The sequence below is a fragment of the Limnohabitans sp. genome, from assembly GCF_036804465.1.
GTDB lineage: Bacteria > Pseudomonadota > Gammaproteobacteria > Burkholderiales > Burkholderiaceae_C > Limnohabitans.
The window spans coordinates 57180-114850 of sequence record NZ_DAIRSK010000005.1 but is presented as its reverse complement, the minus strand read 5'-3'; the positions used below and the strand labels follow the sequence as shown (position 1 = coordinate 114850).

55 protein-coding genes and 1 pseudogene (2 of these 56 cut by a window edge) are annotated in these 57671 nt (G+C 56.4%); 22 read left to right on the top strand and 34 right to left on the bottom strand.

All coding sequences use genetic code 11. The features are described 5' to 3' along the window. The 14 genes from hflX to V7Q41_RS03945 all read right to left on the bottom strand — a co-directional run. Positions 1-857, bottom strand: the 5' portion of a protein-coding gene (gene hflX, locus V7Q41_RS04010; RefSeq protein ID WP_442918791.1) for a GTPase HflX. It extends 307 nt beyond the left edge of the window; only the first 857 of its 1164 coding nucleotides appear in the window; the start codon lies at positions 855-857; the stop codon falls past the left edge of the window. Between the two features lie 68 nt (positions 858-925). Next, positions 926-1192 (bottom strand): RNA chaperone Hfq, encoded by a 267-nt coding sequence (gene hfq, locus V7Q41_RS04005; RefSeq protein WP_108282567.1) that lies wholly within the window; start codon positions 1190-1192, stop codon positions 926-928. 67 nt (positions 1193-1259) lie between these two features. Then, positions 1260-2600, bottom strand: a complete 1341-nt coding sequence (gene der / locus V7Q41_RS04000) for a ribosome biogenesis GTPase Der (RefSeq protein WP_333843078.1) — start codon at positions 2598-2600, stop codon at positions 1260-1262. Positions 2601-2624: 24 nt separating this feature from the next. Then, complete coding sequence (bamB, locus tag V7Q41_RS03995; protein ID WP_333843076.1) at positions 2625-3761, bottom strand: outer membrane protein assembly factor BamB; 1137 nt, start codon at positions 3759-3761, stop codon at positions 2625-2627. Further along, positions 3758-4429, bottom strand: coding sequence for a YfgM family protein (locus V7Q41_RS03990; protein ID WP_333843073.1), 672 nt, complete (start codon positions 4427-4429; stop codon positions 3758-3760). Before V7Q41_RS03990 ends, bamB begins: the two co-directional genes overlap by 4 nt. Before the next feature lie 56 nt (positions 4430-4485). After that, the gene (gene hisS / locus V7Q41_RS03985; RefSeq protein WP_333843154.1) at positions 4486-5763 is read right to left on the bottom strand and encodes a histidine--tRNA ligase; all 1278 of its coding nucleotides are present in this window, start codon (positions 5761-5763) and stop codon (positions 4486-4488) included. A 119-nt stretch (positions 5764-5882) separates the two neighbouring features. After that, positions 5883-7142 carry a flavodoxin-dependent (E)-4-hydroxy-3-methylbut-2-enyl-diphosphate synthase gene (gene ispG / locus V7Q41_RS03980; RefSeq protein ID WP_333843070.1) on the bottom strand — a complete coding sequence of 420 codons (1260 nt, stop codon included), beginning with the start codon at positions 7140-7142 and terminating at the stop codon, positions 5883-5885. Continuing rightward, entirely contained in the window at positions 7132-7785 is a 654-nt protein-coding gene (locus V7Q41_RS03975) for a helix-turn-helix domain-containing protein (protein ID WP_333843067.1), read from the bottom strand. Before V7Q41_RS03975 ends, ispG begins: the two co-directional genes overlap by 11 nt. Before the next feature lie 59 nt (positions 7786-7844). Further along, entirely contained in the window at positions 7845-8393 is a 549-nt protein-coding gene (locus tag V7Q41_RS03970; RefSeq protein ID WP_333843064.1) for a tetratricopeptide repeat protein, read from the bottom strand. Next, positions 8390-9520 carry a 23S rRNA (adenine(2503)-C(2))-methyltransferase RlmN gene (gene rlmN / locus V7Q41_RS03965; RefSeq protein ID WP_333843061.1) on the bottom strand — a complete coding sequence of 377 codons (1131 nt, stop codon included), beginning with the start codon at positions 9518-9520 and terminating at the stop codon, positions 8390-8392. The genes V7Q41_RS03970 and rlmN overlap by 4 nt, the downstream gene beginning before the upstream one ends. Before the next feature lie 44 nt (positions 9521-9564). After that, positions 9565-9987 (bottom strand): nucleoside-diphosphate kinase, encoded by a 423-nt coding sequence (ndk, locus tag V7Q41_RS03960; protein WP_333843059.1) that lies wholly within the window; start codon positions 9985-9987, stop codon positions 9565-9567. Between the two features lie 126 nt (positions 9988-10113). Then, positions 10114-11475: a pseudouridine synthase gene (locus V7Q41_RS03955; protein ID WP_442918790.1), complete on the bottom strand. Its 1362-nt coding sequence runs from the start codon at positions 11473-11475 to the stop codon at positions 10114-10116. Beyond that, a complete protein-coding gene (gene scpB, locus V7Q41_RS03950) occupies positions 11465-12145 on the bottom strand; it encodes an SMC-Scp complex subunit ScpB (protein WP_333843057.1) in 681 nt (226 codons plus the stop codon). The genes V7Q41_RS03955 and scpB overlap by 11 nt, the downstream gene beginning before the upstream one ends. 148 nt (positions 12146-12293) lie before the next feature. Continuing rightward, entirely contained in the window at positions 12294-13277 is a 984-nt protein-coding gene (locus V7Q41_RS03945; RefSeq protein WP_333843054.1) for an RluA family pseudouridine synthase, read from the bottom strand. An 80-nt stretch (positions 13278-13357) separates the two neighbouring features. Between V7Q41_RS03945 and V7Q41_RS03940 the strand changes: the two genes are divergently transcribed. Beyond that, the gene (locus V7Q41_RS03940) at positions 13358-14167 is read left to right on the top strand and encodes an outer membrane protein assembly factor BamD (RefSeq protein ID WP_442918793.1); all 810 of its coding nucleotides are present in this window, start codon (positions 13358-13360) and stop codon (positions 14165-14167) included. On the opposite strand, the gene V7Q41_RS03935 is transcribed toward V7Q41_RS03940, so the two are convergent. From V7Q41_RS03935 to V7Q41_RS03900, 8 genes are all read right to left on the bottom strand, one after another. Next, positions 14136-16262 carry an ATP-dependent DNA helicase gene (locus V7Q41_RS03935; protein WP_333843051.1) on the bottom strand — a complete coding sequence of 709 codons (2127 nt, stop codon included), beginning with the start codon at positions 16260-16262 and terminating at the stop codon, positions 14136-14138. The genes V7Q41_RS03940 and V7Q41_RS03935 overlap by 32 nt on opposite strands. Continuing rightward, positions 16259-16861 carry a hypothetical protein gene (locus V7Q41_RS03930; protein WP_333843048.1) on the bottom strand — a complete coding sequence of 201 codons (603 nt, stop codon included), beginning with the start codon at positions 16859-16861 and terminating at the stop codon, positions 16259-16261. The genes V7Q41_RS03935 and V7Q41_RS03930 overlap by 4 nt, the downstream gene beginning before the upstream one ends. After that, a complete protein-coding gene (zapE, locus tag V7Q41_RS03925; RefSeq protein WP_333843045.1) occupies positions 16858-17967 on the bottom strand; it encodes a cell division protein ZapE in 1110 nt (369 codons plus the stop codon). Before zapE ends, V7Q41_RS03930 begins: the two co-directional genes overlap by 4 nt. A gap of 80 nt (positions 17968-18047) precedes the next feature. Then, positions 18048-19475, bottom strand: a complete 1428-nt coding sequence (lpdA, locus tag V7Q41_RS03920; protein WP_333843043.1) for a dihydrolipoyl dehydrogenase — start codon at positions 19473-19475, stop codon at positions 18048-18050. 13 nt (positions 19476-19488) lie between these two features. Next, positions 19489-20787 carry a 2-oxoglutarate dehydrogenase complex dihydrolipoyllysine-residue succinyltransferase gene (gene odhB, locus V7Q41_RS03915; RefSeq protein ID WP_333843041.1) on the bottom strand — a complete coding sequence of 433 codons (1299 nt, stop codon included), beginning with the start codon at positions 20785-20787 and terminating at the stop codon, positions 19489-19491. A gap of 39 nt (positions 20788-20826) precedes the next feature. Beyond that, the gene (locus V7Q41_RS03910) at positions 20827-23691 is read right to left on the bottom strand and encodes a 2-oxoglutarate dehydrogenase E1 component (RefSeq protein ID WP_333843038.1); all 2865 of its coding nucleotides are present in this window, start codon (positions 23689-23691) and stop codon (positions 20827-20829) included. 153 nt (positions 23692-23844) lie between these two features. Continuing rightward, positions 23845-25740, bottom strand: a complete 1896-nt coding sequence (locus V7Q41_RS03905) for a propionate--CoA ligase (RefSeq protein ID WP_333843036.1) — start codon at positions 25738-25740, stop codon at positions 23845-23847. Positions 25741-25832: 92 nt separating this feature from the next. Next, positions 25833-26435, bottom strand: a complete 603-nt coding sequence (locus V7Q41_RS03900; RefSeq protein ID WP_333843033.1) for an isochorismatase family protein — start codon at positions 26433-26435, stop codon at positions 25833-25835. Positions 26436-26594: 159 nt separating this feature from the next. On the opposite strand from V7Q41_RS03900, the gene V7Q41_RS03895 reads away from it, so the two are divergent. Next, a complete protein-coding gene (locus V7Q41_RS03895) occupies positions 26595-27137 on the top strand; it encodes a C40 family peptidase (protein WP_333843031.1) in 543 nt (180 codons plus the stop codon). 24 nt (positions 27138-27161) lie between these two features. On the opposite strand, the gene V7Q41_RS03890 is transcribed toward V7Q41_RS03895, so the two are convergent. Further along, positions 27162-27320 (bottom strand): hypothetical protein, encoded by a 159-nt coding sequence (locus V7Q41_RS03890; protein ID WP_333843029.1) that lies wholly within the window; start codon positions 27318-27320, stop codon positions 27162-27164. A 48-nt stretch (positions 27321-27368) separates the two neighbouring features. Next, the gene (locus tag V7Q41_RS03885) at positions 27369-28199 is read right to left on the bottom strand and encodes an RNA pseudouridine synthase (RefSeq protein WP_333843026.1); all 831 of its coding nucleotides are present in this window, start codon (positions 28197-28199) and stop codon (positions 27369-27371) included. 69 nt (positions 28200-28268) lie between these two features. On the opposite strand from V7Q41_RS03885, the gene V7Q41_RS03880 reads away from it, so the two are divergent. Together V7Q41_RS03880 and V7Q41_RS03875 are read left to right on the top strand one after the other, a co-directional pair. Then, the gene (locus tag V7Q41_RS03880) at positions 28269-29825 is read left to right on the top strand and encodes a class I adenylate-forming enzyme family protein (protein ID WP_333843024.1); all 1557 of its coding nucleotides are present in this window, start codon (positions 28269-28271) and stop codon (positions 29823-29825) included. 11 nt (positions 29826-29836) lie between these two features. After that, a complete protein-coding gene (locus V7Q41_RS03875) occupies positions 29837-30544 on the top strand; it encodes a VOC family protein (protein ID WP_333843022.1) in 708 nt (235 codons plus the stop codon). 51 nt (positions 30545-30595) lie between these two features. Here the strand turns inward: V7Q41_RS03875 and ycaO are convergent, their stop codons facing one another. The 4 genes from ycaO to V7Q41_RS03855 all read right to left on the bottom strand — a co-directional run bounded on the left by ycaO (position 30596) and on the right by V7Q41_RS03855 (position 34892). Further along, positions 30596-32326 (bottom strand): 30S ribosomal protein S12 methylthiotransferase accessory factor YcaO, encoded by a 1731-nt coding sequence (ycaO, locus tag V7Q41_RS03870; protein ID WP_333843020.1) that lies wholly within the window; start codon positions 32324-32326, stop codon positions 30596-30598. A gap of 53 nt (positions 32327-32379) precedes the next feature. Then, positions 32380-33306 (bottom strand): carbon-nitrogen hydrolase family protein, encoded by a 927-nt coding sequence (locus V7Q41_RS03865; protein ID WP_333843017.1) that lies wholly within the window; start codon positions 33304-33306, stop codon positions 32380-32382. 96 nt (positions 33307-33402) lie between these two features. Beyond that, the gene (locus V7Q41_RS03860) at positions 33403-33906 is read right to left on the bottom strand and encodes a hypothetical protein (protein WP_333843016.1); all 504 of its coding nucleotides are present in this window, start codon (positions 33904-33906) and stop codon (positions 33403-33405) included. Next, the gene (locus V7Q41_RS03855; RefSeq protein WP_333843014.1) at positions 33903-34892 is read right to left on the bottom strand and encodes a tRNA dihydrouridine synthase; all 990 of its coding nucleotides are present in this window, start codon (positions 34890-34892) and stop codon (positions 33903-33905) included. The genes V7Q41_RS03860 and V7Q41_RS03855 overlap by 4 nt, the downstream gene beginning before the upstream one ends. Before the next feature lie 132 nt (positions 34893-35024). Here V7Q41_RS03855 and V7Q41_RS03850 point away from each other — a divergent pair, with 132 nt between their 5' ends. The 16 genes from V7Q41_RS03850 (at position 35025) to V7Q41_RS03775 (ending at position 49057) form a co-directional block, all read left to right on the top strand. Further along, on the top strand, positions 35025-35540 hold the full coding sequence (locus V7Q41_RS03850; RefSeq protein WP_333843146.1) for a GNAT family N-acetyltransferase: 516 nt from the start codon (positions 35025-35027) through the stop codon (positions 35538-35540). 12 nt (positions 35541-35552) lie between these two features. Continuing rightward, the gene (locus tag V7Q41_RS03845; RefSeq protein WP_333843012.1) at positions 35553-35840 is read left to right on the top strand and encodes a DnaJ domain-containing protein; all 288 of its coding nucleotides are present in this window, start codon (positions 35553-35555) and stop codon (positions 35838-35840) included. After that, positions 35837-36385 carry a hypothetical protein gene (locus V7Q41_RS03840; RefSeq protein WP_333843010.1) on the top strand — a complete coding sequence of 183 codons (549 nt, stop codon included), beginning with the start codon at positions 35837-35839 and terminating at the stop codon, positions 36383-36385. The genes V7Q41_RS03845 and V7Q41_RS03840 overlap by 4 nt, the downstream gene beginning before the upstream one ends. Positions 36386-36397: 12 nt before the next feature. Next, positions 36398-37153: a hypothetical protein gene (locus V7Q41_RS03835; protein ID WP_333843008.1), complete on the top strand. Its 756-nt coding sequence runs from the start codon at positions 36398-36400 to the stop codon at positions 37151-37153. Positions 37154-37166: 13 nt separating this feature from the next. After that, positions 37167-38369, top strand: a complete 1203-nt coding sequence (locus V7Q41_RS03830; RefSeq protein ID WP_333843005.1) for a hypothetical protein — start codon at positions 37167-37169, stop codon at positions 38367-38369. A 3-nt stretch (positions 38370-38372) separates the two neighbouring features. Beyond that, entirely contained in the window at positions 38373-39095 is a 723-nt protein-coding gene (locus V7Q41_RS03825) for a tRNA-uridine aminocarboxypropyltransferase (protein WP_333843003.1), read from the top strand. Positions 39096-39110: 15 nt separating this feature from the next. Next, a complete protein-coding gene (ylqF, locus tag V7Q41_RS03820) occupies positions 39111-40049 on the top strand; it encodes a ribosome biogenesis GTPase YlqF (protein WP_333843001.1) in 939 nt (312 codons plus the stop codon). Between the two features lie 12 nt (positions 40050-40061). Further along, positions 40062-40655 (top strand): 3'-5' exonuclease, encoded by a 594-nt coding sequence (locus V7Q41_RS03815; RefSeq protein ID WP_333842999.1) that lies wholly within the window; start codon positions 40062-40064, stop codon positions 40653-40655. Between the two features lie 96 nt (positions 40656-40751). Then, positions 40752-41624: a fumarylacetoacetate hydrolase family protein gene (locus V7Q41_RS03810; protein ID WP_333842997.1), complete on the top strand. Its 873-nt coding sequence runs from the start codon at positions 40752-40754 to the stop codon at positions 41622-41624. A 230-nt stretch (positions 41625-41854) separates the two neighbouring features. Continuing rightward, positions 41855-42658 carry an alpha/beta hydrolase gene (locus V7Q41_RS03805; protein ID WP_333842994.1) on the top strand — a complete coding sequence of 268 codons (804 nt, stop codon included), beginning with the start codon at positions 41855-41857 and terminating at the stop codon, positions 42656-42658. Positions 42659-42761: 103 nt separating this feature from the next. After that, positions 42762-43676: an alpha/beta hydrolase gene (locus tag V7Q41_RS03800; protein ID WP_333842991.1), complete on the top strand. Its 915-nt coding sequence runs from the start codon at positions 42762-42764 to the stop codon at positions 43674-43676. A gap of 3 nt (positions 43677-43679) precedes the next feature. Next, positions 43680-44648, top strand: coding sequence for a Bug family tripartite tricarboxylate transporter substrate binding protein (locus V7Q41_RS03795; RefSeq protein ID WP_333842990.1), 969 nt, complete (start codon positions 43680-43682; stop codon positions 44646-44648). 59 nt (positions 44649-44707) lie between these two features. Next, positions 44708-45676 (top strand): tripartite tricarboxylate transporter substrate binding protein, encoded by a 969-nt coding sequence (locus V7Q41_RS03790; RefSeq protein WP_333842988.1) that lies wholly within the window; start codon positions 44708-44710, stop codon positions 45674-45676. A gap of 3 nt (positions 45677-45679) precedes the next feature. Next, a complete protein-coding gene (locus V7Q41_RS03785; protein ID WP_333842985.1) occupies positions 45680-46156 on the top strand; it encodes a (2Fe-2S)-binding protein in 477 nt (158 codons plus the stop codon). After that, on the top strand, positions 46153-48342 hold the full coding sequence (locus V7Q41_RS03780) for a xanthine dehydrogenase family protein molybdopterin-binding subunit (RefSeq protein ID WP_333842983.1): 2190 nt from the start codon (positions 46153-46155) through the stop codon (positions 48340-48342). The genes V7Q41_RS03785 and V7Q41_RS03780 overlap by 4 nt, the downstream gene beginning before the upstream one ends. A gap of 22 nt (positions 48343-48364) precedes the next feature. Next, positions 48365-49057, top strand: a complete 693-nt coding sequence (locus V7Q41_RS03775; RefSeq protein WP_333842980.1) for a substrate-binding domain-containing protein — start codon at positions 48365-48367, stop codon at positions 49055-49057. Between the two features lie 3 nt (positions 49058-49060). Here the strand turns inward: V7Q41_RS03775 and V7Q41_RS03770 are convergent, their stop codons facing one another. After that, a complete protein-coding gene (locus V7Q41_RS03770) occupies positions 49061-50089 on the bottom strand; it encodes an acetylxylan esterase (protein ID WP_333842979.1) in 1029 nt (342 codons plus the stop codon). A gap of 30 nt (positions 50090-50119) precedes the next feature. Then, positions 50120-50851 carry a formylglycine-generating enzyme family protein gene (locus V7Q41_RS03765; protein WP_333842976.1) on the bottom strand — a complete coding sequence of 244 codons (732 nt, stop codon included), beginning with the start codon at positions 50849-50851 and terminating at the stop codon, positions 50120-50122. 212 nt (positions 50852-51063) lie between these two features. Between V7Q41_RS03765 and V7Q41_RS03760 the strand changes: the two are divergent. Both V7Q41_RS03760 and V7Q41_RS03755 read left to right on the top strand, forming a co-directional pair. Continuing rightward, positions 51064-51135 (top strand): annotated as a pseudogene (locus V7Q41_RS03760) (3-keto-5-aminohexanoate cleavage protein); the annotation flags it as partial. Positions 51136-51201: 66 nt separating this feature from the next. Next, complete coding sequence (locus V7Q41_RS03755) at positions 51202-52119, top strand: hypothetical protein (protein ID WP_333843143.1); 918 nt, start codon at positions 51202-51204, stop codon at positions 52117-52119. Here V7Q41_RS03755 and V7Q41_RS03750 read toward each other — a convergent pair. From V7Q41_RS03750 to aceF, 4 genes are all read right to left on the bottom strand, one after another. Continuing rightward, entirely contained in the window at positions 52085-54310 is a 2226-nt protein-coding gene (locus V7Q41_RS03750; protein WP_333842974.1) for a PhoX family protein, read from the bottom strand. The genes V7Q41_RS03755 and V7Q41_RS03750 overlap by 35 nt on opposite strands. Next, positions 54244-54993 (bottom strand): hypothetical protein, encoded by a 750-nt coding sequence (locus tag V7Q41_RS03745; RefSeq protein WP_333842971.1) that lies wholly within the window; start codon positions 54991-54993, stop codon positions 54244-54246. Before V7Q41_RS03745 ends, V7Q41_RS03750 begins: the two co-directional genes overlap by 67 nt. 331 nt (positions 54994-55324) lie before the next feature. Beyond that, on the bottom strand, positions 55325-57148 hold the full coding sequence (lpdA, locus tag V7Q41_RS03740) for a dihydrolipoyl dehydrogenase (RefSeq protein ID WP_333842969.1): 1824 nt from the start codon (positions 57146-57148) through the stop codon (positions 55325-55327). 94 nt (positions 57149-57242) lie between these two features. Beyond that, a protein-coding gene (aceF, locus tag V7Q41_RS03735; RefSeq protein ID WP_333842966.1) for a dihydrolipoyllysine-residue acetyltransferase crosses the window boundary here: on the bottom strand, positions 57243-57671 show its end. 1275 nt of this gene lie beyond the right edge of the window; the window shows 429 of its 1704 coding nt (coding positions 1276-1704); its start codon lies off the right edge, out of view — the gene reads right to left on this strand; it ends in the stop codon at positions 57243-57245.

The following is a 57671-nucleotide window of genomic DNA, read 5'->3' as shown; positions in this document are numbered from 1 at the left end:
TCGGCAGCTTCTTGCAAAGTGGCTTGAAAGGCATCGATCAAGCCGTGCGGCAAATCGCGAATGAAGCCCACCGTGTCTGACAGCGACACCGAACGGCCTGTGCCGTCTGCGTTACCCAAATACAACTGGCGCGTGGTGGTATCAAGTGTGGCGAACAGTTGGTCAGCTGCATATGCACGTGCTTTGACCAGTGCGTTGAACAAGGTGGACTTGCCGGCGTTGGTGTAGCCCACCAAAGAAATGGTGAAGGCATCGCGTCGGTTGCGTTGGCGGCGTTGGGTGTTGCGTTGCTTTTTGACTTTTTCAAGTCGCTCGCGGGTACGCTTGATGGAATCGTTGATCATGCGGCGGTCCAGCTCAATCTGGGTCTCACCGGGGCCACCACGCATGCCAATGCCGCCGCTTTGACGCTCCAAGTGCGACCAACGGCGCACCAAGCGTGTGCTGAGGTAGTGCAGCTTGGCCAACTCCACTTGCAACTTGCCCTCGTGGCTGCGTGCGCGTTGAGCAAAAATTTCCAAAATCAACAAGGTGCGGTCGTTCACCGCCACGCCCATGTGGCGCTCCAGATTGCGTTGCTGCGCGGGGCTGAGCGACTGGTCAAACAAAATCTCGGAGGCCCCATGCATGAGGGCCAGCTCTTTGATTTCATCGGCTTTGCCGCTGCCCACAAACAGCGCGGCATCGGGGGCTTTGCGTTTGCAAGTGATGCGAGCGACTGGCGTCAAGCCTGCGGTTTCGGCCAAAAGGCCCAGCTCTTCGAGCTCACCATCGAAATGCGGCAAGCCGAAATCGACGCCTACCAAAATAGTCAGGCCGGGGGTCGTTGGTGTGGTGTCGTTCAAGCGTTCAGTCAAAAAAAGAGACGGTCAAGGAGAGGCGTAAAAAAAGGGCTGAAACAGCCCTTTTTGCAGAGCGTTCAAGCTCAGACTTCAGGCGAACTGCCAGTGCCGTCGGTGGGGTTGAAGTTGACAGCGCGGCCGGGCACGATGGTGGAAATGGCGTGTTTGTAAACCATTTGCGTCACGGTGTTGCGCAGCAACACCACATATTGGTCAAACGATTCGATTTGGCCTTGAAGCTTGATGCCGTTGACCAAATAAATGGACACGGGCACGTGCTCGCGGCGCAGGATGTTCAAAAATGGGTCTTGCAACAGTAGGCCTTTGTTCTTTGAGTTGTCGGTGTTCACGATATGCTCCGTGTCTGATGGATTAAAAGAAATCCCACGTTACCACAGAGCTAAAAGGCTCATCACATCAATCGTCTTTGCCTGCGTAGGGATTACTGGAGGTCTTCATCTCAATGCGCAGGGGAGTCCCTTCTAGATTAAAGGCTTTGCGAAAGCGCCCTTCCAAAAAGCGTTTGTAGGTTTCTGTGACGTGCTCGAGCGAGTTGCCATGAATCACGATGATGGGCGGATTCATGCCACCTTGGTGCGCATAGCGCAACTTGGGGCGGTACATACCGCCGCGCTGAGGCGATTGAAACTGCACGGCTTCCAGCAACAAACGGGTGAGCAATGGCGTTGGCATTTTGCACATGGCGGCCTTGTGGGCTTGGGCAATGGCGCCCCACAACGGGCCCAAACCTTGGCGCTTTTTGGCCGAGATGAAGTGCATGGCAGCAAACTTCAGAAAGGGCAAACGGGTCTCAATGGAGCGCATCAGCAATTCGCGCTGGTAAGCGTCCACCGCATCCCACTTGTTCACCGCCACCACCACGGCACGGCCGCTTTCCAAGATATAGCCCGCGATGTGGGCGTCTTGATCGGTCACACCTTGCGTCGCGTCAAGCAACAGCAGCACCACATTGGCTGACTCAATGGCTTGCAGGGTTTTGACCACCGAGAACTTCTCAATGGCCTCAAACACTTTGCCCTTGCGGCGCAAACCCGCCGTGTCGATGAGCTCAAACATTTGGCCATTGCGCTCAAAAGGCACGCTGATGGCGTCCCGCGTGGTGCCAGGCATGTCAAAGGCCACCAAACGCTCTTCGCCCAACCAGGTGTTGATGAGGGTGGATTTACCCACATTGGGACGACCCGCCACCGCGAGTTTGATGATGCCGTTGTCAAGCGCCTCATCTTCCTGTGTGGGGTCTGCCAAGTTCAAGGGCGCTAAGGCGCTGGCCATCATGTCCCGAATGCCTTGGCCGTGCGATGCGGACACTGGCAACACTTCGCCCAAGCCCAGCTCATAGAACTCGACCAACTGAGCGCCCTCTTTCATGCCTTCGGCTTTGTTGGCGACAAGAATTGTGGGTTTACCTAAACGTCGCAGGTAATTGGCAATGTCGTGGTCTTGGGCCGAAATGCCGCCACGGGCATCCACCACAAACACGACCACATCAGCTTCGGCCACGGCTTGCTGCGTTTGACGGGCCATCTCTTTGTAGATGCCTTGGTCAGCGGTAGGCTCGAAGCCGCCCGTGTCGATGACGATGAATTCGTGTTTGTCAAAACACGCGTTGCCGTAGTGACGGTCCCGCGTCAGGCCGGCAAAGTCGGCCACGATGGCGTCACGAGATTTGGTCAAACGGTTGAACAACGTGGACTTGCCAACGTTGGGGCGGCCCACCAGGGCCAATACGGGTTTCAAAAAATATTCCTTTAACGTTCCCAATTAAGGGATTTGGAGGCCTGTCACGCGACCTTCGCGTGTGACCACCACATACCGCCCAGCTGCCAAGACAGGGGCGGTTGCCAACGCATCAGAGTCAAGCTTGATTCGGTTGAGCAAAGCACCATCTGCCAGCGAAAGCAAATACAGCCAGCCACCGTTGTCAGCCACCAAAACACCACGCGGTGTAACCAACGGTGCGCTCAAGATGCGGTATTTCAAACGCTCGGTGTCCCACAGACGCTCGCCGGTGCTGCGACTCCATGCTTGCACCACGCCATTGGACAAAGGCGAAATGAGCTGAGTGGCATTGCCGCTCACCCCCATTTCACCTAAAGAGGGGCGGCTCCATAGGCCTTGGCCAAGTTCGGCATTGACACAACCGACCGCGGATTGGAAGGCGCGCACGCACACCACATCGCCCACGCGGTCAAAGGGGCCAACCAAGTCAACCAAACGCTCAATGTCGTTGGTGCCACGGGGTGTGGCAATGGCGGATTCCCAACGAATCACGCCGGTGTTGGGGTCAAGGCCCACCAATCGACCCGACAAGCCCACCACCAAGGTGTTTTTGAATGCCAACAACACACCAGCCTGTTTCAACACCAAAGGCTCGCCGGGCCGCTGTTGCGTCCACAGTTGGCGACCAGTCGCGCCATCAAACGCGATGACCGAACGATCAGCCGTCAGCACAAACACGCGAGCGCCTGCGACCAAGGGGGCAGTGAACGACTGGGCAGGCATGTTTTTGCGCCACTGCACTTTGCCGTCTTGCATCGCCACCAATTCGTTGTTGCGGGTCACCACAGCCAGTTGCTGGCCATCGCTACCAACGCCTGCAGAGATCGCTTGGCCTAGCTTCACACGCCAAATGTCTTTGCCTGTGTTGGCATCCAACACAATCACTTCGCCTTGGCTGTTGGCCAAGGCAATGCGCTCTTCGCGAGCTGACACCACCAAAGGAAAGTCGATCTTGCCCACGTTGGTGGTCCAGTTGCTGCGTATGTCTTGCAGCACGGGCACGCCTTGTATGTCCGTAGGTTTAGGACGCGAAGAACCTGCGCATGCGGTCAAGGCCAGGCAAACACCTGCGAGACATAAGCGCATCAGCAATAGCCAGCGAGACGATGTTGTATTCACTTTTTGCTCTCCACAGCAGGTGCATCTTCAGGGTCAGAGCCCAATGACGCCAACTTGACTGCCACCAAACGGCGGTACTCTGCGTTTGGCTCGAAGCCCTTCCACGCATTTTTATAGTGCTGGGCCGCTTCAGCAGGTTGGGCTTGCAACATGGCCAAATCTCCCAATCGGTCCGCCATCAACGGGGCAAAGGCTTCGGCGGTTTTGGCGCTGAGCAATTGGCGGGCTTCGTCATAGGCTTTGTCTTGCACCAACAATGCAGCCAAGCGCAGGCGAGCCAAAGCTTGATAGCCCTCATCGCTGGATTTGTCGATCACCCACGAGAGCTGCGCTTTGGCATCGGCTTTGCGGTCTTTGTCGTTGTAAACACGCGCAGCCAGCAAAGCAGCCTGTTGGGCGTAGGTGGTGCTGGCAAATTTATCTTTGATATCCGTCACCGAACGCTCAAACAAGGCAAGGTCGCCGCCCATGGCAGAGCGCTCCACCATGTCGTACAAGGCAGCAGCTTGCGTCGCCTGCTTGGCTGAATACGACTGCCACCCCATCCAAGCGGCATAGCCGCCCAATACGATGATCAGTGCCCAAGTGATGAGATCGCCCCAGCGCTTCCAAAAATGCTTGAGTTCATCCAGTTGTTCTTGTTCTTCAAGGTCGAGAGGTGATGCCATGGTGATAAAGGATTGACTAAAAATGAAGCGAATTGTAGGTTGAGGTCTCTTGGTGCCTAGGATTGCGTCGGCGTCACGCCCTGCGCCAGTTTGGCAGCCAGTTTGGCAGCCACATCAGCGAGAGGCCAAGCCTCTTGCGCACCTGCACCATCGCGCAGGGATTTGACGGTGAGCTCGCCACGCGCCAACTCATCGCCACCAAAAATCAGGGCGAAACGCGCACCGCTGGCATCGGCTTTTTTAAACTGCGATTTCATGCTGCCCATGCCCTGGGTCAGCCCTGCATGCATTTGGGCAGACATGCCTTGGGCGCGCAAGAGGTGGAGGATTTTGAACACCACAGGCAAGGCAGTTTCGTCGGGCACGATGGCGTAGACATCAGGGCCCACAGGCTCGGGCAACTTGCCCTGCTCTTTGAGCAACTCCAGCACACGCTCCACGCCCAAAGCCCAGCCCACAGCAGGTGCGGGTTTACCGCCCACTTGCTCAATGAGGTAGTCGTAACGGCCGCCACCGCAAATGGTGCCTTGCGAGCCCAAGCGGTCGGTCACGAACTCAAATACCGTGAGGTTGTAGTAGTCCATGCCACGCACCAAACGTGGGTTGATGCGGTAAGTGATCCCGTTCGCATCCAAAATGGCTTTGACAGCGTTGAAGTGAGCCAGCGATGTTTCGCCCAAGAAATCAATCAATTTCGGCGCCGCCTCCACCACCACTTGCATGGCTGGGTTTTTGGTGTCGAGGATGCGCAGGGGGTTGCTGTGCAAACGACGTTTGGCCTCTTCGTCCATGACATCGACATGGGCTTGGAGATGCGCAATCAAGGCTGTGCGATGGGCCGCCCGCTCATCGGGTTGGCCCAAGCTGTTGAGCTCTAGGCGCACATCGTGCAAACCCAGTTCTTGCCACAGCGTGGCTGCCAATAAAATAAGTTCGGCATCCACCTCAGCGCCGGGGAAACCCAAGGCCTCTGCCCCGATTTGATGAAACTGTCGGTAGCGACCACGCTGTGGTCGCTCGTGGCGAAACATCGGACCCATGTAGTACAGGCGTTTGCCACCGTCGTAGAGCATGTTGTGCTCGACCACCGCACGCACAACGCCTGCAGTGGCTTCTGGTCGCAAGGTGAGTTGCTCGCCGTTGAGACGGTCTTCAAAAGAGTACATCTCCTTTTCCACAATGTCGGTCACCTCTCCCAAACCCCGCACAAACAAAGCGGTGTGCTCAACAATGGGCGTGCGCAAGTTCAAGTAGGCGTGACGCGCCATCAGGCTGCGCACTTTATCTTCCAACCATTCCCAGTGCGCAGAGACTGGGGGAAGCAAGTCGTTCATGCCTTTGACCGCGGTGAGGGCTTGGGCCTTGCCAGGCTTACTTGAGTTCAAGGACTCGGCGCTGTGCTTGTGGGAGATTTCAGAGGTCACTTTTCGATCCAGAGGTCTTCGCTAGGGGCTTAACCAAAGCGTTTTTCAATGTAGGTTTCAACGATTTGGTGAAATTCTTGCGCAATGTTGTCGCCGCGCAAGGTCATGGCTTTTTCGCCGTCAATAAACACAGGCGCAGCTGGCGCTTCACCACTGCCGGGCAGGCTGATGCCGATGTCGGCATGCTTGCTCTCGCCTGGGCCATTGACGATGCAGCCCATGACCGCCACCTTGAGGCTTTCGACCCCGGGGTATTGGGTACGCCACACGGGCATTTGGGCGCGCAAGAAGTCGTCAATCGACTTGGCCATTTCTTGAAAGGTGGTGCTGGTGGTGCGACCACAGCCGGGGCATGCGGTCACGCTTGGCACAAAGGTACGAAGACCCAAGGCTTGCAAAATTTCAGAGGCAATCACCACCTCTTGCGTGCGAGCTTCGCCCGGTTGCGGTGTGAGCGACACACGGATGGTGTCGCCAATACCCTCTTGCAACAAGATGGACAAGGCCGTGGCCGAAGCCACTGTGCCCTTTGTGCCCATGCCCGCTTCGGTCAGGCCCAAATGCAACGCATAGTTGCAGCGCTTAGCCAGTTCGCGATAGACAGCAATGAGGTCTTGCACACCACTGACTTTGCAACTGAGCAAAATTTGGCTTGCCGACATGCCCATGTGCTGAGCCAAGGTCGCTGAGTCGATGGCGGAGGTAATCAAAGCCTCGTACATCACTTGCTTGGCCTCGAAGGGTTGGGCACGCTGGGCGTTTTCGTCCATCAATTTAGCCAACAACTCTTGGTCCAGGCTGCCCCAGTTCACACCAATGCGCACCGGCTTGTCGTAGCGCATGGCTGCCTCAATCATTTGGCCAAACTGTTTGTCGTGTTTGTCGCCTTTGCCCACGTTGCCTGGGTTGATACGGTACTTGGACAGCGCCTGCGCGCAGTCGGGAAAATCAGTCAGCAAGCGGTGGCCGTTGTAATGAAAGTCACCGACCAAGGGAACGTTGACGCCCATGCGGTCGAGTTGCTCGCGCACATGGGGCACGGCTGCTGCAGCTTCAGGCGTGTTGACCGTGATGCGCACCAGTTCGGAACCTGCCAGGGCCAGTTCTTTGACTTGAATCGCGGTCCCAATCACGTCTACCGTGTCGGTGTTGGTCATGGACTGCACACGCACTGGCGCGTCGCCACCGACGGTCACCACATGGTCGCCCCACGCCACACGGGCTTGAAGGCTGCGACGTGCTTTGGGCTGCGACAGGTCAATGCCATGCGTCTGTTCGTTATTTGCCATAAGAAACTCCTGATGCACTTGCGGGTATGGCCGCGCTGGCAGCTTGTGCAGTAACTGCTGCGGAATGGACCGTGGTCAACACCATCTGGCCAGACTTGAGATCCAACACAGGTGGCAACTCTTGAGAAGAAGGCAAGGCTAATGTTGGACGAGCCACTGGCTCCACCAACGTCGCCGCAGCAGCTTGGTCTTTGAAGACCAACAAGCCATGAATTTCAGGCCATAGGCCAATCATCAATGCCAATGCCAAAACCACCAAAGCCGCCCAACGCATGGGTGTCAAAATTCGGGTCACGGCCAAAAAGTTGGACTGTGGCAAAAAAGACGGGCGGTCTAAGGGAAAGTCCAAACCGCGCTCGTTTTTTGGCGCTAAACGCGACACATCTTGGTTGGGCAACAAGGCCAACACAGTTGCAGCATCCACCTTGAGCTGACGACACACGGCCAATGCCAGTGCACGGGCAAACATGGCATCGGGCAACTCATCCAAGCGGTCAGCCTCTAATGCTTCAAGCTTGGCGGGGGCTACACGCAGGGTCTGCGCCAAGACATCCAACTGAGCGCCATGGGCTTCGCGGTATTGCCTTAGCAAGTCTCCCGCGGTGGTGCTGGGAGTTGTGAATGTGGGTGTGTCTTCGGTCATCTAGCTTCAGTTTTTTGCGCATGCGTGGTGATCACGCCAAGTGGAAATGGGATGCTTGATTATTGCCCTGTCGGGCGCTGTTGGGGGTCGTTGGTGTGGGTGGCGCGTGATTTGCAAAACGCAATGGCCAGGCGTGTTTTGTCTGCTTGGCGATAGCTGGTCGGAGTCAAGGCGAGGTCAAACTGCGTTTGTGCTTCGTTAAATCGGTTTTGCTCGCACAAAAACCAACCGTAGTTGTGTTGAATGGCAGCCAATTCGGCCGAACGCACAGGAGGCTTTGAGGCCAGCAACATCGCTTGTTCAAAACTTGCCTGAGCCAACGCGGGGGATTTCTCGCGCTGGTGAATGAGGCCGAGCAAACTGTAGGCTTCGGGGAAATGCGGATCAATTTGCAAGGCAGCCCGCACTTCTTGGTGGGCCACCTCGGTTTGGTTTTGCTCGAAATAGGCACTGGCCAAACTCAAACGGCGCATGGCGCGCTGGCGGGTGTTGTCGGGTTGAGCTTGTGTGAGTGCGTCAAGTTGTGGCGACCCTGAGCTGCACGCGCTCAGACCCCATCCCCCAACAAGCACCGTGCTGGCGCAGGCTACCCAACGCCACACACTCATGACGGCACCTGCATGAGCGCAATCACTCGCTGTTTGGCCATGCGCTCATCCACCTTGGTGCGGTCTTTCACGTCACCCGCCAGCTGGCCACAGGCAGCGTCAATGTCGTCGCCGCGGGTTTTGCGCACCGTGGTGATGATGCCCGCTTCACTGAGCAGCGCGGCAAAGGTTTTGACGGTGGCTGCACTTGAGCGCGTGAGGCCTGAGGCGGGAAATGGGTTGAACGGAATCAGGTTGAACTTGCAAGGTACAGACTCAGCCAAACCTCGCTTTGGCTTGACCAAATCAATCAACGCTTGTGCGTGTTCGGGTTGGTCGTTGACACCGTCCAACATGCAATATTCGAAGGTGATGAAGTCGCGTGGCGCGTGGGCCAAGTAGCGGCGACATGCATCCATCAATTCATGCAAAGGGTATTTGCGATTCAGCGGCACCAGGTTGTCACGCAAGGCATCGGTGGGCGCATGCAATGACACAGCCAAAGCCACGGGTGCATCGAGGCCCAAACGGTCCATCATCGGCACCACGCCCGAGGTGGACACCGTCACGCGTCGGCGCGACAGACCATAGCCATGATCGTCCAACATCGCATGCAAAGCTGGCACCAAAGCGCTGTAGTTTTGCAGTGGCTCACCCATGCCCATCATCACCACGTTGGAGATCACGCGCTCGCTGGTGTTGAGCTGCTTGCGCAGCGTGTGCTCGGCAAACCAGAGCTGCGACAAGATTTCACCCGTGGTGAGGTTGCGGCTAAAGCCTTGGTGCCCTGTGGAGCAAAAGCGGCAGCCCACAGCACAACCGGCTTGCGACGAGATGCACAAGGTGCCTCGGTCGTCTTCGGGAATGAACACGGTTTCAACGGCGTTGCCGTCGCCCACGTCGAACAACCACTTGATGGTGCCGTCTGCAGAGTCGTGCCTAGACATGGGGGTGAGTGGCTGAACCTGGGCGCAGGTTTTGAGCTTCTCGCGCAGCGACTTGGCGAGATCAGACATCTGATCAAAGTCTTGTGCGCCTTTTTGGTGTATCCACCGAAACAACTGTGTGGCGCGAAAGCGTTTCTCGCCCAAGCGCTCACAAAAAACGGCCAAACCGTCGAGATCAAAATCAAGCAGGTTGGCCGTCATTTTTTTGCAAAGGCGCAGCTGTCAGCAGCAACGCCAAATGCCTCTTAGTGACCGTAAACGTTCATGCCGGCGAAGAAAAAGCCAATTTCAACCGCGGCAGTCTCAGCAGCATCAGAACCGTGCACAGCGTTGGCATCGATGCTGTCAGCAAAATCAGCGCGGATGGTGCCAGGCGCTGCGTCTTTGGGGTTGGTAGCACCCATCAAATCACGGTTTTTCAAAATTGCGCCTTCACCTTCGAGCACCTGAATCATGACAGGGCCAGAGACCATGAAGTCAACCAAATCTTTGAAGAAAGGACGCGCTTTGTGCACAGCATAGAACGCTTCTGCTTCGCCACGTGACAGGTGAGCCATGCGAGCAGCCACAACTTTCAAGCCAGCCGCTTCAAAACGCGCGTAGATTTGGCCGATGACGTTCTTGGCAACTGCGTCTGGCTTGATGATGGAGAGAGTACGTTCGGTCATTTGGATTTTCCCTGTATTGACTGTGATTGAAACTTTTTAACCGCGATGTGCGAAGCCTTGTATTTTAACCGTTTCGAGGGATTTCCCTCGAAAGACCAAGCATTTTTGGTGCATCTTGCGTCTGATTTAGCGCCCGCCTCGCCCACCTTGGCCACGACTGCCACCCGAACCACCGCCATTGCCGCCTGCTGTCCCACCGCCCGAGCGGCCACCCCCAAAGCCGCCCCCGGCCGAACCACCGCGACGCGGGCCGCTGCTGGTAGGACGTGGGCCACCGACCAAGCCCGCTTTGAAGGCTTTTTGGCCATCCTTTTTACGTTGACGCTCAACTGCGTAGCTGTCTGCACCGATGTAGGCCACCGAGGTTTGCATGGGGTCAGGTTGCGGGGCGCGTTCGGGCAGCTTGCCACCCCGGCGTCGTTCGGTGCGCACCAAACGTTCGGGGCCGCTGTTGCGCTCTTCGGGCGCGCGCGGTGTGGCAGGACGAGGACCAATGCTGTTGCCACGGCGACGGCTGCTGGCGCGTTCGGTGCGGTTGTTGTGTGAGGGGCCGCTTTGCACCGGCGCTTCGGCGCCCGCTGCCTCCATCAAGGCACGAATATCACGCTCGCCCAGTTCTACAAATGCACCCCGCTTCAAGCCGCGAGGCAACACCATCGCGCCGTAACGGATACGAATCAAACGACTCACCGCGTGGCCAACGGCCTCGAACATGCGGCGTACTTCGCGGTTACGGCCTTCAGAAATAGTGACGCGGTACCAGCAGTTGGAACCTTCGCCACCGCCTTCTTCGATCGAGCCAAATTGGGCTGGGCCGTCGTCAAGTTGAATGCCCGTGATGAGTTGTTCTTTTTGGTCTTTGCTGAGCTTGCCCAGCGAGCGCACCGCGTATTCGCGTTGCAAGCCAAAGCGAGGGTGCATCAACTGGTTGGCCAACTCGCCCGAGCTGGTAAAAAGCAACAAGCCTTCGGTGTTCAGATCCAAACGGCCGACAGATTGCCATTTGCCTTGGTACAGGCGCGGCAAACGGCGAAACACGGTGGGACGGTTTTGGGGGTCATCCGTGGTCACCACTTCGCCAGCAGGCTTGTGGTACGCAATCACACGCGGCGGCGGCGGTGCAATGCGCACCTTGATGGGACGGCCATTGACCTTGATTTGGTCACCAAACTGCACGCGCTGGCCAGTGTGCGCCACTTCGTTGTTGACGGCCACATGGCCTTCGGCAATGAGGCGCTCCATCTCGATGCGCGAACCCATGCCCGATTGGGCCAAGACTTTGTGCAGCTTGGGCGATTCAGGCTGTGGCAAGAGCACACGTTTTTCGGGCGCGGCTTCGGCACGGATGAGCTCGGCATCGAACTCGCCAGACACCACGTCTTCAAAGTCAAACGCCGTTTCTTGGTCGTCCAACAACGCGTCGTGGACCTCGTTTGGTTCTTTTGGATCCATAGGCTGGCCACCCAGATCGGGGTTGTTAGTGTTCATTCGTTGCGTTGCCGGTTGGGGCAGGATCTCTGGGTGAGGAAAGTTCAAAAATAGGGGCAGACGGTGTACTTTGGACGGTCTCAGTCGATTCAAGGGCCATGTCCAGTTGCAACGATGGGTCGTCTTCACCCAAGCGGGCAAAGGCATTGGCCTGGGCCTGCGCGCTGTCAAACACAGGCAATTGGTCGAGCGATGCAAGCCCCAAGTCATCCAAAAACTGGCGCGTGGTGGCAAACAAAGAGGGACGGCCCACGGTCTCACGGTGGCCAATGACCTCGACCCAGCCCCGGTCCTCGAGTTGCTTGAGCACCAAGGAGTTGATGGTCACGCCACGCACATCTTCCATGTCGCCTCGGGTCACCGGCTGGCGATAAGCAATGATGGCCAAGGTTTCCATCACGGCGCGCGAATATTTTGGGGGTTTTTCGGGGTTCAAACGGTCCAAAAACTCACGCATCTCTGGGCGGCTTTGAAAGCGCCAACCGGTGGCCACTTGCACCAGCGCCACGCCACGCTGAGCCCAGTCAAGCTGCAGCTCTTCAAGCAAGGTACGAATGGTGTCAGCGCCCAAGGCGTCAGAAAACAGCACGCGTAAATCGCGAATCTGGATAGGCTGGTGAGAACAAATCAGAGCGGTCTCTAGAACGCGCTTGGCATGCACGGTGTTCATCGTGAGAGTTCCGAGTCAAGGGTCAAGGAAAAAGGCCTACGAAAATTCATCTCGAGGCGGTCAGGGTCACGCGGGGCATGACACGGGTCAGAGCCAAAGGGCTCAACGCTTTCACAAGCGTGAGCAAGTATTGTAACGGAGCCAGCTTTTAAAGGGATTCGGGGTGCTTGAGACCCAAATCGGCCATCAAATGGACCATGTCTTGTGGCAGTGGCGCTTCAAACTTCAAGGACTCACCCGTGATGGGGTGCTCAAAGCTCAGGCGAAAGGCATGTAAGGCTTGACGCTCAATACCCAGCGTCATGGGACCCGCGTAGAGCGAGTCTCCCACCAGCGGATGCCCAAAGTGCGCCATGTGCACCCGAATTTGATGCGTGCGCCCTGTGTGCAAGGTGCATTTCACCAAACACGCTTCTTCTTGGCTGCTGAGACATTCAAACGTGGTGTGGGCTTCTTTGCCTGGCAAACGCTCCAGATCAACCACCGCCATGCGCAGGCGGTTGCGGTAATCGCGGCCAATCGCCGCCACGATGTCACGCACGGGTGTGCCGCTCCATTTGCGGTAGGCCACGGCCAAATATTCGCGGTGCACCTCACGCTCGGCAATCATGCTCACCAAGGCATCCATAGCGCGACGCGTGCGGGCCACGATCATCAAGCCGCTGGTGTCTTTGTCTAGACGGTGGACGATGCCAGCACGTGGCAACATCACGGCTTGAGGGTCTAGCGCCAACAAGCCGTTCAACAAGGTGCCGCTCCAGTTGCCAGGCGCGGGATGCACCACCAAACCTGCCGGCTTGAACAGCACGCGCAAGTCTTCGTCTTCGTAAATCACGTCGAGTGGGATGTTTTCTGGCTTGAACGCTTGGCTTTGCGGCGTGGGCTTCAAAATCAGCTGGTAGCGTTCGCCCATGCGCACCTTGGCCGACGCCTTGGTCATCACGCGGGGCGTGGGGGAGAGGCAGCTCACACAGCCTTCGCTGAGCAGTTGCTGTGAGAAGCTGCGAGAAAACTCGGGCAGCAAGACAGCCAGAGCGCGGTCCAGACGCTCGCCATGCAAATCATGGGGAATAGAGAGTTCACGGGTTTCAACCTCAGGGCCTTCAATGAGGTCGGTATGCTCGTCCAGCAAAACATCCTCCGAACAAGGGGCGATCAGGGGCGGCTGAGCCGATAGAATGGTTTGACTTTGCTTCAAGAGGTTGACCTGTGGTGTTACGACTCAAATTATCGACTGTGTGGATGGCCCTTGGCCTGTCCAGCGCCATTCTTTTATCTGGATGCGCTGACAGCAACTACGACGCCACCAAGGATTGGAGCAACGACAAGCTCTACAACGAAGCCAAAGATGAAATGGCCTCGGGCGGTTACGACAAAGCCATTGGCATGTATGAAAAGCTAGAGGGCCGTGCCGCTGGCTCAGCATTGGCTCAGCAAGCGCAGCTCGACAAAGCTTGGGCACAGTACAAATCCAACGAACCCGTGCAAGCGGTGGCCACCCTCGACCGCTTCATCAAGCTCCACCCTGCCAGCCCCGCGCTGGACTATGCGCTTTATTTAAAGGGCTTGGTGAACTTCAACGACAACTTAGGGCTCTTCTCCAACTTCGCGCAACAAGATTTGGCAGAGCGTGACCCCAAGCAAGCCAAAGAATCCTTTGAAGCTTTCCGCGAATTAGTCATTCGCTTTCCAAGCTCCAAGTATGCAGAAGACGCCCGCTTACGCATGGCCTTCATCAAGAACTCGCTGGCTCGCTCTGACGTGCATGTGGCCCGCTTTTACTTTCAGCGCGGTGCCTATGTCGCGGCTGTGAACCGTGCGCAAACCACAGTGCAGGAATACCGCGATGTGCCAGCGGTGGAAGAAGCTTTGTTCATCATGGTTCAGTCCTACGACAAACTGGGTTTGGTGCAACTGCGTGACGACACTAGGCGTGTCTTGGAAAGCTCATACCCCAACAGCACACTGTTGTACCCAGAGCGCGCAGCAACTAAATCGTCGTGGTGGAAGCTCTGGAAATAAAGTCTTGGTGCATCGCTCCTAGCGATTGCGCCAAAGCCTCTGCCGTTTGCAACTGACGCATAGGCGGCAAGGCTGCCAACAAGCGACGGCCATAAGCTGTGGTGACCAAGCGGTTGTCACACACCACCAGCACACCTTGGTCAGACTCGGTACGAATCAATCGACCAGCGCCCTGCTTCAAAGCCACCACAGCCTCGGGCACAAAATAGTCGTTGAAAGGGCTGCGGCCTTGGGCTTCTAACCGCTTGCTGCGGGCTTCTACCAGAGGGTCATTGGGCGGTGGGAATGGCAGCTTGTCAATGATGACCTGTTGCAAGGCATCCCCAGGCACATCAAAGCCCTCCCAGAACGTGGCCGAAGCCACCAACACGCAACCGCCCTCACCCGCCTTGGTGCCTTCGCGAAAACGTTCCATCAAATGGCGCTTGGGCCACTCGCCTTGCACCAACACCTCAATGCCTGAACCTTCGAGCTGCTGCTTCATCGCATCGCCAATCACACGCAAGGCGCGCAGTGTGGTGGTGAGCACCAAGGTTCGGCCCCCCAAACGACGCACTGCATCACTGGCAAGCGCGGCCACTTGCGCGCTGTGCGCAGGATCGTTGGGTCGCACGATATCTCGCGGCACATACAGCGAAGCTTGTGTGGGGTAATCAAACGGGCTGCTCACACGCAACACAGTGGCAGACTCCAAACCGCAAGGCTCGGTGAACCAACGTAAGCGAGGGTCGTCGCCCAACGTGGCCGAGGTGAACACCCAGCTACGAGGGCGCATGTCCATCGCAGCTTCATCAGCTTCTTTGTATTGAGCCGGTAACTTGTCAAAGCTTGGTTCGTCTTGCCAAGGCGGTGGTTCAAGGTCTGCGTCAGCAGGGGTGAGCGCAGGAGGCTGCTTCATCAACCGTTCACGCACGGTTTGGGCAATGTCTAAGGGCGCTTCCATCAAACGCATTTGCGAGGCACTGATGTCGACCCAGCGCACGGCATCGGGCGCACATGGGTTTAAAAAGGCGTCCACACGTTTGGCCACCTCAGCCACGCGGTCGTACAAGCGCATGAAGTCGGGGGCCAGTTCGCTCACCGTGTCTAGCGCTTGCAAAGCTTGCACGCAGGCCGCGCCCACATCTTGCAAAGACTGAGCCCATGCACCGGCATGAATGCTCTCTGGCGCTTCCTCGGTCCAACGCAGCTTGACGGCACTGTGGCGCTTGCCTCCCATCAAACGCAATTCGCGAGCGGCGCGTTCTAAGCCCGAACACACACCCTGCCAATCGGCCAAGCCACGCGCGAGCTGCAAGCCTGTGGCCAGTATGTCGCGTGTGACATCTAACAACTGAGCCGTGCCGAGTTGGTGACCTAGGAAATTCACACCCACTTCATTGAGTTGATGCGCCTCATCAAAAATCACCACGCGCACACTCGGCAGCAACTCGGCCATGCCGGTTTCGCGCACGGCCATGTCAGCAAAAAATAAATGGTGATTGATGACCACCACATCTGCACCCAGCGCCTCACGACGTGCAGCGTTGACGTGACAAGTTTTGAATTTGGGGCATTGCGATCCCAAACAGTTTTCACGGTTAGAAGTGATGAGTGGAATCAAGGGTGAACGCTCATCCAGGCCTGGCAACTCAGCCAAATCTCCCGTGCGGGTGCTGAGTGACCACGTCTCAATGCGCGACAACAAGTGCACGGTGTGACGATCGGGAATTTGTGTGTCGCGACGCGCCATCTCCATGCGGTGGGTGCAGAGATAGTTGGATCGACCTTTGAGCAAAGCCAAACGAATGGGCAGGTTCAGTGCCTGCACCAAACGGGGTAAATCACGCGCAAACAGTTGGTCTTGCAATGCCTTGGTGGCGGTCGACAGCAACACACGCTCGCCACTGAGCAGAGCGGGGACCAAATAGGCAAAGGTCTTGCCTACGCCTGTGCCCGCCTCCACCACCAAGCTGCCGCCATGCGCGACCACATCGGCCACCGCCAGCGCCATGTCGGTTTGCCCTTGACGCGGGTTGAAATGATCGGTGGCCCGAGCCAGCACACCCAAAGGCGCAAAGGCCTCTTGCACCAAGTCACGCAAAGGGTGGCTCATGGGTTTGGCACTGGCAGCGGGGCTGCGGCAGTGCCTTTGCGTTCGCGAATCTTGTTGGCTGCGTCTTCACGGCGCTGCGCAGCCTCGCGTTGCTTTTGCTCGTACTCGCCACGTTTGGTGCCTTGCAGGGCGTGATCGATTTGCTTTTGCGCATTGGCGTCAGCGCGCGCTCTTGCGGCAGCAACTGCAGCCGCTCGTTCGGCTTGGGCTTTCTTTTGCTCAGCTTCGCTGTTGCGTTCAGCCAACTGACGACGAAGCTCTTGGGCATGAATTTGACGCTCTTGTGCGCTGAAGCGCAACTCTTCCTGGCGCAACGCAGCATTGGCCTCGATGCGTCGCTCTCTCGCTTTCAAACGACAACTGGTGACGTCAAATTTTTGATAACACTGTTGCATGTCTTGCTTGTACCGCTCTTCCAATGCCAGACGCTCAGCGCTCAAGCGTGAACGCTCGGCATGGCGCTCCGTCTCAGACAGCGGTTCAGTGATTGCCTCAGTCGACCCATCCATCGGTGCTTGCGCCAAAGGATGCGTCGCTGGCTCAGCAGCCCAAACCGCTGGGCTCATGAAAATCAATAAGCAAATCAAGACCTTGGTCATGTCAAGCCTGTGTCCACCGTGCGGCGCTCCAGCGCCAAAAACTCAGCCGATTGCATCTCATTCAAACGCGACACGGTGCGCGGAAACTCATGCGACATCGGGCCTTCGGTGTACAACGCTTCAGGCGGCACAGCGGCAGACATCATCAACTTCACACGTCGGTCATACAACACGTCAATCAACCAAGTGAAACGGCGAGCTTCGGCCGCCTTGTTGACTGGCATGAGGGGCACATCGCTGAGCAACACCGTATGGAATTGGGTGGCAATTTCCAAGTAATCATTTTGCGAGCGCGGGCCGCCGCACAGGTCTTTGAAATCAAACCAAACAACGCCACCTGCACGACGGCGGGCTTTGATTTCACGCGCTTCGATGTGCAACACAGGGTCTTGATCTTGGCACTCAGCCAATCGGTTGAAGGCATCGGTCATCGCAGCATCGGCCTTGGCGCCCAAAGGGCGCAGATACAGCTCGACTTGCTCTAAGGTGCGGCGGCGGTAATCCGTGCCGTTGTCCACATTGATGATTTCCAACTCTTGGTTGAGCAAAGCAATCGCTGGCAAGATGCGGTCGCGGTGCATGCCGCCTGGATACAAATCGTCGGGCTTGAAGTTGGAGGTCGTGACAAAGCCCACGCCGTTTTCAAACAAGGCGTCGAGCAAGCGATGCAAAATCATCGCGTCGGTGATGTCAGCCACATGAAACTCGTCAAAGCAAATCAGCTTGTAACGCTTGGACATTTGCTTTCCCAACACATCCAAGGGATTGACTGTGCCCTGCAACTCACGCAACTCGCGGTGCACCTCGCGCATGAACTCATGAAAATGCAAACGCGTTTTGCGCTGGATCGGCACCGCCTCAAAAAAGCAATCCATCAAAAAGCTTTTGCCACGCCCCACCCCGCCAAACATGTACACGCCACGCGGAATGGGGGGGCGGTTCACCAGCTTTTTCAGCGGGTTGGAACGCTTCTCTTTGTAAGCGGCCCACTCCGTGGCGCAACGCTCTAGGGCCTCAATGGCACGCAGCTGGGCAGGGTCACTTTTGTAGCCTCGAATGTCGAGTTCTTTGAGGTAGTTTTGATGGACAGGTTGTTGGACGGACATAAGAGCTGTATTGTGCCTTGGCCATGAAAAAAAGCCCGCTGCTGCCAGCGGGCTTTGAGACGACAAACGATAAAAATCGATCAGAAGTTCAGCGTGCGTTTGTCCACCGCCAAAGCCGCTTCTTTTGTCGCCTCAGACAGCGAAGGATGTGCGTGACAAATACGGGCGATGTCTTCAGCAGAGGCCTTGAATTCCATCGCCACCACGGCTTCGGCAATCAACTCCGACACCTGAGGGCCCACCATGTGCACGCCCAAGATTTCGTCAGTCGTGGCGTCTGCCAAAAACTTCACCATGCCCGTGGTATCGCCCAAAGCGCGGGCACGGCCGTTTGCGAGAAACGGGAAAGTGCCAGCCTTGTAGGCCACGCCGTCGGCCTTGAGCTGCTGCTCGGTGCGGCCCACCCAAGCAATCTCGGGGCTGGTGTAGATGACCCAGGGGATGGTGTTGAAGTTGACATGACCATGCTGGCCCGCGATGCGCTCGGCCACGGCCACGCCCTCTTCTTCGGCCTTGTGCGCGAGCATGGGGCCACGCACCACATCACCCACCGCCCACACGCCAGGCAGGTTGGTTTTGCAATCACCGTCCACCACAATGGCGCCGCGCTCGTCGAGCTGCAATCCCACCGCCTCGGGGTTCAAACCAATCGTGTTGGCCACGCGACCAATTGAGATGATGAGCTTGTCAGCATCCAACACCACGGCTTCGCCTTTGGCGTTGGTGTAGTTGACGGTGACGCCCTTCTTGCCATTGACGATCTCACCGACTTTCACGCCGAGTTCGATCTTCAAGCCTTGCTTGTCAAACGCCTTCTTGGCTTCTTTGGCGATTTGTTCGTCCACAGCGCCCAAGAAAGTGGGCAGACCTTCCAAAATGGTCACGTCAGCACCGAGGCGACGCCAGACCGAACCCATTTCCAAACCGATCACGCCTGAGCCAATCAAAGCCAGCTTCTTGGGCACTGCGCCCAAGCGCAACGCACCATCGTTGGACAACACATTGACTTCGTCAAACGGCGTACCAGGCAAAGCGCGGGCATTTGAGCCAGTGGCGATGATGACTTGCTTGGCGGAAATGACCTCCTCCAGCTGACCTGCGACGTGGATGGTGTAGCCACCTTCTGCTTGACCAGCAAAACTGCCGCGGCCATGGAAAAAAGTGACCTTGTTTTTCTTGAACAAGTACAAGATGCCATCGTTGTTTTGCTTGACCACATTGTCCTTGCGGGCCAGCATCTTGGCCACGTCCATCTTCACGTCTTTGACGCTGATGCCGTGGTCTGCAAAATGGTGGTTGGCATGGTCGAAATGCTCAGACGACTGCAACAATGCTTTAGACGGAATACAGCCCACATTGGTGCAGGTGCCGCCGGGCGCAGGGCCGCCGGCTGCATTTTTCCACTCGTCAATACAAGCGACTTGGAAACCGAGTTGGGCCGCACGGATGGCTGCGATGTAACCACCGGGGCCACCGCCAATGACGACGACGTCAAATTGTTTTGACATATGAATCTTTCAATTAGATATCGAACAGCAGACGCGCTGGATCTTCCAGCGCTTCTTTCATAGCCACCAGACCCAAGACAGCTTCACGGCCATCAATGATGCGGTGGTCGTACGACATCGCGAAGTAGTTCATCGGGCGAACCACCACTTGGCCGTTCTCCACCATGGCGCGGTCCTTGGTTGCATGCACACCCAAGATCGCAGACTGGGGTGGATTGATGATGGGCGTTGACATCATGGAGCCAAAGGTACCGCCGTTAGAGATCGAGAAAGTACCGCCAGTCATCTCCTCAAGGCCCAACTTACCGTCGCGCGCTTTGACGCCGAATTCGGCGATTTTCTTCTCGATGTCGGCAAAGCTCATTTGGTCGGCGTTGCGCAAAATAGGCACCACCAAACCACGTGGAGAGCCCACGGCGATACCAATATCAAAGTAGCCGTGGTAGACGATGTCATTGCCGTCCACTGAGGCGTTGAGCACGGGGAATTTCTTGAGGGCATGCACAGCGGCTTTGACGAAGAAGCTCATGAAGCCCAACTTACAACCGTGCTCCTTTTCGAAACGCTCTTGCATGCGCTTGCGCATGTCCATGACGGGCGCCATGTTGATTTCATTGAAGGTGGTGAGAATGGCGTTGGTCGATTGCGACTGCAGCAAACGCTCGGCCACGCGCGCACGCAGGCGTGTCATGGGCACGCGTTGCTCTGGGCGTTCACCCAAATTCACCGCAGGGACGGATACCTGTGGCAATGTTTTGGTCGGTGCGCCAGTGGGGATCACAGAAGCGGTGGACTGAACGCCGCCTTGCACGGCAGAACCTGAAACGCCGCCTTGCACGGCGGCGAGCACATCACCTTTGGTGACGCGGCCATCTTTGCCAGTGCCCGCCACCGAGCCAGAGGCCAAGTGGTTGTCGGCCATAAGCTTGGCCGCTGCTGGCATGGCCACACCAGCTTTGCTGTTGGAGGCTGGTGCAGCAGCAACGGCTGCGGCTGAGGCGGCTGGCGCTACTGGGGGTGCTGTAGCAGCAGGGACAGCTGAGGCAGCAGAAGCGGCAGCACCTACTTTACCGTCGGTATCGATGCGCGCAATGAGCTGCTCAGCGGCAACCGTGCCGCCGTCTGCGACCAAAATTTCACAAATCACGCCAGCTGCGGGGGCAGGCACTTCGAGCACCACTTTGTCGGTTTCGATGTCGATCAAGATTTCATCAGCGGCGACAGACTCGCCCACTTTCTTTTTCCACTGCAGCATGGTGGCTTCAGCCACGGATTCGGAGAGCTGCGGAACTTTTACTTCGATGATTGCCATATGTATTCTTTCAATAGTGCAGGTTGTCTATGCAACGATTTATTTCTGAAGCACAAAGCCTTTAAGCTTGCCGAATGCGCCTTCGACCAATGCTTTTTGCTGTTCTTGGTGCAAATGTGAGTAACCCACCGCAGGCGACGCAGAGGCGGCGCGGCCAGAGTAGCCGAGCTTTTGACCTGCGGTCATGTTTTCGTGGATGTAGTGCTGAACGAAGAACCAAGCCCCTTGGTTTTGTGGCTCGTCTTGCGTCCAGACCAATTCAGTGGCGTTCGGGTATTTTTTAAGTTCAGTGGCAAACGCTTTGTGAGGGAATGGATAGAGCTGCTCGGCACGCAAAATGGCCACGTCGTCAGCACCCAACTCTTCACGCTTTTTGACCAAGTCGTAGTAGACCTTGCCAGAGCACACCAACACGCGTTTGACCTTGTCCGCCTTGAGCGCTTTGTTCTCAGGAATGATGGTTTGAAAACCACCCTTGATGAACTCAGACACGGGTGAAGTCGCGTCTTTATTACGCAGCAAGGACTTGGGTGTGAAGATGATCAAAGGCTTGCGCAAATCACGCACCATCTGGCGACGCAACACATGGAAGATCTGGCTGGCCGTGGTGGGCTGCACGATCTGCATGTTGGTGTCCGCCGCCAATTGCATGAAGCGCTCAAGGCGCGCTGAGCTGTGCTCTGGGCCTTGACCTTCGTAGCCGTGCGGCAGCATCAAGGTCAAGCCGTTGACACGGCCCCACTTCACTTCGCCAGAGGCAATGAACTGGTCGATCACCACTTGTGCGCCGTTGGCGAAGTCGCCGAACTGAGCTTCCCAGATCACCAGGGTGTGAGGGTCGTTTGAGGCATACCCATACTCAAAAGCCAACACAGCCTCTTCGGACAGGATGGAGTCAATCACCGTGAATGGGGCTTGGTTGTCGGTCACGTGTTGCAATGCAACGTAAGTGCCAATGTCCCACTTTTCCCGCTTTTGGTCGTGAATGACCGCATGGCGATGGGTGAAGGTACCTCGCCCAGAATCTTCCCCTGACAAACGCACAGGGTAGCCACTGGCCACCAAAGAGGCGAAAGCCATGTGTTCGCCCATGCCCCAGTCCACATTGACCTCGCCACGGCCCATGGCAGCGCGGTCGTCGTAGACCTTTTTCACCAACTGGTGAGGTGTGACGGATTCAGGAATGGTGGTGATTTTTTCAGCCAAACGTTTCCACTCAGCCGAGGGAATCGCTGTATCGCCTGCGTCTGTCCACTTTTTCCCCAAGAAAGGTGCCCAATCGACGGTGAACTTGGTTTTGAAGTTGGTCAACACTGGATCTTCGGTGTGTTTGCCAGCATCCAATGCAGCGCGGTAGGCCTTGACCATGTCGTCGCCTAATGTGTCGCCCAAGCCCTGAGTGGCCAATTTGTCGGCAAACAGTTTGCGCGTTCCTGGGTGAGCGGCGATCTTTTTGTACATCAGCGGCTGGGTCAGCGCAGGCGTGTCTTGCTCGTTGTGGCCGAGTTTGCGGAAACACACGATGTCGATCACAACGTCTTTGCGAAACGCCATGCGGTACTCGAGCGCCAACTGCGTGGCCAAGACCACGGCCTCGGGGTCGTCGCCATTGACGTGTAAGACGGGGGCCTCCACCATCTTGACGATGTCGGTACAGAACACACTTGAGCGCATGTCGCGCGGATCAGAGGTGGTGAAACCAATTTGGTTATTCACAATGATGTGCACCGTGCCGCCCGTGGTGTAACCACGGGTTTGGGCCAAAGCCAAAGTTTCTTGGTTCACGCCTTGGCCGCCAAAAGCGGCATCACCATGCACCAAAACGGGCAACACTTGGTTGCCTGTTGGGTCAGCGCGGCGATCCATGCGCGCGCGCACAGAGCCCTCCACCACGGGGTTGACAATTTCCAAGTGTGAGGGATTGAAAGCCAGCGACAAATGAACAGGTCCGCCTTGCGTAGACACGTCCGAGCTGAACCCTTGGTGGTACTTGACGTCGCCAGATGGCAGTTCTTCAGGGGCGGTGTGGTCAAACTCTGCAAACAAGTCAGCAGGCAACTTGCGCATGGTGTTGACCAACACATTCAATCGGCCACGGTGAGCCATGCCAATGACAACTTCTTGCACGCCTTTGAGGCCAGCGAGTTGCACCAACTCATCCATCGCCGCGATAAAGCTCTCACCGCCTTCAAGCGAAAAGCGTTTTTGCCCGACGTATTTGGTGTGGAGGTATCGCTCCAAGCCTTCAGCTGCGGTCAGGCGGTCAAGGATGTGTTTTTTCTTTTCAGAATTGAAATTGGGTTTGCTGCGAATGCTTTCCAATTTTTCTTGCCACCACCGCTTTTCACCCATTTCTGAGGTGTACATGAACTCTGAGCCCAAAGTGCCGCAGTAGGTTTCGCGCAGGGCATTGAGCAACTCACGCAGACTCATGCGGTTTTTGCCAAAAAACGTGTTGCTGGTGTCAAACACAGTTTCTTGGTCGCCATCGGTGAAGCCGTAAAAGGCAGGATCGAGGTCAGGAATATGGGGGCGCTCCGTGCGCTTGAGTGGGTCGAGGTCTGCCCAGCGTTGGCCCACATTGCGGTATGCAGCGATGAGCTGTTGCACAGCGGTGCGTTTGCGACCCATTTCAACATCGGCACTGGCCAATACAACTTTGGTGCCGCCTTGTTTGGCGCGTTCCGCAAAGGCGTTGATCACAGGCAAGTGAGGCACGTCTTTGGCGTTCGAGCCATCGACAGCAGGCACATGCGACAGCGCATCAAAGTAATCGCGCCAAGAATCGGGCACGCTGCCTGGATTGGCTAAGTAGTTTTCGTACATCTCTTCGACGTAGGGCGTGTTGCCGCCAAAGAGATGGGTATTGCCTGAATAGGCTTGATAGACGCTTGTCTCATTCATATGCGCTGACCTCCGTTTCCCTGCAGGAAACATTAGTTGGTTGAAAAAAAACCTCCGCGACACGGCTGCACCGATTGGCGGATGCGACTTTGGTCAGGTTTGACCTCAGCTACACCCAAGATTGTGCCACCGAAACAGCCGTGCACCGCCCGATTAGGGGATTTGATCTTTGATTTGTGACAGAGCGGTCGGGTCGTCGATGGTGGTCAAGTCACCAGGGTCACGCTTTTCGCAAACGGCTTGGATCGCGCGGCGCAGCAATTTGCCACTGCGTGTTTTGGGCAGGGCCGTCACGAAAATCACGCGCGAAGGACGGGCCACGGCACCGAGCTGGTTGTCCACCACTTTCATCACTTGCGCCTCCAAAGCTTTGCGGGCGGCATCATCCGTCAAACCCGATGTGTCTTTGACAATCGCAAACGCCATGGCGACTTGTCCTTTGAGTGGGTCGGCCACCCCCACCACCGCCACTTCGGCAATGTTGGGGTGACTGGAGATGCTTTCTTCGATTTCACGCGTGCCCAAGCGGTGCCCCGCGACGTTGATCACGTCGTCGGTACGTCCCAAAATAAAGAAGTAACCGTCCTCGTCGCGCACCGCCCAGTCAAAGGTGTTGTAGACCAGCTGATTGGGTACGGTGTTCCAGTAAGTGCTGACAAAACGCTTGTCGTCGCCCCAAATGGTTTGCAAATTGCCAGGAGGCAGCGGGCCTTCGATGGTCAAAACACCTTTTTGGTTCGCGCCAGTCAACTCGGCGCCCGTTTGGTCGTCGACCAACTTGACGTTGTAGCCATAAATGGCCTTCCCAGGGGAGCCAAACTTGCTGGGCGCTTTCTCGACGCCATTGCAAATGCTCAAAATTGGCCAACCCGTTTCAGTTTGCCAGTAATTGTCAATGATGGCTTTGCCGTTCAGGCCTTCGGAAATCCACTTGGCCGTGGGTTCATCCAAAGGCTCGCCCGCCAAAAACAACGCTTGCAGACTGGACAAATCATATTTGGATAGCAGCGCGGGATCTTGCTTTTTGAGCACACGGATGGCTGTGGGCGCGCTGAACATCACGTTGATTTTGTACTTCTCGACCAAGCTCCACCAGATGCCGCCGTCTGGGCGAATGGGCAGGCCTTCGTACAAAACCGTCGCCATGCCGCCAATCAAAGGGCCATAGATGATGTAGCTGTGGCCTACCACCCAGCCGATGTCGCTGGTGCAGAAAAACGTGCCGCCCGGCTTGCCTTCAAAAATATTGGGCATGCTCGCCGCCAAAGCCACGGTGTAGCCGCCCGTGTCGCGCTGGACGCCCTTGGGCTTGCCCGTCGTGCCCGAGGTGTAGAGGGTGTAGCTGGGGTGGGTGGACTCGACCCATTCGCAAGGCACGACCGTGTCCATGTGCTTGGCGCGCTCGGTGGCATAGTCCACATCGCGACCCGAAACAGGGCTGAATGTGGCCAGTCGGCGATCCACCATGATGACGTGGGCGGGTTTGTGGGCCGACAACTGAATGGCTTCGTCCAGCAAAGGTTTGTAAGCGACAACCTTGCCACCGCGTGAACCCGCATCGGCGCTGATGATGACTTTGGGCGATGCGTCTTCAATGCGCGTGGCCAACGAGTGAGAAGCAAAACCTCCAAACACCACCGAGTGAATGGCGCCCAAGCGAACGCAAGCCAACATGGCAAACGCTGCCTCGGCGATCATCGGCATGTAAATCAAGACACGATCGCCTTTGACCACCCCCAAGTCTTGCAAGATCGCCGCCATCCGCTGCACTTCAGCATGCAGGTCACGGTAGGTGTAAGTTTTTTCTTGGTTGGTTTCTGTGGACACAAAAATCAACGCGGCTTGGTCTGCGCGCTCTTGCAGGTGACGGTCTACCGCGTTGTGACACAAGTTGGTCTGGCCGCCCACGAACCACTTGGCAAAAGGCGGGTTGCTGTAATCGCAGATTTGTTGCGGCGGGGTTGACCAATCGATCAATTGGGCCTGCTCAGACCAAAAAGTGTCACGGTCCTCAATGGAACGGCGGTGAAAATCTGCAAACGCAACCATCTGGCTCTCCTCAAAACGAATCGGTACTGAATTCATAATTATGAGAGGAAGGGACTTGCAACAAGCTGACTTTGGGTCTGAGTGAATACCCTTTATTTGATCAGGGCCTGAATTTCTTTGAAAGGGTCGGCCTCAGCGCTACGCAACCACTCAAACAAAACCATCTCTGTTGTGACGAGTTCAGCGCCCGCACCAGCCAATCGGTCAAATGCAGCGTCGCGGTTGCGCTCGGTACGCGAACTGCAAGCATCCGTCACCACCCACACCGCATACTCTTCTTGCAGCAGGTCCAAAGCGGTTTGCAACAAGCAAATGTGCGCTTCACATCCCGCAATCACGATGCTTTGCCGCGTCGGCTCTTGCGGTACCGCCTTTTGCAAATGCTTGGGCAAGCTGCGGGCGTTGCCTGACAGAGCGCGTGCGGCGGGGCGCAACACCTCGCTCAAACCATCTGGGCAAGCGCTGAAGCTCATTTTGGAAAGGGTACGACGGCACAGGGCCCTCAAAGCCTCAGGGTTTTGACCCAACTTCTCTGGGTTTTGCTCAGTGCCGTAGGCAGGCACTTCCATCCAATGCGCTGCTTGGGCCAAACGCAAGGCGTTGGCCAAAACCAAATCGGCTTCAAACATGGCGGGCATGAGGCGGGCTTGGTAGTCCACCAACACGAGTTGGGATTCTTGGTCGTCGAGCAACATAAGTGATACAAAAGAAACAGTAGGAAACTACAAGTATCGACGATGCCCCATGCCGCCCCAAGCCTGCGCACCCACTCTAGGATTAACCCTAGTCAAATCAACCACTTAGACGATTCATTTGATAAGTTTTCGCAGGCAAACACGCTAGAATGTCGGTTCATGTTGAAACATACCCTCTTGATTTTTTGCTTCGTCGCGCATGCACACGCAGCACCGTCGAACAATGCCGCAGACGACATCGAACGCTATCTGGCCGAACGCGGCATCGTCGCGCAAATGGACCAGATGCGCGAGGCGGTAGGCGATAAAGCCTCTGATTTGGTCGTCAATGCCATGACTTTTTTGGGCGTGCCCTACCGAAAAGGCGGCACCAACGCCAACACGGGATTTGATTGCAGTGGTTTTGTGCGCTCCATGTTTGAGCAAACCGTGGGCAAAGTATTGCCTCGCCGGGCCAGCGACCAGGCCGCTGCGACAGAAAAAATCGACAAACAAGACCTCAAGCCCGGTGACTTGGTGTTTTTCAACACCATGCGCCAAACCTTCAGCCATGTTGGCATTTATTTGGGCGACAACAAATTCATCCACTCACCCAAACCCGGTCAACAAGTGCGGGTAGACGACATGCGCCAAGCCTATTGGGATCGACGATTCACAGGCGCTCGGCGGGTTGAGACCAAGCCCGAGACTGGGAAAAACTAAAAAAGCCCATCCACGGATGGGCTTTTATTTTTTCTTGTTGATGAGGTCAGGCGTCACTGCGTCCAATACATTCACCGTGGTTTTAACGCCGTACACCACCGTAGAAGCTGCCGCATCGGCCACGGCGAGAACAGTACAGGCTTGCAATGAAGCACAGGCTAAGACAATCAATACGAGTTTCATCAGAGGTTTCACTTTTTAAGCACGAAGGTTTTGATAAACATCATTATCTCAAAACCTTTCGCCCTCGCTCAAATAGCGCCATGTCCCCTCTTGCAAATCGCCCAAGCTGACCCTGCCCAATCGAATACGACGCATAGCCAGAATGTGCAAACCAGCCAACTCGCACACATAAGCAGCCAAGCCTAAGTGCGCGCCCTTGACCGCCAAACGCAATTTGCTGCGCTCGGGGTTGGCGCTGCCCACGCTGATTTTGAAATCCGGCAATCGCAAACGCTCATCGCGCATGGCCCGTTCAATCGGGATCAAGGCCTGCGGCAACACCTCGCCGCGCACATCCACCATCAGCTCTTGCTCCATGAACGGCATGTCTTCCATCAGCTTGCGCTGCACGCGAAAGTCTTGTGTGAAGACCACCAAGCCGCTGGCTTCGTACTCCAAAGGCACGCTGGCATCGAGCTTGGCCAAATGGCTCTTCATCCAGCGAACACCGCTGTGGTCGTGTTGGCTGTGTTGTGCCACTGTGAGCAAGCTGCGCACGTTGTTTGGTTTGGTGGGGGCACGACGCAATGGGGCTGAACTCCCTCCCGAAGCGGGCCGATCCGCTGGCAACGCCTCCAAACCATCAGTCCAGCCAACGGGCTTGTTCAACACAAGCGTGACTGACAAGAGCTTGAGCAAACTGGCATGCGCATCTACCAACACAGTTTGGTTGGCCACACGAAACTGTGGCTCTTGCACCACCACACCGTCCACGCGCACAAAGCCTGCCTCGATGTATTGCTCGGCTTCACGGCGCGAACAGTCGCGCAGCAGCATGATGCGTTTGGACAGGCGTTCGCCCTCTGCGGAGCGTTCGACCCTGGATTTGCTGGAATTCATAAGGGCTGGATCCTCCCACAGTTAAACGTTGTATCGTTCAAGCGTTTGCTTCTTTGTGGAGAGTTTTCGTTGAATTTGGCTCATTTACTTCAGCGCATGGCGCGCCAGTTTCCAAACCGAGCTGCTATTTTTAGTGGCACACAGCCTGTTGCCTCCTATGCGCAATGGGCCCAACGCAGTGCCCTGCTCGCCCAGCGTTTTGAAGCTGCAGGCCTCAAACCGGGCGACCGCGTGGCCCTGTTCATGCACAACCACCCGCGCTACCTTGAAGTCTTGTTTGGCGCTTGGTGGGCCGGCTTGGTGGTGGTGCCCATCAACGCCAAGCTGCATGTGCGCGAGGCGCAATGGATTGTCAACAACGCCCAAGCCCGTTGGGCATTTGTGACGGCCGATGTCAGCGCCGACTCGACAGAACCCTTGCAGGGCTTGCAGCGGCTGCTGGATGTGGACAGCTCAGAGGCCGATGCTTTTTGGTCTGTGACCACGTCATCCAGCGAGGTCTCTTCGCACATGATCGTTGAGCGACAGCCAGACGACCTTGCTTGGCTGTTCTACACCAGCGGCACCACAGGTCGCCCCAAAGGGGTGATGATCACCCACCGCAATTTATGGACCATGGGCCTCGCTTACTTCAGCGATGTGGATGCGATTACGGCGCAAGACGCCATGGCCTACGCTGCGCCCATGTCGCACGGCGCGGGCTTGTATGCCATACCGCACTTGATGGCGGGTGCGCGCCATGTGGTGCCTGCTTCTGGTGGGTTTGATGCAGCTGAGCTGTTTGGGCTGGGCCAGGCCCTTGGCCCACTGTCTCTGTTTGCCGCGCCCACCATTGTCAAGCGCTTGGTCGACCATGCAGCGCAAAACGGCCTGAGCCCAACAGATTGCGCCCTCGCCTTCAAAACCATTGTCTATGGTGGCGCGCCCATGTATGCGGCTGACATTGAGCGGGCGCTGCGCATCATGGGCCCACGCTTTGTGCAAATTTATGGTCAAGGCGAAAGCCCCATGGTGGGCACCTCCTTGTCGCGCTTTCATTTGAGTGACACCACCCACCCCGAACACGCCCAACGCTTGGCCTCGATTGGTGTGGCGCAAACGCCTGTGCGCATTCGCATCACCGACGAACTGGGCCACGACTTGGCCTTGGGCGAAGTGGGCGAAGTGTTGATCCAAGGTGACAGCGTCATGGCTGGCTACTGGCGCAACCCAGAAGCCACACAAACCGCGATTCGAGATGGCTGGTTGTTCACCGGTGACATGGGGAGCTTGGATGCGCATGGGTTCCTCACCCTCAAAGACCGTAGCAAAGACCTCATCATCAGTGGCGGCTCCAACGTTTACCCGCGTGAAGTGGAAGAGGTGTTGTTGCAATTTCCAGGGGTGAGCGAAGTGGCCGTGGTGGGCGCACCCGACGCCGAGTGGGGAGAAATCATTGTGGCGTTTGTGGTGCCCCACCTGGATGCCACGCTGACCAGCGAGGCACTCGACACGTTTTGCTTGAAAGCGATCGCCCGTTTCAAACGTCCCAAGCGCTATGTGCTGGTCAGCCACTTACCCAAAAACAACTATGGCAAAGTATTGAAAACAGAACTGAGGCAAAGACTGCGCTCAGGCGAGTGGTAAGGTTGCGCCACATGCATACACAAATAGACCACCTCGTCATCGTTGCCAAATCCTTAGAACAAGGCGTTCAATGGTGTGAAGCCACATTGGGCATCACGCCGGGCCCTGGCGGCGAACACACGCTGTACGGCACACACAACCGACTGTTCAAAATTGCCTCGCCTGCCAACCCCATGGCCTATTGCGAAATCATCGCCATTGATCCCAACGCCGTTCGCCCTAAACGCGCCTGCCCCACCCGTTGGTTCGACATGGACAACCCCAGCTTGCAAAAGGCAGTCGCCCAAGAGCCCCGCTTGGTGCACTTTGTGGTCAACACACCAGACATCAAAGCTGCCCGCATGGCCATTCGCATGCAAGGCATTGACCGTGGCCCTGCCATTTCAGCCAGCAGGCGCACCAACCGCGGCACACTCAATTGGCAAATCTCGGTGCGTGCCGATGGCCAGCGCCTGTTTGACGGCTGCATGCCCACCCTGATTCAATGGGGCAAGCCTGAGGCAACTGATCCACTCAAGCTCCACCCTCGCAACACCCTCACCCGCTCTGGCGTGACCTTGCAAAGCCTGGAGGTGACACACCCCAGCGCAGACAAACTGCAAGCCGCTTATGAGGCCATCGAGCTTGCGCGTGTGCGCGTGTCCGAAGGCACGGCCAACCTCAAAGCCACGCTGCAAACACCCAAAGGTGTGGTGGTGCTAGAGAGCCTAGGCACGTGAGGGGTCGCTGTGTGTGGTGCAGGGTCCACCTGCGGTTGCACCCAGTGCGCTTTAACTTTTATACGCCAGCACCTTGTCATACGCCGCCCAGAGCTGATGCTGCATCTCGCAGCCATCCATCATCAAGCCGGGGGCTGAAATACCCATGAAGCGATCCGTCTGCATGATCAGGGCGTGGGCTTGCTCAAACACCCCTGCGCCAAATAACTTGCGAATCGCGCCCACATAGGGCGCCGTGTCACCCCGGTCGGTGAGTAACACCAAGGTCTCGATGCATGCATACACCGCACGGCGTTGCTGAGGAATTTGGTCAAAGTGGCGAATCCACTCACAGCCCTCCACCGTTGCGGCCTCGTCACCACAGGCCAGGGCCAACAAGGTTTTGAGCTCGCCCACGCGCAAGTCAGCCCACAAACTGCTAGCATCAGCGACCATGCCAATCAAGCTCGCCACAGGTCGCTCATCGGCCAAGTTGAATGCGCTCAAAGATGCCAAGAGCTCAGAGCACTCTTCATTGTCGAGGTCGGTCAAGTTAAGAATGGCTTCGCGCATGTTGTTGGCGATGCTGTTGTTTTCAAAATCGAGGTCATCCACGGGATAAATTTCAGACATGCCAGGCACCAAAATACGGCAAGCGTAGACGCCCAACAGCTCGAAGTCGGCAATGTAGATGTCAAAGCCATCGGCGTGCATGCGTTCAACACAGAAGGCATAGTCTTGTGCGGTGGTGCCAGAAAAGTTCCAATCCACAAAGACAAAGTCTGGAATTTCGCCCAAGAATTCCCAATGCATCACGCCGCTGGAATCCATGAAATGCGTTTCGATATTGCTTGCGCTGGCGGCCTCATCCAAATCAAAGGTGGGGGTAAAAAATCCCCCCAAAGCGTCGAGCGTACGGCCTTGAAGCAGCTCGGTCAGGGCACGCTCAAGCGCCACCTCAAAACGCGGGTGAGCGCCAAAACTGGCAAAGCAGCCTTGGTCATCGGGGTGCAGCAAGGTCACGTTTATCACGGGGTACTTGCCGCCCAGCGAGGCGTCTTTCACCAAAATACCAAAGCCTGCCGCACGCAGGGCCGCGATGCTCGCAGCAATTCTTGGATAGCGTTGAATCACCGCCTCGGGTACATCAGGCAGGCAAACGCCTTGGCTGATGATGTGGGCTTTCACGTGGCGTTCAAAAATTTCAGACAAGGCTTGCGTGCGTGCCTCTGCCACGGTGTTGCCCGCCGACATGCCGTTGCTCACATACAAGTTGCCAATGATGTTGACAGGGATGTAGACCGTCGAAGCGTCGCGCTGGCGGACATAGGGGATGGCGCAAATGCCTCGCTCTTGATGACCCGAGTTGAAGTCCACCAAGTTGGCGCAGTCGATATTGCCCTCTGGGTTGTACAACTTGAGCAGCTCGGCATTGAGCAAGCCCTTGGGCCAAGAACCATCCTCGGTCAAATCAAACCATCGCTCTTGGGGGTCGTGCACAAACGGAGCATGGGCAGTGAGGGGGCCAAGGTAGACATCTGTCCAAAAATAGTGGGTCACCAAACGCTCATAAAACTCACCCAAGGCACTGGCCAAGCACGCCATGCGTGAAGCCCCATGGCCATTGGCAAACAAAGCCGGGCAATCGCGGTCACGGATGTGGACCGACCAAATGCCCTCCACGGGATTGCGCCAACTTTGCTCTTGGATGTGAAACCCCATCGCCTGCAGCTTGGCTTGGAGGGTGTTGATGGTGGATTCAAGCGGCGCGTCTTTGCCGAGAATAAAACTGTGAGTGGGCAAAGTAAATCGCTTTTTAAAAATAGCTGGGGTGCCCTAAAGCAAGGGTCATGATCCTATCGCCGCACAGCCTGCTTTTCTTCACGGTCGACCTGGAGTGAAAACACGTCTGGCCTCGCATAGTGTCCGACTGGATCGAAATCTAGTTTGCTCTTCACCAAGGTGTCTCGATCAAGATCAGCCATCAATATGGTTTTTTCGTCATACACAGGGCCAGCAATAATCTCGCCTAAAGGTCCGACGATGACACTTGCGCCTCGCATCACAGTGTCCGTTGGCTTGTCACCAATGATGCCTCGCCAATCTGTGCCATATTCACCACGGGTCATGCATTGGCCCGCGCTCAAGACAAAACAGCGCCCTTCCATGGCAATGTGTTGCATCGTGACCAGCCAAGTTAATCTGTCATCTGCTGTGGGGGCGCAATAAATCTCAACACCCTGGGCGTACTGGCTCATGCGCAAAGCGGGCATGTAGTTTTCCCAGCAAATGACCGCACCAATCTTGCCTAAATCTGTGTCCATCACATCAAGGGTTGAGCCATCGCCAAAGCCCCACACCAAGCGCTCAGAACCTGTGGGCATGAGCTTGCGGCGTTTACCCACTAACCCTTTCTTGGGATCGATGAAAACAACCGTGCAATAAAGCGTGGAGCCACCGCGTTCAATGATGCCCAACACCACAAAGACATGGTGCTCATGCGCGGCTGCACAAACAGCCTTGATTTCTGGTCCATCCAAATCAACCGCCCCATTGAAGTAACGCAGGTACTCTTGACGCCCCTCGGGCAGGCGGCGGCCAATCGGGGCATCGAACGTGAGGCCCTTGGGATAGGTACCCAAAAATGCTTCTGGAAACACCACCAGTTCAGCGCGCTGGCGAGCCGCATCTGCCATCAACCGACAGATTTTGTCTGTTGTTGCAGCGGGGTCAAAAGCCACGCTGCTGTCTTGCACCACAGCCACTCTCACTTGGGATTTCATCTTGTCGCCTCAGCTCTGTTGGTTTCTCATCAATCTAACACCAAGCCAAGCGACTTTTGAGCCGCTGCGCTCGAACTTGCCAAGGGTTTACCAGCGTCAATGCAAACACCCCGCATCCACCCAAGCCTGAGCGGTTGAGCGGTTCAACTGAAAGCCAGCGGCCACCCGCACCTGAGCCAACACCTTGCCACCATCGTCTTGCGCACTCAGCGTGGCGTAAGGGTTGTCGTCATCGGGCACGATGTCAAGCAACACGGTGACGCGGCCCGTTGAGCCATTGACTGTGACCGACTGGTGCAGCGTGGCGTGCAACTGCTGCTCACTGCGGCGCACAAACTCGCTGGCGGTTTTGACCAAGGTGATGAACGCATTGCCATCCAGCGGTTTGGGGTTCTTTTTGTCACGGCCCATGGTCCACGGACCAATCAGCGCGGCTTCGGATTCGCCGTCTTTGAACATGGCGACCGCCCAGCCGTCGTCATCGTCGTTTTTAATGACTTTGGCCGTCCACGTTTCGTTTTGCCACAGGCGGGGTTCTTGCGCCCAGCCGCTGTCGGGGGTGTCGTCTTGCAAATTGTCTGGGATGAGGCCGTGGTTCATGTGGATTGGGTGGCGTGTTCGGGGTTGGCTTGGATGGCATCGAGCCACGCGTGAATGTCTTGGGGGCGGGTCAAGGTGCGCACATGCAAGTAGGCAGCCTCGGCCTCGGGGTAGTACTTGCGTAAAAAATTAAGCCATTGTTTCAAGCGTCCCGCTTGGTGGCGCTCGCTGACGTGGCCAGTGACGATGCGCCAAAAGGTCTGCAGGTGCAGCGGCAGGTCTTGCCACTGCACGTCCCGCGCAGGGGCTGGCAAACCATGCGCACGGGCATCATGCGCTTGGATGGCCCAGCCAAGACCTGGGTTGGTCACCATGCCGCGGCCCAACATCAAATCAAAGCAGCCCGACTCTGCACGGGCTTGGATGGCGTCTTGCACATTCCAAATTTCTCCGTTCGCCACCAACGGCGTTTTGACCTTGGCTTTGATGTCGGCAATGCGGTGCCAATAGGCAGGTGGCCGGTAGGCATCGGCCTTGGTGCGAGCATGCACCACAATCTCACTCGCACCACCCGCCTCCAGCGCCAAAGCGCATTCCTCCGCCGTGCTGTCGTCGTGAAACCCCAGACGCATCTTGGCGGACACCACTTGGTGGACAGGCACGGCGGCACGCACGGTGCGCACAATTTGGTACAGCACCTCGGGGTCTTGCAGCAACACCGAGCCACCGCCATGGCGGTTGACTTGCTTGGCGGGACACCCAAAGTTCAGGTCCACCCCGTCACAGCCCATGCCCGCCACGCGCGCCGCGTTGTCCGCCAAACAATGGGGGTCAGAACCCAATAACTGAGGCCGAACCGGCACGCCTGCAGGTGTCAACCCACCGCTCAACAACTCGGGCACGATGCGCAAAAACGTGCGCTCGGGCAGCAAGGTGTTGGTCACGCGGATGAATTCGGACACGCAACGGTCCACCCCGCCAATGCGGGTCAGCACGTCGCGCAGCACAAAGTCGAGCAAGCCCTCCATCGGGGCAAGAATGAGCATGGGGTGGGGTTGGTATGAAAAGAGGCTGCCGTGCAGCGAAGACACTACTCTACCTAAGTCCAGCGGCGGTCGGTTTTGCTGGGACAATAGCTCTCTTTATAGATCACGAAATTCCCTCCCTCCATGTCCGACCTGACACACGTTGAAGTTCGCCCCGCCACCGTGCGCGACGCTGCAAAAATTGCCGAGCTGTACGCTGCCGCTGCCAAAGAAGCTTTCAAAACCATGCAAACCGGCACCCAAGTGCTGCCCGTGCCACAGGAAAAAAACACGGTTTACTGGCGCGAAGCCATTGAATACGCCGAGCCCCAAGTCCAAGTCGCGGTAGAGGGCAACACCCTCCTTGGTTTTGTGGGTTACGACCGATCACGCGACAAAGGCACACCCAATACCTTGGGCGAAATTTGGGACATCTATGTGGATGCCGCCTACTGGGGCAAAGGCGTGGGCTTGGCGTTGTGGGATGCGGCGCGCGAAGGTTTGCAAGAAGAAGGCTGCACCCATGTGTCCATCTGGGTACCGATTGCCAACGACCGCGCCATGCGCTTTCACGAGTTGGCGGGTTTCAAGCGCGAGATGTCTAGCGCCAAGACCGTGCCCATGGGGCCCGTCAAGGTAGAAGAAATTCGCCTCAAGCAATCGCTTTAACCAGAGCTGCCTGTGACAGAACACTACACCGCCTTGGGGCTTAAAAGCGATGCCACGCTGGCAGACATCAAACGTGCCTTCCGCCAAAAAGCCTCTCAGCTCCACCCCGACCGTAACGCTGCAGAGGACGCAGCCGAACGCTTTCGTGAAGTGCAAGAGGCTTACGACATCTTGTCAGACAACGACAAACGCAAAGCCTATGACGACAACCGCCGCCGCCATTTGCTGGACGACCCCGCACAGACAGCACGCGAAATTTGGCAAGCCTACTTTCAGCAAGTTTTGAACAAAGCATCATGAGCATTTCCCCATTTTTTCAAGAGCTTCGCTCTGCCTACCAAGCCGAGTTGGACGACCTCAACTCCGATTCAGAAGGGCAATACATCCTCGACAAGCGCTTGGCTGAAAAGCGCAAAGAGCTTGACTTTTTGTTGCAGATGATGGACCTCAACCCTGAGATGGTGGCTGTGGTGTTGCACCAAGCCTTTGAGTTTCATGAGCCCGAGTTGATGGCGCACATCATCACCCGCGATGAAGATGATTTGCTCAGCTGGGATGCTTTGTCGGAGGGCGTGCGCATTGCCCCATGGGCGCAACCCATGGTGGAACAAATCTTGGCTGAGCCCGTAGGCGCTTGGTTCATGACCGTTGCCGCTGCGCTCGAGTACATGCATGGCACGCCTTTGAGGTCTGGCGCAGCGTCACATGACGCCGATGCAGACGAAGATGTGCAAAACGTCGAGCGCGGCGATCAGCCCGAACAAGACGAAGAACGCGAAGCCCGCGAACGCGAAGAAGCAGGCAACGCATGGATGGTCGAACAAGGCTTTGACAGCAAAGAATAAACAGGTAACCCCATGACCGACAAAACCCATGCCATGGCACTGATCGCCAGAACCCAAAGTCTGATCGCCGCAGGCGACATCACGGCTGCAGAAGCAGCCTTGGTCGAGCTAGCCGATGCCGAGGGCGATCAAGCCTTGATGGTGGTGCTAGAGCAACTGCCCCCCAAAGACATCTTGGCGGTGATTCGTGAATACGACACGTCCAAAGAATCGGTCATCAACTTGCTGGTCACCCCCGAGCAATTTGCGCGCGCTGTGGTGATTGAAAAACAATACAAAGACCTCACCCGCACCCACCTGCGCGGCATGATGAACGCCATCATTTTTAGGGAAGACGCAGACACGGTTGAGTTCCTCACCGCCATGGGCGATTTAGAGGGCGGCGCTGAAGCGCTGGCTGATTACTTCAGCGAAAAATGGAGCCGCATAGAAGCCTTTGCACGCACCGGCACGTTTGACACCCACGAAGACGATGGCGTCATCTTGTCTGAAAGCGCCCTGCTTGGCTCAGCCTACGTCAGACCAAGGGTAGAAGAAGACGAAGTGGCAGACCAAGACTGGATGCAACTCGCCTGGATCTTGCGTCATAAAATTCCTGACCTCTTTATTGAAATGCTGCTGGTGTTGCGCGCCAAAGCACGCGCCCACGATGCCGGCTTGTCGCAAGACGACGAGGAAGAAGACGACGGCAAGGTCGAGACCAGCGCCACCGACCGCGGCCAAGCGACACCTGCGGCCCGAAATTCGGACGAAGAATCTGCCATCTAAGTTCGCTGCCCCTATGACGTCATCTGTTGCTGTTTTTGACGACCGCCCTTTCTTTGAAAAGGCCATTGCCTTCGGCATGCAACACGGCGTGTTGGACCAAGCCCAGCTAGACGCCATCCAAACCGATGCGCCCAAAGGCATGGTGCAAATCGCGCGCTACTTTGGCAGCGAGTTTTTGCGCCCCGAGCTCGAAAAAGCCAAAGACCGCATCGTCAACCTGGTCAGCCTCACGCTGCAAATTCAAAGCGGTGGTGACTTGCGCATAGCCGCCGAGCAGCTGCGTGAGCACTCGTTCATGTCTCGCTCCAAGGCCGCATCTGACATGCTCAAAGCCCTCATCGTCATGCCGCAAAACACGCACTTTGGCATGAACGCGCAAGGCGGCTTTAGCGACCAACACCTCGCGCAATTGGCCAAGTGGTCGCTGTGCAATTTAGCCGACTACCAAGCCGAGCTGGCCAAGCGCCAACAAGTGGCGCACGTCATCGACGCCGCCATTTGGATGGCAGATCACATGGGGCTGCATGCCGATGATTTAGAAGAGGCTGGGTGCGATGCAGAAGCCGTGATTCGCACCGCGCTTTTGGCCGCAGCCACCCAACACAAAGAAATGCCAGACTGGGTGGCATTTCAAAAAATCATTGCCACCCTGCGCAAACCCAGCGTCACCCACAACATCCAATTGGCCGCACCCAAGCACCTGCCCGCTGAATTCAAAGCTGCGGTGGCGCATGTGCGGCTGAGCATAGAGGCCGACTTGCCCAAAATTTTGGACGCAAAGCTCACACCGCAAAAACTGTTCAACCAAACACCTGCTTTTGTCGGCCGCTACTTTTGGGTGGAAGACGGCTTGTCCGAGGTCGACCACTTTGACCGGCAAACCTCTGCAGCTTGGACCAAAGCCACAGGTGGACACAGCGACGACAGCTCTTTGCTCACCCTGTTTTTGTGCATGGCCGCAGCAAGCACAGGCAAAACGCTGCTGACGGAGAAATCAGCAACCAGCTTGATTCGCAAAATCCGAAAGTCAGGCATGCAACCCGAACTGGCCACCGCGTTCATCCGTGCCAACGCGCCCGTCGAGCACCAAGAAGGCTATGTGGAGATGTGGAATGCGTTCATCGACGATGCCATCGACATCTTAACGAGCGACCACGATTACACATTGCACGATGCGCTGTCGCTGTTACGCCGCGACTGCAATGTGGCTGAATAAGCTGTGCCTCACGCCGTTTCGCGCTTACGTGCCAGCCGCCTAGAACGCAGCGTCAAACCCTTTTTGGCTCGAGGCGGCCCCAAAGGTCAGCGCTGCACAGGTTGTCGTCTGTTGCCCACGCATTGCATTTGCGCCTTGCGGCCCGATGTGCAAGCGCGCGCAGGCATGTGTTTGCTCATGGCCGACATCGAGCCGCTCAAGCCAAGCAACACCGGTTGGCTGATTGCCGATGTGGTGAGCGACACCTATGCTTTTGCTTGGGCACGCACCGAAGTCGCGCCCGAACTGCTGACACTTTTGATGGACCCACAATGGCAACCCTATGTTGTGTTTCCAGCTGAATTTGTCCAAGCCGAGCGGGTGGTGCATGACCTGATGCACCCAGCCAACAAGCGCCCCTTGTTCATCCTGCTTGACGGCACATGGGACGAAGCGCGCAAGATGTTTCGCAAAAGCCCCTACTTACAAAACTTCCCCGTGCTGAGTCTGAAAGCCGAACAACTGTCTCGCTACACACTGCGCCGTGCACAAAGCAAAAACCACCTGTGCACCGCCGAAGTGGGTGCGCTGTGCCTAGACCTGGCCAACGACACACGAGCTGCCGCAGCACTCAAGGCTTACTTGGAGGTGTTCACCGAGCACTACCTGAGGGCCAAGCACCAACTCCCCGTTGATCTGGCCGATGCTGTGCATGTGCGATTGCAAGCGGCTATTGACGCCGCGTGAACGACAATCAACGCTATGGCAATTCAATGGTTCCCCGGACACATGCACCTCACGCGCAAGGCGATTGGGGAGCGCATCCAAGAGATCGACGTCGTCATCGAAATGCTGGACGCCCGCTTGCCCGGCTCCAGCGCCAACCCCATGCTGGCGGAACTCATCAAGGGCAAGCCCGCCCTCAAAATTCTGAGCAAACAAGACTTGGCAGATCCCGAGCGCACCGCGCTCTGGCTGGCCCACTACAACGCGAGGCCAGGCGTGCGTGCCATAGGTCTAGACACCAGCATGACCTCGCCCGCCAAAGCGTTGATTGAGGCCTGCCAACAACTCGCACCCAATCGCGGCGGAATGGCCAAGCCCATGCGCGTGTTGATTTGCGGCATTCCCAACGTGGGCAAGTCCACCCTCATCAACACCCTCAAAGGCAAACGCGCGACCAAGACGGGTGACGAAGCCGGCGTGACCAAAACCGAGCAACGCATCGCACTGGCTGATGACTTTTATTTGTACGACACCCCTGGGGTGCTGTGGCCGCGCATCATCGTTGAGCAAAGCGGCTTTAACTTAGCCGCCAGCGGCGCGATTGGCGTGAACGCGTTTGACGAAGAAACGGTGGCGCTGGAGCTGCTCAACTACCTCATTGCCCACTACCCCGAGGTGCTGCACCAGCGCTACACCATCGACAAGGTGCCAAGCCACACCGATGAGGAAATGCTAGAAGCCATTGGCCGCAAGCGCGGCGCGGTGCAAAGCGGTGGGCGCATCAACACCACCAAAGCCGCGCACATCGTGATCCATGATTTCCGCACCGCTGCGCTGGGTCGCGTGACGCTAGAGACGCCAGATGAGTTTGCCACTTGGCTGGCGCAAGGAAAAGTTGCAGATGCCGAACGGGCAGTGCGCAAGGAGGCGATTGAGAAAAACAAGAAAACCGCACACAAATCTAAAAAGCGTTGAGATCAGCCACCTATGACACAACGCCTAGAAACCCCCGACAAAGACGCCATCGCCCTGCTTCCGCCTTTTGAGCGATTGGGCCTCGACCGCATAACCCTCGTCAACACGGCTCAGCAAGCCGAGCTGGCGCACGATGCCTTGATCGCCTCAACGGCTTGGGGTTTTGACACCGAGTCCAAGCCCACCTTTCGTGTGGGCGAACTGTCGGACGGGCCGCATGTGTTGCAGCTGTCCACTGGGCAACGCGCCTGGGTGTTTCAACTGCACGACCCGGGTTGCAAAGCCGTGGCTGCTGACTTGTTGGCTCGCCCAGGCATTGCCAAAGCTGGCTTTGGCTTGGGTGATGACCGAAAACGCATCATCCTTAAACTGGGTGTGGAACCTGCAGGCATCTTGGAGCTCAACACCATTTTTAAAATGCAGGGCTATCGAAAAGAAATGGGCGTCAAGGGCGCAGTAGCGGTGCTGTTCCAGCAGCGTTTTCAAAAGTCTAAAAAAGCAGCGACCAGCAACTGGGCCAACCCACACTTGAGTGAATCGCAGCTGATCTACGCTGCCAACGATGCCTATGCGGCTTATCGGGTTTGGGAAGCCCTGGGCATTTAGGCGCTTGTCTCTTGGGTGTCTTGCCTCCAAGTGCGCCCTGCCTATGATGGCGAAATTGGTTCAACACAAACCAACGGTTCATTTCAGGAGAAAACTTTGCGCATCGCTACTTTCAAGCTCAACGGTCAACGTCATGTGGGCCAAGTGTCTGCCGATGGCCAACACGTCACGGCCTTTGCACTGACCGAAGACCAAGCCCGCCACGGCGCCCAGCACCTCATTGATGCCCTCGTGGCGGGACACGCCCTGCCACAACTGGCGGGCACGCCGCACGACATCAGCCATGTCCACCTAGAAGCACCGTTGCCTATCCCCAGACGCAATGTGTGGTGCGTAGGCCGCAACTACCATGCGCATGCCAAAGAGCTGCAAGCCTCGGTGTTCAAAGACAGCAACGCTGACACCCAAGCTTGGCCCATCGTGTTCACCAAAGTACCCGAGTGCGTGGTGGGCCCAACGGCCGATGTGCACCTGCCTGGCGCTGCGGTGTCGGCGCAAATCGACTACGAAGCTGAGTTGGCGGTGGTCATTGGCAAGGGCGGCAAGAACATCAGCCAAGCCGATGCCATGCACCATGTGTTTGGCTACACCGTGGTCAACGACGTGACTGCACGCGACGTACAAATGCGCCACCAACAATGGGACATGGGTAAGTCGTTTGACACCTTCTGCCCGATGGGCCCCTGGCTGGTGACAGCAGACGAAGTGGATGGCCGCAACACCCGCGTGCGTTGCTGGGTCAACGGCGAATTGCGCCAAGACGGTCCCACCGAAAACATGATTTTCGATATCCCCACCCTGATCGAAACCATCTCACGCGGCATCACGCTCTACCCCGGCGACATCATTGCCACAGGCACACCCGCTGGTGTAGGGATGGGCCTAAATCCACCCCGCTACATTGCCAAAGGCGATGTGATCCGCGTTGAAATTGACGGCGTGGGCAGCATCGAAAACCGCTTCGTTTGAGACGATAAAAAGTAGACAGGCATTTGCCTGACCTACCCGCGAAGCACCCAAGGAGACAAGACATGAAACGACGTCAATGGCTGTGTGCTGGGTGATTGATGGATCGTTTTTAATTTCTAATATTTTCAAAAAGGCAAACCATGGTTTGGAGTGAAGAATATTTTGTTGAACGCGAAGATGTTCGCCTTTATGTCTACAGGAAGCGCGCCACCGCTCCAATTGAGGGAGATTTGACTAAACCCGTGTTGTTGTTGGTTCATGGCTCAACAGTCTCAGGCCGCAACACCTATGACCTGCAAGTACCAGGCGGCAAAGACTATTCAGTGATGGATTATTTTGCAGAGCGTGGTTACGACGTTTGGACCGTCGACCATGAAGGTTACGGCCGCTCCAGTTGGTCTGGCCGAGGCAACAGCGATGTGCGCACAGGCGCCAAAGATCTGGCCGCGGTCGTTCCCTTCATCTTGCAAAAAACGGGCGTTGAAAAAATCAACATCTTTGGCTCTTCTTCAGGAGCACTGCGGGCCTGCCTCTACACTGAGGCGCATCCCCAGACGGTGGCTCGTCTCGGCCTCTCGGCGCTTGTCTACACCGGTGCAGGCTCACCTACCCTTGAGCAGCGTCGCAAAAAATTACCCGAATACAGCACCAGCCCACGTCGCAAAGTAGATTTGGCTTTTTATGAAGGCATGTTCAACCGAGACAAGCCAGGCTCCAGCGAAGACAGCGTTCCAAAGGCCATTGCGGCTGCCGAACTGCCCCTGGTCAGCGAAGTGCCCACAGGCACCTACGTGGACATGTGTGCCAACTTGCCTCTGGCGAAACCAGAAGCCATTCCCTGCCCCACCTTGGTGATACGCGGCGAGTTCGACGGCATCGCCGCAGAACCCGATTTGCTAGATTTTTTCACTCGTTTACCCACGAAGGACAAGCAATTTGTGGTGTTGTCGGGAATTGCGCACAACCCCATGATGGGCGTGGTTAGAAACAAATTTCACTTTGCTTTGGAGAACTTCCTCAAAGCCCCTATGTAAGCCCATTGATTTTTTCCCTGTCGTGCAGTTTTGTACGGCAGGGCTTCAAGGACCCCATGAGAGGTCTGCAGAAATGCCCAAAACCACACAGGAGACAAATCACATGACAAACGTTCAATGGTCTGGTGGCCAAGAGCACTGGACTCACAAAGGAGATATACGTCTCTTTTTGTGGCACAAACCAGCATCCCCCAATGTCCCATCAGCAGGCACCATCTTATTTGTGCATGGCTCATCGATGGCATCCCAACCGACTTTCGATTTACATGTGCCAGGTAGACCTCACTCCTCTGTGATGGACTGGTTTGCCGAGCGTGGATATGACACGTGGTGTATGGACAACGAAGGGTATGGTCGATCGGATAAAAATCGCCCCATCAACTTCGATATCAACAACGGTGCTGATGACTTGGCAGCAGCAAGCGAATACATACTGAAAACCACCGGTTTTGAGCAGTTGCTCGTCTACGGTATTTCTTCAGGCGCACTCAAAGCTGCTTTGTTTGCACAGCGCCATCCCGAGCGCGTTGCAAAACTGGCATTGGATGCATTTGTTTGGACAGGTGAAGGCAGTCCGACTCTGGCAGAACGCGCCAAAAAACTTCCAGAATTTCTCGCTAAAAACAACCGTCCGATTGACCGCGCATTTGTGCACAGTATCTTCAACCGCGATCATCCAGGGTGTGCGGACGAAGCCACCAAAGACGCGTTTGCCGATGCCATCCTCACGCTCGATTCGAACATGCCTACAGGCACTTATGTGGACATGTGTTCCAAACTACCTTTGGTGGACCCTGCTCACATCAAGGCGGCCACACTGATCATGCGCGGTGAGTATGACGGAATTGCCAGCCTTGACGATCTGTTGAACTTCTATAAATTGCTTCCCTGCACCAACAAGCAATTCAGCATCATGCAAGGCATCTCACATGCCAGCTTCCAGCAGAAAAACTACCTGATGGTTTACCAAATTCTGCACAGCTTCTTTTCTCAACCTGAACCGTCTTACAAGGGTTAATCTATGAAAAAGCTATTGAGCACCGTTTGCACTGCCGCCTTGTTGACCTTGTCTTGTGGCGGCGCACTGAGCCAAAACTATCCCACCAAACCCGTCAAAATCATTGTGCCTTTTGGCCCTGGCGGTTTCACCGATGTGGTGGCAAGAATATTAGGCGTGAAGCTGAGTGAAAGCCTGGGGCAGCCGGTGGTCATTGAAAACAAGCCAGGCGCTGGCTCGATGATTGGCTCCGATCAAGTTGCCAAATCTGCACCAGACGGCCACACGCTGTTGATTGTTTCATCCACACATGTCATCAGTCCTTGGATCTACAAGACCCTCCCCTACGACCCCATCAAAGCGTTCACACCCGTGACGAAATTGGTCGATTCACCTTACGTGCTTCTCACCAACCCCAAAGTACCCGTCAAAAACGTCCAAGAGTTCATTGCCTTAGCCAAGTCAAAACCCAATGACATCCATTACGCCTCATCAGGCAATGGCAGCGCCCAGCACCTGATTGGCGGTTTGTTTGCTTCAATGACCAAGACACAGCTCAAGCACGTGCCCTACCGCAGCAGCAGCGCAGCAGCAACCGACTTGGTTGCGGGCGTGGTGGAAAGTAGTTTTGCTGGCGTTCCCAATGCACTGGCGCAAGTGCCCAATGGTCGCCTCAACGCATTGGCCGTGACCAGTGCCAAGCGCATTCCCCAATTACCCAATGTGCCCACCATGCAAGAAGCGGGTGTGCCAGGGTATGACGCCACGATCTGGCTGGCCATGCTGGCACCCGCAGGGACGCCTGCCAGCATCGTCAACCGTCTCAACAGCGATATTGCCAAAATCATGAGTTCACCTGAAACCCAAAAAGCCATGTATGAAGCGGGCGTTGAAGTTAGCCTGTCGACCCCTGCAGCCCTGTCACAGCTGATGGTTTCCGAACTCGACAAATGGGGCAAAGTCGCCAAAGAAGCTGGCATCACGCTCGAATAATCGATTTAGACTATTTTTAAAAACCCAAAAACTCTCATCACAATCACTGGAGACAAAACATGTCCGCTCTTACACAAATTCTGAAAATTTTGGCATTGACCGCAACCGTGGCATCTGGCTTGGCACATGCACAAAGCTACCCCAACCGCCCCGTCAAAATTGTGGTGCCATTTGCCACTGGCGGTCCTGCTGACAATTACGCCCGATTCATGGCCCAGCGCCTGAGCGAAGAGCTCAAGCAGTCCTTTGTGATCGACAACAAGCCTGGCGCGGGCTCCATCATCGGCACCGACTTTGCCGCCAAGTCACCTGCCGATGGCTACACCTTGCTGATGATGTCAAACACGCAAACCGTGAATGAATCTTTAATTCCCAACAAGCCGTTTGGCTTGATGAAAGACTTTGTCGGCATCGCGCCCATCAATTACTCCAACTTGTTGTTGGTGGTACACCCTTCCGTACCCGTCAAAAACGTGGCTGAACTCGTCGCCTTAGCCAAATCCAAGCCAGGCAAGCTCAACTACGCCTCGTCTGGCAACGGCACGCCCTACCACATGGCGGGTGAATTGTTCAAACACATGGCAGGTGTTGACATGACACATGTGCCCTACAAAGGCAGCTCGGGCGCGCGCACCGACATTGTGGGCGGCCAAGTGGATGTGATGTTTGATGCAGAAACCACCATGACCGAATTTGCCCGTGGCGCCAAGGTGCGTGCGCTGGCTGGTACAGGCTTGGCCCGATCTGCCAATTTGCTTGATCTGCCGACAGTCGCAGAAACCGTGCCCAAATACGAAGCCACCATTTGGTTGGGTTTCATGGCGCCCAAGGGCACACCGGCCGACATCGTGAACAGACTCAACGCTGAAGTACGCAAAATTGTCAACAACCCCGAGGTGAAAGCCACCTGGGCTAAACAGGGCGCAGTTCCCATGTCCATGTCCGTGCCTGAATTTGAGCAATACCTCAACGCTGACATAGCCAAGTGGGCCAATATCGTCAAAGTCTCGGGCGCAAAGGCGGACTGAGCCATGAGCCAGCCCATGGTGGCTTTCCATGTCAATGGTCAGGTGGTGTCGGTGCAAGACCAGCAGGGTCAAACCTTGCTGGATGTGTTGCGCAACACCCTCCACCTCAAAGCCACACGCATGGGCTGCGGCCAAGGCGAATGTGGTGCGTGTCGTGTGATGGTCGATGGCCATGCCGTGGCGGCTTGCGACACGCCGCTGTGGTCGGTGAACGGCAAGCAAGTGACCACTGTCGAAGGCCTGGGTAGTCGCGCTGCACCCCATGCCTTGCAAACAGCGTTCATCGAGGCGCAAGCCATGCAGTGCGGCTTTTGCACCAGTGGCATTTTGATGTCGGCTGCAGCTTTGCTACAACGCCACCCCCAACCCTCGCGCCAAGAGATTGTGCAAATGCTGGACGGCCACTTGTGCCGCTGCGGCGCACACAACCGCGTGGTGCATGCCATTCAACAAGCTGCCACGCAGCTCACTGCCACATGACACCTGAATCGCTCAAAGCACATCCGCTGCTGCAGCAATGGTTAGGTCTTGGGACTGAGGGTCAAGTTCAGGCGTTTTCAGGCAAGGTCGATTTAGGTCAAGGTATCTCCAACGCCCTGCGTCTGATCGTGGCCCAAGAGCTGCGCCTCCCACCTGCACACATCCACATGGTTGCAGCCAGCACGCGCATCAGCCCTGATGAACAAGTGACTTCAGGTAGTTTGTCGGTGCAACATTCAGGCGCATCCTTGCGCTGCGCTGCAGCCCATTGGCGAGAAAATTGTCGGCTGCAAATGGCGCAGCGTTGTGGCGTGGATGTGACGATTGTTCGTTGTGAAGATGGCATTTTTCATGTGCCCACCACAGGGCAATCTGCCAGCTACATGCAGCTGACGAACCCGGAGCTGTTCAGCTCCCTCATCGATACCGCCCATGTGCATTCGCCCTGTGCGGAGCAAGATGGGCTTGGCTTGCCAAACGCTGCGGTAGCACTGCGACCCGATGTTGCCAGCAAAGTGTTTGGTGAATTTGAATTCATCCACGACCGTGTGCTGCCAAACATGTGCCACGGCATGGTGTTCAGGCCAGCCACCCTCACGGCTGAAGTGCTTGCATCTGACATGCAAATTTTGGTTCATCAATTGCAATCGCAAAGCGGTGTGTTGCGTGTGCACCAAGAGGGTGTGTTGCTGGGGGTGCTGACAGAGACCGAATTCGGCTTGAGCAAAATTGTTCAGCAAATCGAAGAAGGTGTGGCACAGGGTAAATTTTGGCGCTGCCAAGCACACGTACCCGACCCGCATGATTTGGCCGGTTGGCTCAAAGCCCAAGCCCTAGACACCACGGTGGTGGTCGACACCACGGCCAACGCCTCTTGTGCCCATCTGCACTATCAGCGTGCCGAATTTATTCGTCCTTTTCTACAGCATGCCTCGATTGGTCTGTGTTGCGCCTTGGCACAGTGGACAGAAGATGCCCAGCAACTTGAAGTGTGGAGCCACAGCCAAGGTATTTTCAACTTGCGGCGCGACCTTGCGTTGGCGTTTGATCTGCCACGCGAGCAAGTGCATGTCTCGCATGTGGAAGGTGCGGGCTGTTATGGCCACAACGGCGCAGACGATGTCGCATTTGACGCTGCTTGGCTGGCTCACCTGGTACCTGGCCGCCCCGTGCGTGTGCAATGGACGCGCCAAGCCGAGTTGGGCCATGCGCCTTTGGCGCCCGCCATGGCGGTGGCCATTCAAGCAGGGCTTGATGACAAGGGGCACATCGCCGAATGGACCCAAACCGTTTGGGGCCAAGGTCACGGTACCCGCCCAGGTCGAGGCCAAACACCTGCGCTGCTGGGCTGCTGGCAAACCGCACAGGCTCAACCCATCACGATGGCCGTCAATGCAGCGATGGCGGTCGGCGGGGGGTCGGAGCGCAACGCACAGCCACCCTACGATATTGCCTCGGTCAAGGTAATCAACCACCGCGTCATGCATATGCCGTTTCGCGTTTCAGCGATGCGCGCCTTGGGCGCACCCGCCAATGTGTTTGCAGCTGAATCGTTCATGGACGAATTGGCTTTGCTCTGCTCGCAAGACCCATTGGCTTTTCGTCTGGCACACCTGCAAAGCGCCGGCCAAGAACGTGCAGCAGCGGTGCTCAACAAGGCAACCGACATGGCGGGTTGGACTGCAGCTCGCCCCTCCAACAAACCAGAAGGTTGGGGACGCGGCTTGGCCTATGCCCGCTACAAAAACACAGGCGCTTGGTGCGCTGTGGTGGTGGAGTTGGTGGTGGCGGAAAAGGTCAAACTTCTCCATCTCTGGGTGGCGGCTGACCTTGGTCGGGTGGTGGATCGCGATGGCGCGATCAACCAAATCGAAGGGGGCGCGCTTCAGGCCGCCAGTTGGGCTTTGTGCGAATCAGCCCAAATCAGCCATCAAGGCATCGCCTCCAACACTTGGGCCAGCTACCCGATTTTGAAATTCAGCGACATGCCAGCCGTGGAGGTGTGCTTGATGGACCAACCGCAACAAGCCTCACTAGGCGCTGGCGAATGCAGCTCAGGGCCCACATGCGCTGCGATTGGCAACGCTATTTTTGATGCCATGGGTGTGCGCATGCGTGCCATGCCATTCACACCTGAGAACTTGATCAAAACCTTCGAGGCTGGACCACCAACCGCCTCTTCATAACCCTCACTGAAAAGAGTCCAACATGCATGTATTGAGTGGCGGCGCAGCCGCAGCCGTGGTCAAAGCTGTTCAAGCCGAGTTTGAACAAGTCACGGGGCAGGCGATCCATGGCACCTTCAGCGCGGTAGGCATGATGCGCGACAAACTGGTGGCAGGTGAGCCGTGTGATGTGATCATCCTCACCCAAGCGCTGATTGACCAACTCATCGCCTCAGGCCATGTGGTGGCTGGCAGCGCTCGTTCTTTGGGCCGAGTGAAAACCGGTGTGGCCGTGCGCACAGGCGATGCACATCCGAGCGTCAAAACCCGCGCCGAATTGCACGCGGCCCTGAGCGGTGCACAAGGCATTTATTTTCCAGACCCTGAAAAAGCCACCGCTGGCATTCACATCTTGAACGTTTTGAAAGCGCTGAGCCTTGACCAATCGCTCAGCAGCAAGTTTCGGGTGTATCCCAATGGTGCCACCGCCATGAGCGAAATGGCCAAAAGCCATGATGCCCATTTGATTGGCGCCACCCAAGTGACCGAAATCAACTACACCGAGGGCGTGGACTTGGTGGATGTCTTGCCGACTGAGTTTGAGCTGATCACCGACTACACACTGGGCATTTGCAGTGGTGCACACAACCCCGCGCATGCGCAACTGCTGGCTGAACTGTTGACAGGTGTTGCGTCTGCAGCGGTGCGCAAGCAAGGTGGCTTTGAGTTTGAATGAAATTCAGCGGTAACTGGTTTTAATTTCTTCAATTAAATCTTTGGTAAAACGATTCGCATCATCTGAACTACCGCCTGTCCAACCGTAACGTGTCATCGCAGTCGACCCAGTGCCGTAAACACGCATGTCACGTTTAAGTGGGCCTGCCAACAATCCATGTGCAGCATTTTCATAAAACCAAAAGACAATCGGACTTCCTTTGGATGCAAGGCCTTCGCCCCAAGCCTGAATAGGAATCGTCATCTCTCCCCGGTTGGTCAATGGGTTACATCTCGTTGCAGTGCCAGGCGCTGCAAGGGGGGATGGTCGGTTGAAATGACATGGATCAGTTCTGGAATACATCCAATCATCCGCGGTCTTACCCCCGTAATTGTCTAAACGACCGTAAACCAGCCTCAGAGGTACTTTGATCTCATCAGGCATCCCGATACCGGTTGGCGTCGCTCCTTCAGCAAAGACCATACGCACATGGTGAGGATCAACAACGGCAGCCATATTGATTGCCACACTGCCACCGTTTGACAGCCCGTTGATGTACATGCGCGTCGTGTCTACAGTTTGTAACTTGCGGGCCCACTCATAAGCGCCAAGCGTCGCCTTGAAAATCATACGTTGACGGGATTCGTTTGTGACCCCCAGAACAAACAGCATCGTGCCTTTGTATCGAAAACCATTCATTTCATACGCATCAAACAGCAGCGTTGCAACGCCTCTTGCATTGAGTCGACGAACCATTTCTAGCTCCGCGGGGCCAGGACCACCACCGCCGTGCGCAATGATCATCAAGGGTGGCTTATCTGCTAATTTGTCAGCCCAAAAAGAAGGCATAGACAGCTTCACCGAGGCATGACAAGGGTCAAACTCAGCGAGACCCCCATCCACGTAGTGGTAGCCTGAACGAATCTCCACCAATCTCGCGACATCGGGTGACACAGGGCGACACGCATCTGGCGTTTGAGCGGCAACCGTGACACACGCGGATAAGCATGCGATCGTCAAAAAAATGCAACGAGATGCCTTGGCCCATTTCATGTCTTGCACCTCGAAAGTGTTGAACTTGCACTAGCGCTCATACACACAGCGAAAGCCGATGTAGACCGCATAAAAATCAGCAGGCTTGAATGCCTGCACATCGGCCTTCATGTTGAATGCGCCGTACCACCAAGAGCCGCCAACCGTGCGTCGCTCACGCCCCTTGCCATCGGGGCTGTCGCTGGTCCACTCCCACACATTGGCCCCCATGTCATACAAGCCATTCACACCTTGCTTGGTGGCCCCCGCGGGCGCTGCGCGGGGCCAAGGATCGGCGTCACTCGTGTTGGCACCTTGTGGGCTGTCGCCCGTGGTCCAAGGATAAGTTCGGCCTTTTTGCCAAGGCGCAGGGGGCGACTCGCGCAACTCAGTAAAACCTGCAGTTTGCCACTCTGACCCCGTGGGCAAACGGCCTCCTGCCCAACGGCAATAGGCTTGGGCTTCTGCAAAATCTAAATGAACAGCAGGCATGTCGGCATGGGTCGTCTGGCCATCTGGCTTTCGCCAAGACCACCCAGGGCGACGCTCCCAACCCGCGCCATATTCAAACCCACCGCCCTCTTTTTCAGCGCGCGTGAGGGTGCCCGTGGCACGCACGTAGCGCTCGAATTGGCCAATGGTGACTTCGGTTCGATCAATCGCAAAGTGTGGCAACACCACTTTGTCGCCCACTTGCCCATGTGAGGCGGGGGTGAACAAAACGACGGGCCACAAAACCATCAGCTGGATGCACTTGAACAGCGCCGAGTTGTCGATTTGCATAACATGAAGTCCTGGTTGACGGGGTGAATTCAACACACCTGAGCAGCTTATTCTGGCAAATCATCCAAGAGCTGACTTGCTGTTGCTGAAGTGACAGTTTGAGGGCATTTCAAGCAGGCCTCAAGGGTTTACGCGCGTGTGGTGGGAGGGCTAAATTCTTAGCATGCTGGGTGTTCAGGCCATCACACCCAACAGCGAATCACTCCATATCCATGTCCAAAGTCATCATCACCTGCGCTGTCACAGGTGCGATTCACACCCCCTCCATGTCGCCCAACTTGCCGGAACGCCTAAAATTGGGGGGGTCTTGGGTTCGATGTTCGAGCCCAACCTCAACCCAATTTTTCAATATGTTCGACCCCGCGGACCCAAACGCTAGCCAACCATTTGAGCTCTCCACCTCGGTGCTGAACTTTGCCAACGCCCAGTGGCGCGTTCGCAGGCCACGTCCGTTTGTGTTGGTCATTGAAGGCGAAGTGGGCCACGAAGGTGCAGAGCCCAGCGACTACTTACATCACACATTACTTTCGCCCGAATGGCGTGAAGCCTTTTACGAGCTGGTTGATGCCACGGGGCTGGTGGTGTGTCTGAACTCGCACACAGATCACCCCAGCTACCGCGACGTGCGTGGGCGCTCTAGCAAAGGGCGCCTCAGCCAAGGCGAGTACTACCACCACGACGGTTGCACAGGCCCTGTCAAGCCGCGCTTGGTAGAAATTCGCTGCCCCATTCAGCCGCAAACACGCGGCGTGGCTACCGCCGTGGCGCCGCACCGAGATGTGGTGAAAGCCATGGTGCAAGTGCTGCCCGCCGAGTTGGCAAGCGCAACTGCATTGGCTGGGCAAGACATGAGCCCCACCACCATTCACCAGATGGACGATGAATCGCTTGAGCGCTTACAAGGCCAGATCACCCGCACCGTGCGCAAAAAGCTCGACGCGGAAGGCGCACGCAGCTACTTTCGGCAAGTAGATGCCGCGGCCAACGCCTACTTTGAGCCATGGGCTTTGGGCGAGAGCCGCTTCATTGCCAACGCCAACAGCCGGCTAACCATGCAACACCGCCGCGCCTACCAAGCCCCACACACCGGCGGCGTGGCCAATGGCCACTTGGTCAAGCGCTGGACCCATGAAGAGCTGCTGCTCCCGGGTCAGGTGGTAGACCACGCTTTGATTGCGGCGCTGTGCAGCGAAGAAGGGGATGAGGACGGCTGTGCTCAACCCTCAATTAGCGTTACAAACCAATCACACCACCATCTTGTCGGGTGATCACGATCGTGGCCGAGCGAGGACGACCCTTGGGACCATAGCCCTGGTTGCCAGGCCACATGCTTTGAGGCTCACTGCCGCTGGCCAAAGGCTTGGACAACTCGCCGGGGTGCTGAATGTTGACAAACAAAGTGCGGCCATCGGCGGTTTCCGTGACACCCGTGACCTCTGAGCCCTTGGGAGCCACCAAAAAGCGGCGCAGTTTGGCTTCACCCAAAGCGGCGCCCACAAAGGTTTCTTGGGTCCCCGTTTGCTCAACACCCCCCACCGACATTTTGTTTTTGACGGTGACTTTGCCGCCGTCGCCAACCTGGCCTGGAATGGCCGCCAACATCATGCAGTTGGTTTCGTCGGTCATGGCACTGTCGTCGGTCTGGATCCAACAAATACCCGTGGCCTTGCTGAACCACATGCCATCGGGGGAAGAGAACGCGTTTTTAGACGTGAGTCCAGACAGGTTGGCATCGCCTGAGTCTTCTTCCGCGCCAAACAAGAAAATGTCCCACGCAAAGGCCTTGGCAGTCGACTTGTTGTCTGTCTCTTTGAAGCGGATGATGTGACCATTGGGATTGCCCATGGCTTTGTTGCCATCCATATCCATATAGGCGCGGGGGTTGGCCGCGTCCACTTTGGTGGGCGTGCGATTGATGGCGTTGTTGTTGGTGAGCGCAAAATAAATTTCACCATTGCGGTAGTTCACTGCACCCCACTCCGGGCGATCCATTTTGGTGGCACCCACCGCATCCGCCGCCAGACGAGGGTTGACCAAGACATCGCCTTGGTTCGCAAATTTATAACCCGCGAAGTTGGCAATGCGTGTATCGGCAATAGTCAACTCCAGCCATTCGCCTTGGCCAGTCGCATCAAAACGCGCCACATACAACTTGCCTTCGCTCAAGTACTTGTCCCCAGCCGTCATGCCGCCCCCCACATCACGCGGATCCCACACCGCCGTGCTGACGAACTTGTAGATGTATTCGTTGCGCGAGTCGCAGCCCATGTAAAAAGCCAAGGGCTCGCCCGCTTTGGGGATGCCGCAAACGGCAGCTTCGTGAGCAAAACGTCCCATGGCCACACGCTTGGCGGGTGTGGAGGATGGTGACAGTGGGTCGATCTCGAAGTTATAGCCAAAGGTGTTGGCTTCGTTGCGGAAATCTCTTTCTGCATTGGCGCCCACAGCGGCTAAATTCCAACGGGCAAAGCGGTCATCGGTGGTTGAGACCGTGTGCCAGCCTTGGCTGATGGCTTTTTGCACACCTGCAGCGGGTGCTGCGGCCGCAACGCCGTAGCGACGGCGTGCCGTCACGTCTTTGGCCGGCAACGCCGCACCAGCGCCAGTGGTCTGGAAGTAAAAAGCCCAGTTCTCCTCGCAACCCAAGTAGGTGCCCCAAGGGGTCTTGCCGTGACCGCAATTGTTCAAAGTGCCGCGTGACATGGCGCCAGCCGTGTCCCAACGGGTCACCATGAAGCTGCGAATGTTGTCAATCTCAGCGCGTGGACCGCTGATGCGGGCTGGCGTTTGAGGGGTGAAACGGCGGTTCAAAGGCGAATCTGGCTTGATGCGCCAGCCCTGTGGGGTTTTGACAATTTCCACCACTGAAATGCCGTGGTGATTGATTTCTTTGAGCACTTCCAACTCGGGCCGTGTGCCCAAATCCCAAGCGCCAAATTGGTCAAATTTCTTACCGCTCACGCCGTTGGAGGTTTGGCCATTGGGGTGCATGAAGTGGGCATCGGCCGAACTTTCGTGGTTCACACACAGCACTGCGCGGCCAGTTTCTTTTTCGGTGTAGCGTCCATTGGCATCGATGTAGTACAACTCCATGCCGTCGTGGTGATCGCCAATGCGACGCGACCAGTCGTCAGACTCGATGCCTTGATTGGAATAAGCAGGCAGGGTCGCATCGAGCGCATCGCCCGTGGCATGCAGCACCGTGTATTGATAGCCGGGCGGCAATATCACGTTGTCCAAAAGACTTTTGTCCACCGACGGGAAACCGAGGGCCGATGGCGCAGCCCCCATGCCTGACAACAGGCTGGCACAGCCGGGCAACATGGTCAAACCGGCCAGTCCCAAGCCACCGCGCAGCAAACTACGACGCGCGGGGTTTTGCAAAGATTGACTCAGAATATCTTGGAAATGGGGGTTGTGTGAGGGGTTGTGGTCGGTATCTTGGTCGTGGGCTGACATGGTGGACTCCTTGTATGTGTAACCATTTGATTCGCCAATTGTGACGAATTGATGTCTCCATGCGGGCACCAATGGGGACCGTTTATCCCACCACCTTTGCCACCGCCCTTCATCGTTGGTGCATAAATGAACCATTGTTCTTTTTGTTCTAATATCTTATAAGGTAGTTGATATTTTTCAGCTAACTTTTTAATTGCTTGTTCTTCCGCCAAATCTCTTTGCTTTGCTAGTTGAATGGCAACCTTATCTTCATCCGATATGACTGGCTCTACAAAGTTTGTGTTCTGATCTACGTCGGTCTTTTTAGTTACCTGAATATCAGAATTCTGAATATTAGTCTGAACTTGTGAGAAAAATTTAGCAGCCTCTCCACAGGCGCCATACTGCAAAAACAAAGAATGAACTTGTTCGATATTCTTCTTGACATCTTGCCCTGTTTTTAGTTGCATCACAAAACCATTTGCCAACATTTGCAAGGCTGGCAAAAAATTAGGTTTTACTTCTTCCGGCAAACCATAATCACCAAAATAATTTTGATACAGCCAATTAGCATTGGTATAGTCCTCAAAAGTCCCTGCTGCAACTTTGTCAGAGTATTCAACCTTAGATCCTGGAGAGCCGCCACTACATGCAGAGATTAGGATGGTGGACGAAACGATAAGAAGGATGGCGTTGATATTCATGACTTCTCCTTGAGTTATGCCATCCATGTTGGATCGGCTAAAATGATGTAATACTTTATTATTTTCTTTTTTATTTTTTCTAATTACACTTAAAAAATTTTTAACATTTACTATTAGCCTGAAAGCTATTTAAAGCGCCCTTTCGGCCTTTAGTAACGGAGTAACAGGCTGCTTTTCGTCTTTTACCGACCCGCCGGCTTTGGGTCTGCGCATTCAATTCGGTGAATACGCCGCTTAATCACCGTATGTAATGCGGCTGTTAACAGACTTTCGCAACAAAAAAGCCCAGACAGTTTCCTGTCTGGGCTTTTTGCTTGGCAACGCGAAGCGTTTACTTCTTCGTCGGCGGCAAGTCCGTGCAACTGCCATGCGCGACCTCGGCCGCCATGCCGATGCTCTCGCCCAGCGTGGGGTGCGGGTGAATCGTCTTGCCGATGTCCACCGCGTCCGCGCCCATCTCGATCGCCAAAGCGACTTCGCCAATCAGGTCGCCCGCGTTGGGGCCCACAATGCCGCCGCCCAAAATCTTGCCGTGGCCGTGGGCCTCATCGGAGTCATCAAACAAGAGCTTGGTAAAGCCCTCGGTGCGGCCGTTGGCGGTGGCGCGGCCAGAGGCAGCCCAGGGGAAGAGGCCTTTTTTGACTTTGATGCCTTGGGCTTTGGCTTCGGTCTCGGTCAGGCCCACCCAAGCGATTTCGGGGTCGGTGTAGGCCACGCTAGGAATGACACGCGCATTGAAGGCGCTGGCGGCCAGTTCTTTGTTGCCTTGCAATTCACCGGCAATCACCTCGGCCGCCACATGCCCCTCGTGCACCGCTTTGTGCGCGAGCATGGGTTGACCCACGATGTCGCCAATCGCAAAAATGTGCGGCACGTTGGTGCGCATCTGAATGTCGACGTTGATGAAGCCCCGGTTCGTCACGGCCACGCCCGCTTTGTCAGCAGCGATTTTTTTGCCATTGGGCGTGCGGCCCACGGCCTGCAAGACCAGGTCATAAGTGCCTTCGCTTTTGGTGCCGTCCAAGCCTTCAAACTGGACCTTGATGCCCTCAGGCGTGGCCTGGGCGCCCACGGTTTTGGTTTTGAGCATGATCTTGTCAAAACGCTTGGCATTCATTTTTTCCCACACCTTGACCAGGTCGCGGTCGGCGCCTTGCATCAGGCCGTCCATCATCTCGACGACGTCCAAGCGTGCCCCCAAACTGCTGTAGACCGTGCCCATTTCGAGGCCGATGATGCCGCCGCCGACGATGAGCATTTTTTGGGGCACGCTGGCCAGGGCCAGAGCACCGGTGGAGTCCACCACGCGGGGATCTTGGGGCATGAAAGGCAAGCGCACCGACTGACTGCCTGCAGCAATGATGCAGCTCTTGAAGCTCACCACTTTGGAGGTACCGGTTTTTTCTTGCGCCGGACCTGCTGTTTCTTCCACTTGCATGTGATGAGCACCCACAAAGCTGCCATAGCCGCGAAGCACAGTGACCTTGCGCATCTTGGCCATGCTGCCCACGCCACCCACCAGCTTGCCGACCACCTTGTCTTTGTGGGCGCGGAGCTTGTCAATGTTGAGCTCTGGCGCGCCAAAGCTCACGCCCAAGTCGGCCATGTGGCTCACCTCGTCCATCACCGCTGCCACATGCAGCAAGGCCTTGGAAGGGATGCAGCCCACGTTCAGACAGACGCCGCCCAGATCGGCATAGCGCTCGACCATGACCACCTTGAGGCCCAAGTCGGCCGCACGAAAAGCCGCCGAATACCCGCCAGGGCCAGAGCCCAAGACCAACACATCGCATTCGAGCTCGGCGGTGCCAGCAAAAGAAACGGCCCCTGGAGCGGTTGCCGCCATGACAGGCTTGGCCGCTGGCGCAGCATCAGAGACAGAAGGCGCCAAAGATGGTGACGCTGCTGAGCCTGTGCTCTCGCCCTCGAGGACCAACACCACCGAACCTTGCTTGACCTTGTCGCCCAACTTGATCTTCAACTCTTTCACCACGCCCGCGTGTGACGATGGGATTTCCATCGACGCTTTGTCGGACTCCACGGTGATCAGTGATTGCTCAGCTTTGACGGTGTCGCCCACTTTGACCAGCAACTCAATCACGGCCACTTCGTCGAAGTCGCCGATGTCTGGAACTTGGATATCAATCATTGCCATGAATAGGCCTCCTGCCGAGCCGCCTCAAAGGAGGCATGCACCCCCTCGGGGGGCAACGAACGAATGTGAGTGTGGGGGCTCATAAGTTCCATCCTTAAAGAAGTACGCGACGCAAGTCGCCGAGGATTTGACCGAGGTACGCATTGAAGCGTGCCGCTGCAGCGCCGTCGATGACGCGGTGATCCCATGTCAAGCTCAAAGGCAACATCAAACGTGGCACAAACTCTTTGCCGTTCCACACGGGTTCCATGCTGCTCTTACACACACCGAGGATGGCCACTTCGGGCGCATTGATGATGGGCGTGAAGTACTTGCCACCAATGCCCCCGAGGCTCGAGATGGTGAAAGTGGCTCCTGTCATTTCGGCGGGGCCGAGTTTGCCTTCTCGCGCCTTTTTGGCCAGCTCTGACATCTCGGCGCTGATTTGCAGCACGCCTTTTTTGTCGCAATCGCGGATGACAGGCACCATCAAACCGTTGGGCGTGTCAGCCGCAAAGCCGATGTGCCAGTAGTTTTTGTAGAC

What these genes read in the sequence shown, in the direction of transcription:
- V7Q41_RS03990 (WP_333843073.1), bottom strand. Translation starts at nt 4,429, where the DNA reads ATGGCATCACCTCTCGACCTTGAAGAACAAGAACAACTGGATGAACTC.
- hisS (WP_333843154.1), bottom strand. Translation starts at nt 5,763, where the DNA reads ATGAACGACTTGCTTCCCCCAGTCTCTGCGCACTGGGAATGGTTGGAA.
- ispG (WP_333843070.1), bottom strand. Translation starts at nt 7,142, where the DNA reads ATGGCAAATAACGAACAGACGCATGGCATTGACCTGTCGCAGCCCAAA.
- V7Q41_RS03975 (WP_333843067.1), bottom strand. Translation starts at nt 7,785, where the DNA reads ATGACCGAAGACACACCCACATTCACAACTCCCAGCACCACCGCGGGA.
- V7Q41_RS03970 (WP_333843064.1), bottom strand. Translation starts at nt 8,393, where the DNA reads ATGAGTGTGTGGCGTTGGGTAGCCTGCGCCAGCACGGTGCTTGTTGGG.
- rlmN (WP_333843061.1), bottom strand. Translation starts at nt 9,520, where the DNA reads ATGACGGCCAACCTGCTTGATTTTGATCTCGACGGTTTGGCCGTTTTT.
- ndk (WP_333843059.1), bottom strand. Translation starts at nt 9,987, where the DNA reads ATGACCGAACGTACTCTCTCCATCATCAAGCCAGACGCAGTTGCCAAG.
- V7Q41_RS03955 (WP_442918790.1), bottom strand. Translation starts at nt 11,475, where the DNA reads ATGAACACTAACAACCCCGATCTGGGTGGCCAGCCTATGGATCCAAAA.
- scpB (WP_333843057.1), bottom strand. Translation starts at nt 12,145, where the DNA reads ATGAACACCGTGCATGCCAAGCGCGTTCTAGAGACCGCTCTGATTTGT.
- V7Q41_RS03935 (WP_333843051.1), bottom strand. Translation starts at nt 16,262, where the DNA reads ATGAGCCACCCTTTGCGTGACTTGGTGCAAGAGGCCTTTGCGCCTTTG.
- V7Q41_RS03930 (WP_333843048.1), bottom strand. Translation starts at nt 16,861, where the DNA reads ATGACCAAGGTCTTGATTTGCTTATTGATTTTCATGAGCCCAGCGGTT.
- zapE (WP_333843045.1), bottom strand. Translation starts at nt 17,967, where the DNA reads ATGTCCGTCCAACAACCTGTCCATCAAAACTACCTCAAAGAACTCGAC.
- lpdA (WP_333843043.1), bottom strand. Translation starts at nt 19,475, where the DNA reads ATGTCAAAACAATTTGACGTCGTCGTCATTGGCGGTGGCCCCGGTGGT.
- odhB (WP_333843041.1), bottom strand. Translation starts at nt 20,787, where the DNA reads ATGGCAATCATCGAAGTAAAAGTTCCGCAGCTCTCCGAATCCGTGGCT.
- V7Q41_RS03910 (WP_333843038.1), bottom strand. Translation starts at nt 23,691, where the DNA reads ATGAATGAGACAAGCGTCTATCAAGCCTATTCAGGCAATACCCATCTC.
- V7Q41_RS03905 (WP_333843036.1), bottom strand. Translation starts at nt 25,740, where the DNA reads ATGGTTGCGTTTGCAGATTTTCACCGCCGTTCCATTGAGGACCGTGAC.
- V7Q41_RS03900 (WP_333843033.1), bottom strand. Translation starts at nt 26,435, where the DNA reads ATGTTGCTCGACGACCAAGAATCCCAACTCGTGTTGGTGGACTACCAA.
- V7Q41_RS03895 (WP_333843031.1), top strand. Translation starts at nt 26,595, where the DNA reads ATGTTGAAACATACCCTCTTGATTTTTTGCTTCGTCGCGCATGCACAC.
- V7Q41_RS03890 (WP_333843029.1), bottom strand. Translation starts at nt 27,320, where the DNA reads ATGAAACTCGTATTGATTGTCTTAGCCTGTGCTTCATTGCAAGCCTGT.
- V7Q41_RS03885 (WP_333843026.1), bottom strand. Translation starts at nt 28,199, where the DNA reads ATGAATTCCAGCAAATCCAGGGTCGAACGCTCCGCAGAGGGCGAACGC.
- V7Q41_RS03875 (WP_333843022.1), top strand. Translation starts at nt 29,837, where the DNA reads ATGCATACACAAATAGACCACCTCGTCATCGTTGCCAAATCCTTAGAA.
- V7Q41_RS03865 (WP_333843017.1), bottom strand. Translation starts at nt 33,306, where the DNA reads ATGAAATCCCAAGTGAGAGTGGCTGTGGTGCAAGACAGCAGCGTGGCT.
- V7Q41_RS03860 (WP_333843016.1), bottom strand. Translation starts at nt 33,906, where the DNA reads ATGAACCACGGCCTCATCCCAGACAATTTGCAAGACGACACCCCCGAC.
- V7Q41_RS03855 (WP_333843014.1), bottom strand. Translation starts at nt 34,892, where the DNA reads ATGCTCATTCTTGCCCCGATGGAGGGCTTGCTCGACTTTGTGCTGCGC.
- V7Q41_RS03840 (WP_333843010.1), top strand. Translation starts at nt 35,837, where the DNA reads ATGAGCATTTCCCCATTTTTTCAAGAGCTTCGCTCTGCCTACCAAGCC.
- V7Q41_RS03835 (WP_333843008.1), top strand. Translation starts at nt 36,398, where the DNA reads ATGACCGACAAAACCCATGCCATGGCACTGATCGCCAGAACCCAAAGT.
- V7Q41_RS03830 (WP_333843005.1), top strand. Translation starts at nt 37,167, where the DNA reads ATGACGTCATCTGTTGCTGTTTTTGACGACCGCCCTTTCTTTGAAAAG.
- ylqF (WP_333843001.1), top strand. Translation starts at nt 39,111, where the DNA reads ATGGCAATTCAATGGTTCCCCGGACACATGCACCTCACGCGCAAGGCG.
- V7Q41_RS03815 (WP_333842999.1), top strand. Translation starts at nt 40,062, where the DNA reads ATGACACAACGCCTAGAAACCCCCGACAAAGACGCCATCGCCCTGCTT.
- V7Q41_RS03800 (WP_333842991.1), top strand. Translation starts at nt 42,762, where the DNA reads ATGACAAACGTTCAATGGTCTGGTGGCCAAGAGCACTGGACTCACAAA.
- V7Q41_RS03795 (WP_333842990.1), top strand. Translation starts at nt 43,680, where the DNA reads ATGAAAAAGCTATTGAGCACCGTTTGCACTGCCGCCTTGTTGACCTTG.
- V7Q41_RS03790 (WP_333842988.1), top strand. Translation starts at nt 44,708, where the DNA reads ATGTCCGCTCTTACACAAATTCTGAAAATTTTGGCATTGACCGCAACC.
- V7Q41_RS03785 (WP_333842985.1), top strand. Translation starts at nt 45,680, where the DNA reads ATGAGCCAGCCCATGGTGGCTTTCCATGTCAATGGTCAGGTGGTGTCG.
- V7Q41_RS03780 (WP_333842983.1), top strand. Translation starts at nt 46,153, where the DNA reads ATGACACCTGAATCGCTCAAAGCACATCCGCTGCTGCAGCAATGGTTA.
- V7Q41_RS03775 (WP_333842980.1), top strand. Translation starts at nt 48,365, where the DNA reads ATGCATGTATTGAGTGGCGGCGCAGCCGCAGCCGTGGTCAAAGCTGTT.
- V7Q41_RS03770 (WP_333842979.1), bottom strand. Translation starts at nt 50,089, where the DNA reads ATGAAATGGGCCAAGGCATCTCGTTGCATTTTTTTGACGATCGCATGC.
- V7Q41_RS03765 (WP_333842976.1), bottom strand. Translation starts at nt 50,851, where the DNA reads ATGCAAATCGACAACTCGGCGCTGTTCAAGTGCATCCAGCTGATGGTT.
- V7Q41_RS03755 (WP_333843143.1), top strand. Translation starts at nt 51,202, where the DNA reads ATGTTCGACCCCGCGGACCCAAACGCTAGCCAACCATTTGAGCTCTCC.
- V7Q41_RS03750 (WP_333842974.1), bottom strand. Translation starts at nt 54,310, where the DNA reads ATGTCAGCCCACGACCAAGATACCGACCACAACCCCTCACACAACCCC.
- V7Q41_RS03745 (WP_333842971.1), bottom strand. Translation starts at nt 54,993, where the DNA reads ATGAATATCAACGCCATCCTTCTTATCGTTTCGTCCACCATCCTAATC.
- lpdA (WP_333842969.1), bottom strand. Translation starts at nt 57,148, where the DNA reads ATGGCAATGATTGATATCCAAGTTCCAGACATCGGCGACTTCGACGAA.